Here is a 57,671-nt window from a genome sequence, read left to right as displayed (position 1 = left end):
ATCGAGATAACTCGGCCTTGTCTTCAAGTGTATCGAGTTCGCTAAGCGCGATTGAAACCATTTTCGGCCGCACTTTGGACACAACATCCATTTGTTGCACCGGAGAATAGATGCCAACGGCTTCTGTTGTAATCTGCACATCCATTCTAGGAACTTGAACGGACAACTCGTCAATCAATTCACGGTAAAGCCCCGCATCTAGTATATGCGCATCATTTTGATCACGCACATGTGCGTGAATACCGTTTGCTCCAACAGCGAAGCACTGCTTAGCAGTATCAACAATCTCTTGAATGGTGATCGGCAGCGCTGGATGGTCGGCTTTAGTTCGCCGCGCACCGTTTGGCGCCACCAAAATGTAAGGCCCAGTCATGATGCGATCTGTTGTTCAGCAAAAACATCATCAAGCGCTAATGCCAATCGTTCGATCAGCATATCAATGTGCTCGTCCTCATAGATAAAAGGCGGCGCCAACAGGATATGATCGCCGCTTTTACCGTCAATGGTGCCCCCCATCGGATAGATCATCAATCCACGGGCAAACGCGGCTTTCTTCGCCCGACCTGCGATGCCAAGCTTTGGATCGAACGGCGACTTGCTTTGTCTATCGGTAACAAGCTCCAGCCCCCAGAAAAGTCCTTTACCGCGAATATCGCCGACATGCGGATGCTGACCAAACGCCTTTTGCAGCCCAGCTTCAAGCTTGGCACCCAATTCTGTGACCCGCTCAAGTAGGTTCCTGCTTTCGATCTCCTCAAGTACTGCCAGTCCAGCAGCACATGCCGAAGGATGCGCTAGATAGGTGTGCCCATGCTGGAAAAACCCGCTGCCATCCTTGATCGCCCTGTAAATTTCAGCCGAGCAAAGCATCGCTGCTAGAGGCTGAATCCCGGCAGCAATGCCCTTTGCGATACAAATCATATCCGGTTTGATGTTGTAGTGTTCCGAGGCAAAATACTTACCCGTACGCCCACAGCCAACCATCACTTCGTCCATGATCAAGAGAACGCCGTGTTCCTTACATATCTCCTGTATACGGTCATAGTATCCTTCAACTGGTGGCACTGCGCCCATTGTTGCGCCAACAATCGGTTCTGCTATGAATGCTGCAACGTTTTGTGGCCCGAGCTGTTGGATCATTTCCTCCAGCTGATTTGCAACTCGCTGTCCATAATCAAACTCACCTTCGCCTGGTTCAGCGAAACGCCAATAATGGCACGCATCAATGTGCACCATTGATGGCACCATGAGCGGTTCAAACTGTGCTTTGCGCCACATATTGCCGCCAGCGGACAATGCGCCAAGTGTATTGCCATGGTAGCTTTGCTTGCGCGCAATGATGTGTTTTCGCTCAGGCTGCCCAATTTCCAAAAAATATTGTCGCGCCAATTTGATTGCGCTCTCCGTGGCTTCGGAGCCACCAGAGACAAAGTAAACACGCTCCATATTGTCAGGTGCCAGCTCAATGAGCTTGTCGGCAAGTTTTTCCGCCGGTTCCGACGTAAAGAAAGAGGTATGGGCATACGAAATTGTATCTTGCTGTTGCTTGACAGCATCCAACACAGGCTTGGCCGAATGGCCAAGGCACGACACAGCCGCTCCGCCACATCCATCCAGATACTTCTTACCGTTGGCATCAATAAGCCATGCCCCGTCGCCAGCCACGACGACGGGAAGGTCCACGCGGGTGTGGCGTGGAAACACATGATCTGCACACATTTTTTGTTCCGCTAATGCGTTGTACTAATTTGGTCTAACAACAAAGACCGATTGTTTGGCATGACGAACTACTCGCGCAGCATTTGGGCCGAGCAAATAGTCCTGCAATGCCGGTCTGTGCGACCCCATCACGATGACGTCACATCCAATTTTATCCGCATATTGCAAAATCTCATCGTAGATCGTGCCATGCGATAAATGCGTTTTGATCTGATCTGGGTTTGTGCATTTCTCCTGCACAAACTTCTTCAAAACCTCGCCTGCGGCAGTCTCTGCCTTTTTCTCAAACCCTTCTGGGAAGTATTGAGAAACAGCAGGCAAACCGAAAGTTGGCAACACGCTCATAATGGTGAGCTTTGCGCCATAATCTCTCGCAATTTGCTCAGCAGCGGGCAACGCTCGATCCCAAGAACTCTCTTGGTTAAGATCAATTGGTAACAACACTGATTTAAACATCAAAGCTCTCCTTTAAAAGGCCGGTTGCATTTGCCTACGGCGCTGCAACATGATGACCAAGCCCAACAACAACAAGGATGGAATGTAGAAAATCTGCTTGGGCATGCGCTCCGCAGCTGTCTGCACTGATTTGATCTCAACGGGTTCATCCATATAGAAATCAAATCCACCAAGTGTCTCAAAATACGGCGTTCCCGGGAACGGCTCGTCCAGTTTCACAACATCCCCTTCTGGGAACGTAGTCAAACCAACGTTGGACATGCGCGTTGCGCCGTCACCTTCAGCTGTGACCGGCAACACAACAGTAACGTCTTTAACAAGACCCGTATCAAAGTCTGGTCCGCTAATAACTATTCGAATGTCACTGCCAACTGGTGCCTTCCCGACAACTTCCTCAAGCTGCGTTGGCGCCGAGGTAACAAATGGCGGTTGCACATAGTCAAGGAAGAAGCCCGGGCGGAACAGCGTGAATGCGATTAATATCAACAGTGCAGATTCCCACTTGCGAGACCGTGCAAAGAAATATCCTTGCGTCCCCGCCGCGAATAACAACATCGCAATTGTCGCCACAATGAAGATGAATATGCCGTCAATCCAACCAACATTGATCAACAATAGGTCAGTGTTGAAGATGAATAGGAATGGGAGTGCAACAGTGCGCAAGCTATAAAAGAATGCGGTGAAACCTGTTCGGATCGGATCGCCGCCTGAAACCGCGGCGGCGGCAAAAGAGGCGAGCCCAACCGGGGGCGTTACGTCCGCCATAATCCCGAAATAGAAGACAAACATGTGTACCGCAATCAATGGAACAATCAGACCACTCTGCGCGCCTAACTCAACCACAACGGCAGCCATTAGTGATGACACAACAATGTAGTTGGCAGTTGTGGGCAGACCCATACCAAGGATCAAACTGATCACGCCAACGCACATCAGCATCAAGATCAGATTTCCACCGGAGATAAACTCAACCAACTCAGCCATAACTTGGCCAACGCCCGTAAGAGTAACGGTGCCAACGATAATGCCCGCCGCAGCAGTCGCAACGCCGATACCGATCATATTGCGCGAACCAGCAATCATCCCGGAGATCAAATCATCAAAGCCACTTTTAAACGCAGCAGCTATATCCCCCGACTTGCGGAAAAATACTTTCAACGGCTTCTGCGTGAGCAGAATTATGATCAACAAAGAAGACGCCCAAAACGCTGAAAGCCCTGGTGACTTGCGTTCAACCATCAAAAACCAGACCAATACGATGATTGGTAGAATATAGTGCAGCCCTGTACCTTTAATATCATCGTACACAGGCAGTTTCACAATTTCCGATTTAGGGTCGTCCATTGCCAAGTCTGGTGCACGAGCAGCCATTGCAACCATGCCAACGTAAATGGCTAGCGTTGAAACCGTGAGAATAATCGAAGCATTCTCGCCGAACAGATCACGCATCCAGCCGATGCCGTAATAAATCCCGAAACACAAAGCACCGAAGACAGCGAACCCGATAAATGTTGAGAGTAATTGGCCCAAGAACGTCTTGGTCTGTTGCACTGGTTTTGGCAGCGCCTTCATGCCTTTCTTCAAGGCTTCCAAATGGACGATATAAAGAAGCGCAATGTAGGACACAACCGCCGGCAAAAATGCGTGCTTAATTACATCGACATATGGAATGCCGATATATTCAACCATCAAAAATGCCGCGGCACCCATAACAGGCGGCATAATCTGACCATTTACCGACGATGCAACCTCAACCGAGCCAGCCTGTTCGGACGTGAAGCCGACACGTTTCATCAATGGAATGGTGAAGGTACCTGTGGTCACAACGTTCGCAATTGAAGAACCAGAAATAAGCCCTGTCATAGCAGAACCGACAACGGCCGCCTTGGCAGGTCCGCCGCGCAGGTGACCAAGCAAAGAAAACGCAATTTGAATGAAGTAGTTCCCCGCCCCTGCTTTATCGAGCAGCGAGCCGAACAGAACAAATAGGAAAACAAAACTGGCCGACACACCAAGTGCGATACCAAAAACGCCTTCGGTTGTTAGCCACATATGGCTCATTGCTTTTGAAAAGCTAGCGCCCTTCCATCGGATAACATCCGGTATGAAGCTTTCTGAACCAAAAAACACGTAAACAAGGAATATCATGGCGACAACAGCAAGTGCCGGCCCAAGCGCGCGCCGCGCAGCTTCGAGCAAGATTAGCATCCCTGCGCCCGCCATCACGAGTTGATATGTCTCTGGCAACCCCTGTGCGCCTGTATTTGCCAATGTTTCATAGGCGTAAAACGCAAAACCTGCGCACAGCGCGCCTGTAATCCCAAGAACCCAATCATAAATTGGGATGCGCGTACGCGAACTGTTTTTGAACGCTGGATAGGCCATAAATGCGAGGAAAATGGCGATGGCCAAGTGCAACGAACGTGTTTGTGTATCGTTTAGAACAGGAATAATACGGCCGATGGCTGTGTAAGGTAGTGGCGATGCTATCCACAACTGGAAGGCCGCCCAAAAAAGCGCCACACCGGCTATCAATTTGCCGACAGGCCCTGCTGGATTACGCGCGCCGCTATCGCTTGCCGCAACCAATTCTTCCAATTCTTCATCGCTCAATGGCGCATTCTTGTTGTTTGTGTCGCTCATCTGCCCCTCCAAAACACCCAAATTCTCCCCCAATTGGGAAGAGGCGGCACCAAATGGCGCCGCCCCAACAGATCAGGCTTACATGCCGTTTTCTGAGTAGTACTTCGCAGCACCATCATGAATTGGTGCTGACAGACCATCTTTGGCCATTTGTTTTGGATCTAGGTTTGCAAATGCAGGGTGCAATTTGCGGAAGCCGTCAATGTCATCAAACACTGCTTTAACAACTTCATAAACGATGTCGTCTGCAACAGCGGCTGAAGTCACAAAAGTTGCGCCCACACCGAATGTTGTTACGTCAGCATCGTTACCGCGATACATGCCACCAGGAATAGTCGCAGTACGATAGAAGCTATTTTCAGCAATCAATTTATCAACTGCTTCGCCGGTTACATTCACAAGTACTGAATCACAAGACGTTGTCGCTTCAGAAATTGAGCCGGAAGGGTGACCCACTGTGTAAATCATCGCATCGATCTTGTTGTCGCATAGTGCTTGAGACTGCTCAGCAGCTTTAAGTTCTGATGCAAGTGCAAAGTCAGCAGTTGTCCAACCAAGTGCATTCATCAACACTTCCATTGTGCCGCGCTGACCTGAACCTGGGTTACCAATGTTCACGCGCTTGCCTTTGAGGTCTTCAAAATTCTTAATGCCAGAATCGGCACGCGCCACAACTGTAAATGGCTCTGGGTGTACCGAGAATACGGCACGCAGGTCAGTGAATGCGCCTTGCTCTTCAAACTTTGAAGTGCCGTTGTAAGCATGATACTGCCAATCAGACTGCGCAACGCCAAACTCCAACTCGCCTTGGCGAATTGTGTTGATGTTGTAAACTGAGCCACCTGTCGACTCTACAGAACAACGAATTTTGTGCTCTGCGCGGTTTTTGTTGACCAAGCGACAAATAGCGCCACCTGTTGGATAGTACACGCCTGTTACACCACCAGTACCAATTGAAATGATGCGTTGCTCTTGTGCAAAAGATGCACCAGCCAAGCCCGCCACCATTGCTGCACCAACTGCAGCACTCATGATCATTTTTTTCACGTCGTTTCTCCCTTTAGACGTTTCTATATTTCATGCCAATTTGGCATGTTGTGTTACGCTGAAATTGCCTGCTCTTCACTGCTAGGGTCAGTATCAATCGCCGACAACGTTTCAGTCGTAATTCTGTGTATGTCATTGCTATTCATGCTAAATTTCGATGAAATCTGACTTGCTATGTCCGCCGCGGTTCCTGCAGCCATTGTCCAGCCCAAGGTACCATGACCGCAATTCACAAATGCGTTTTCAAATTTGGTGCCTGTGACAATTGGTTGCGAATCTGGCGTCACTGGACGATGCCCGATCCACGGGTTGCCATCGCCACTAACAATTGCAGCGCCCGGAAACCTTGATGTTAAAACCGACCGGAGTTGATCGACGCGGTTTTCGGCTGGCACTTCCGCAATCTCGCCAATGTCTGCGAATCCAGCAATTCTTAATTTGCCGCCAAGCGGACAAATCACGGCTTTTGCTTTAATGTCTGTAATGCTGTGTTTGGGCGCACTGGCCCCCAATGGAAATGTCAAACTGTATCCCGCAACTGGAACAACAGGAATTGCCACACCCAAGTCACGTGCAAACTTGGGCGCCCGGTGGCCTAAGGCAAAAACAAAGCCGTCAGCCTTGATCACGCCATTGTCTGTACCAAGACCGACTAGTTCGCCGTCACTCAACTCAAGCTTCTTTATCCGCTGGCCCGAAAGGAACTCATTTGCTGAATCTGCTGATAAGATCTGCGCTAACGCCGCTTTCGCAAAAAGGTATGGATCACCCACCTCTTCATCTGGTGAATAGAGCGCGCCAGCCATATCCCCACAAAAACGCGCCAGCGCCGGCTCAACCGCTATTGCTTGTTGCGGCGTCAGCACAGATTGGTTGATTCCCATCGATTGTTTTAACTCAACAAGTTCAGCAATATCGTCGACAGCTTGTTGGTTTGGAAGAATCTGAAGTTTCCCGTTGGTTTGATGTTCGAAAGCAAACCCATAGCGATTTTGCCAGCTATCCATTTGCTTTTTGCTGCGCAAAGCAATCTGCAAGCTGCGTTTTGTGTTCGCTAGAAAACGCTCTTTCGACCCTTCGCGTACAAACGACGCTAGCCAACTATAGTTATGAAGGCTCGGCTTCAGTCTAAATTTCAGCCCAGTTTCTTGCCCAGTTAGTATTCTTGTGGCCATTGCCACCAAACCCGGCGCCGCCATGGCATCGGCATATGCATAACTTAGTTGCGCACCATTCCGGCAACTTGTTGCCTGCGCCACATCATCTCTTTGATCGACGATCTTAACGGCGAATCCGCGCTCTGAAAGAGCAAGCGCTGTCGCTATACCAACAACACCTGCGCCAACCACTGCAATAACGGGCTTTTTGTGAGACTTGTCGGATGGTTCTGGCGAGCCTACTGACATCAGCAAGATGCTCCCAAAGCACATGAACGTCGGCCATTTGACTCGAACACTTGCTCGATAGAAACGGCAATACCAATACACTCAAAACTGCTGACTTGAACTTGTCGAAACATCGACCGTCACTCGCCCTGTCCACCCTCAATCCACGCAGCCTATGCAATTCCTAACCAAAAAGTAAATAATAATACATTGGCTTCTTATAATCTGAAGTTATAATAAATCGAAATTTGAGGGATCATCTTATGCGCTTAAGGCACATCGAAATTTTTCACACAATCATGGTTGAAGGCTCAATTAGCGCTGCGGCCCGTGTGCTCAATATTTCGCAACCGGCGGTCAGCACCGCTTTGCGACACGCAGAAGACCAGCTTGGCTTCCAGTTGTTTCATCGACAGGGCAAACGCATTGTACCCAGTCATGAAGCCAAACTGCTGTTCGCGCATACAGAAAGTCTTATGAAACAAGTCGACCGCGTCAGCCAGATTTGCGAGAACATCAATGAAGGTATCGGCCTTAATATGAAGATTGGCGTTGTGCCCGCCCTTTCATTCCAACTGCTCCCTTTCGCACTTGCCGCTCTGCGTCAGGTATTTCCCCATATCGCCATTTCCGCAAGCGTGATGCGATACGATACGATGCGCGAAGCCTTATTGCGTAAGGATATCGATATTGCGCTTTCATTCTATGGTGGCGACTTTCCCGCCATGCGTACACACAAAATTGGACGCGGTCGGTTTGTTGTCGTTAGCCCACGCAACCGAGCAGATGTCAAAGAAACACCCGATATTTCACTTGTGACAAAAGAAGACTTTATATCAATCGCGGATAGTGGGCCGCTAGGGCAATTGCTTGACATGGCAAAGGAAAATGCTGGGCTTACCGCGAGCCCACAGCTCGCTACTGAAACCTACCACACCGCCATTTCATTGGTAAAGGTGGGCATGGGCATCACAATCGTCGATATTTTTTCAGCCCGTGCAAATGCAGCTTCAGACATTGAAATTACAGAGACAAAGAATATGCCGGGATACGATGTTTCGGTTAGCTTTCTACCCAACAGCGATAAGTCGTCCTTGCTGCATACCTTCAAAGACATGCTTGCAAGAACCGCACTGCAGGTTATTTAGTGGGGGTATTCAAACTCTGCAAATGCTCAAGATTGGCGATTGTTGAAAGCATAATGCGATCGTGGCTCCACTCACTGGGTTGTTGTAAGACGAGCAAAATAAGCATTGCAGCGGCCGCAAACGGCAACAACATCCCAATATGACCAAAACGCAAACTACGATGCGCGCTCGGCAGTTCCAAAGCGTAAAGAATGCGATATTCAAGACTGGATTGCCCACGCCGCGCCAAATGACGTTTTGGCTCAACAAACGGCACTGCCAAAGCATTGTTACTTTGACGAGCTGCGGTCATCGACTTGGCAACGCTCAATAAGGTTTCACAATATCGGCGCTTATTAAAGGTGGGCCGCGCCAACAATGCGGCATCACACAATAGTTCGCGCAAGACGTTTAGACGTTTACGGAACAATCCAAATGCTGGATTCCAAAACATCAATGGATGCACGAGGCTCCACACATATTCCCAAGTCACATCACCATGGCGAATATGCTGCATCTCATGCGCAATCGCAATTCTCATTTTCCATGTGTCGCCAATCATCTCGACAGGAACAACCACATAAAATTGACGCAAACCACGCGTTGTGAATGGAACCTCAGTTCTGTCCGACGCGACAATGTGTACTGCACCATGTCGCCTCAGTGCAAAGCTGTGATCCAGGATGTTGCGAAGGCTCAACGCATTGCCGACCAACCGAATGATGAAATAGGTGAAGGCAGCGACAACCAACCCCAAACCAAGGCTGGTCACCCAACTGTCGCGTTGGACGAGTTCGTCAACAACCGCGCCTTTGACCCCGATAATGGTTTGGAACTGCTTGGCGCTCATATCCACGCCACCATTCAAGTACCAAGATACCAGCCAGTCCGTGATATTTGCATGTGCCGGGAGAAATCCAGCACCAAGCCGCGCCAAAAATGGCCCCAAAATAGCAAGACCCATAAAAGATATGATCAAGTTCTGCTCAGCTTGAAACGAAAAGCGATAGCCAAAACGCGCTAAGACAAATCGAACAACAACCCAAACGCCAAACACTGCGAGCAAGGCGATGTTGGCATCAATGTAGTAATTCACCAACGCACTAGTCATCGCTTTTCTCTAGCTTGTTATCGAGCATGTTGCGGATCTGTTCGATCATGTCATCGGTCAACATTTCATCATCCACGAGACGTGCAACCAAAGCGCTTGGCGCACCGTCAAACAATGATTTTGACATTTGGCGAATAGAACGCCCTTGGTATTCGTTTTTGCTCAATTGCGGAGAATAAACCAAAGCTCGGTCTTTCTTATCGCTTGAAACGAAGCCCTTCTGTTCAAGAATTCGCATAACTGTTGCGCCAGATGTGTAAGCCCGGTCAACCGCTGCGTCCATGTTGGCCATAATCTCACGAACCGTACCTGAACCAATGGTCCAAAGTCCGTTCATGAACTCGAGTTCTACGCTCGTTAGGAAATCAGGATCGTGTTTTCGGGCCATTACTTTTTCGCTCTGTCATATGCGTTATCTAAAAACTTAGTATACATTTGCCACAATTGGCAAGCTCTACCCTAAGTTGCAGCCTATCCTTTGAATAACAACCGCTTCACAGCGAGCTGCCAACCAGCGTATTTTTCATCCGCAAGAGCCGGTTCAACATTTGGTTCAAACTGATGCTCGAGCGCCCAGCTTTGCGCAAACTCTTCAGGCCGACCACACAAACCAACGGCTAACCCGGCAAGGTAAGCAGCCCCCAGCGCTGTTGTTTCGGTAACCTCTGGTCGATCAACAGGCGCTTGCAACTGGTTCGCTAGCGCCTGCATCGCATAAGCGCTATTGGCCATACCGCCATCAATACGCAGTACGGTTTGCTCCTTCGCGCCCCAATCATCATTCATCGCTTCAATAAGGTCGCGTGTCTGAAAACCAACACTTTCAAGTGCGGCCTTTGCAATTTCTTCTGGGCCGGTATTACGCGTAAGACCAAATATCGCACCGCGGCATTCAGCATCCCAGTAAGGTGCACCCAGTCCCGTAAAAGCAGGTACAAAGTACACATTTTCGGTTTCGTCAGCCGCTTCGGCAAGCGGTGTCGTTTCCGCAGCTGTGCGGATCATCTTCAACCCGTCGCGCAGCCACTGCACAACCGCCCCTGCGATGAATATTGACCCCTCAAGCGCATATGTCGGCTTGCCATCGAGTTGGTAGGCAATCGTGGTCAAAAGCCTGTTGTTTGACAAAACCGGTTTGTCGCCTGTGTTCAACAATACGAAGCAGCCTGTTCCATAGGTCGATTTAACCATTCCAGGTTGAAAACATGCCTGCCCAACCGTTGCTGCCTGCTGATCACCTGCAACACCCCGAATAGGAATGCCAACACCGCCAAACAAATCATCGCGCGTAACGCCAAAATCATCTGAACAGTTCTTCACCTCAGGCATCATACTATGTGGAATGCCAAACAACGACAGCAAATCCTGGTCCCAACATCCAACGTTGATGTTGTAGAGCATTGTACGTGCAGCGTTTGTCGCGTCAGTTGCGTGCACTTTACCGCCTGTCAGCCGCCAAATCAGATAGCAATCTACAGTGCCAAATAGCAAATCGCCATTTTCCGCCCGCTCACGAACGCCATCTACATTTTCTAAAATCCAGTGAACTTTTGTTGCTGAAAAATATGGATCAATCAGCAACCCAGTCTTCTGGCGAATTTCTTCGCTATGCCCTGCTATGCGCAATTGCTCACAGTAGTCCGAAGTCCGACGATCTTGCCAAACAATTGCATTGTAAACGGCACGACCAGTGTTCTTGTCCCAAACAATCGTGGTTTCACGTTGATTTGTAACGCCAATCGCCGCGATGTCTCGCGGCGAAAGATGTTGCTTCTCGATTGCTTCGTGACACATGGCCACTGTTGTTGACCAAATCTCTTCTGGATTGTGTTCCACCCAGCCCGAATGCGGAAAAATCTGCTCAAATTCTTCCTGACCCGTTGCAAGAGGTTTCAAACTATCATCAAAAACAATCGCCCGACTGGATGTTGTTCCCTGATCAATTGCCAGAATGTAATTTGCAGTCATCTAAGTGCTCACGCTTTCCAGAAACAAAATGTACCCCAGCATATCGCTATTCCCAGCGGTATCCATAGCGGCGTTCCAAAAATCCCCAACCAAGCGAGAAAAATATAGGCACTACCCAATAATGTGAGGAACAATCGGTCTCCGCGTGTTGTTACCAACCCCAAAGCGCCTTTTCGTTCGTCTCCACCGGGGTGGCGGATTTCCAAGACCGTCAGCACACCCATTGCGGAGAATATGCCAACAAACAAAAGCGCTGTTGGCCAAGTCCATGCCATCCAACTCAGCATTACACCCTCCCCATCGCGAAGCCCTTCGCGATATAGTTACGTACGAAATAGATAACGATCGCACCTGGAATAATTGTTAGTGTGCCAGCAGCGGCCAGCAGGCCCAATTCGTAGCCCGCGTTTGACGCAGTTTTAGTCATGGTTGCCGCGATGGGTTTTGCTGCAACTGCAGTTAGCGTTTTACCCAAAAGCAGCTCCACCCATGAAAACATGAAGCAGAAAAATGCAGCGACCCCGACGCCAGCTTTGATGGAGGGTATGAATATGGTGACGAAGAACCGTGGGAAGGAATATCCGTCAACATATGCCGTTTCATCCAATTCTTTTGGCACGCCGCCCATAAAGCCTTCCAAAATCCAAACGGCCAAAGGCACATTGAAAAGTGTATGCGCAAGCGCAACAGCAAGGTGGGTGTCAAAAAGCCCAACTGATGAGTAGAGCTGGAAGAATGGCAATGCAAACACTGCCGCCGGGGCCATCCGGTTGGTGAGCAACCAGAAGAATAACTGCTTGTCGCCCAGGAACCGATAGCGCGAGAACGCATACGCTGCAGGCAAGGCAACGGCAATCGAAATGATTGTGTTCAGAGTTACGTAGATAATCGAGTTGACGTAGCCCATATACCAAGTGGGATCGGTGAAAATCACCGCATAATTTTCCCAAGTGAAGGTTTCAGGGAACAGCGAAAATCCGGAAAGGATTTCATTCGTGGTCTTAAAACTCATCGCCACAAGCCAATAAATTGGCAGCAACAAGAATAGAATATAAGCGATGGTAACAATTGATCGTTTTTGCATCATTTCGCTCCTATCGCGCATCATCTTTGGTCATCAGCGTGAAGAACAGCCAGCTGACCAACAAGGTGATAGCGAAGTAAATAAGGGACATGGCGGCTGCCGGACCAAGGTCAAACTGACCAAGCGCGATCTTCACCAAATCAATGGACAAGAGTGTTGTTGAGTTACCCGGTCCGCCACCAGTCAAAACAAACGGCTCTGTGTAGATGTTGAAGCTATCGATAAAGCGCAACAGCACAGCAATCGTAAGCACGTTCTTCATCTTGGGCAGTTGGATAAAACGGAACACTGCAAAGTTGCTCGCCCCATCGATTTTGGCGGCTTGATAGTAAGCCTCTGGAATTGAAACCAATCCAGCATAGCTGAGCAGCACGACCAATGAAGTCCAGTGCCATACATCCATCACGATGATTGTGACCCACGCCGCAAAAATGTTCTGCGTCATGTCGTATGGAATACCAAGTACGTGGTTCAAAAAGTAGCCAAGCAAACCAATGTCAGGCAGAGTGAAAATATTCCACATTGCACCAACAACATTCCACGGGATCAACATTGGCAAAGCCATTGTTACCAAGCAGATCGACACCCAAAATCCTTTGCGGGGCATCGACATTGCAATCGCTACGCCTAGTGGGATTTCAATCAACAAGATCAAACCAGTGAACATGAACTGGCGGCCTAAAGCTGCGTGAAAACGCTCAGAACGCATTAGGTTCTGAAACCAATCCAACCCCTGCCAGAAGAACAAGTTATTGCCGAAAGTTTCTTGTACTGAGTAGTTCACCACCGTCATCATCGGTATCAACGCGTTAAACGCCACCAGCAGCAAAACTGGCAAAACGAAGAACCAGGCTCTTTGATTTTCGGTTTTCATTATGCTGCCCCCCGCGCATTGGTTGCCAACCAGCCATCGGCATAAAGCCGCGTCTGTTCAGTCTTGAAATCAAGGAAAATTTCGTCGCCCTGATTTGGCACCTCACCTTTCACAATGGCTGCCACCTTTTGATCGCCAACCATCGCTTCAACAACATTGTGCCGCCCCACGTCCGCCACTTTGCGTACGCGCGCCTGCAAACCACTTTTGCCAAGCGATACATATTCGGGCCGAACGCCAATTTCAGTTTTGCCGCCTGCGCCATTTACAATTTCACCTTCAAGCTGAACTTGCTGGCCATTGAAGAAAGCAGCACCATTTTTAACATCACAAGGCAAAACATTCATGCCGGGCGAACCGATAAAGTGCCCAACAAATGTATGGGTTGGTCGTTCAAACAACTCGACCGGTGTGCCAATTTGCACAACCTCGCCTTCTTGCATCACGACCACCTGATCGGCAAAAGTCAGCGCCTCAGTTTGGTCGTGCGTCACATAGATCATCGTTGCTTTGATCCGCTGGTGCAGTTCTTTCAACTTTGATCGCAGTTTCCATTTTAGATGTGGATCGATAACAGTGAGTGGTTCGTCAAACATCACGACATTCACATCGTCACGCACAAGCCCGCGACCCATCGAAATCTTCTGCTTATTGTCCGGTGACAGACCTGCCGCTTGTTGTTTGAGCATATCGCTAACTTCGAGCATTTCAGCAATTTGTCGTACACGAACATCAACATCGGCTTCCGCCATTCCACGATTGCGCAATGGAAATGCCAAATTGTCATAAACCGTCATCGTGTCGTAGATCACCGGGAACTGAAACACTTGCGCGATGTTGCGTTGGTCCGGTGGAAGATGGGTTACATCCTTGTCGTCAAACAAAATGCGGCCCTCTGATGGCACACGCAGTCCAGAAATAATATTGAGCAGCGTTGACTTGCCGCAACCCGATGGCCCTAGAAGCGCGTAAGCGCCACCATCGTTCCAATCCAAATCTATTTGCTTTAGCGCATAATCTTCCGGCCCCCTCGGGTTCGGGAAGTAGCTATGTCGCAATTGAGACAGAGTAATTTTAGCCATGATTGTCTCCTATCCGACCAGCGTGCCATCAGGCGCAAATACAAAGCACTCAGACGGGTTCATGAAAAACTGGTGGTCTTCGCCAACGTGATAAGGGTGCACGCCGCGCGCCAATGAGACCCAGTCCGCCATTTCGGCTTTGAAATGCGCACTAGATTCTGAGCCACTTAGCTCCGTTACAAGCACATGCCCGGTTATTGGCACGCTTGCTTCTTCAGTTTGAAACGGCAGCACATGATTTGCGCGAACGGCAATCTTGTAGTTTCCATCAGCCAGGTTCGCCGCATCTCCCTTCAATTGCCAGGAGATATTGAAGCCCATTTTGGCTTCATTGCCCCGCTTCTCGATCTCGGCCACATTGATTGGTGGATCGGAAAAAATTTCTGCTGCAAGCAAGGTCTGAGGATTGCGATATATATCTGCGGTAGTGCCGAATTGAGCAACACAGCCATCGTTCATCAACGCTGTTTTGCCTCCAAGCAACAAAGCCTCTTCTGGCTCAGACGTCGCATAAACTACGACCGCACCACGTCCTGCAAACAATTCCGGCAACTGATCGCGAAGTTCTTCGCGCAGCTTATAGTCAAGGTTGGCCAGAGGCTCGTCCAAGAAAACAGCCTTGCTTTCTTTCGCAATTGCCCGTGCCAATGCACAGCGTTGCTGCTGTCCACCAGACAATTCGTGCGGACGACGATCAAGCATTGGCTTGAGTTGCAAAATATCAGCAGCTTCAGCCACGCGATCCTCAAGTTCAGATTTGGCCATTCCAGCAACGCGCAAGGGAGACGCGATATTGTCAAAAACCGTCATATGTGGGTAATTGACAAAAAACTGATGCACCAAAGATATGTTCCGAGTTTGGGTATTCTGCGCCGTCACGTCTTCGCCATCCATGAACAGTTGGCCAGAAGCGATAGGATCGAGGCCCGCCATCAGCTTGATCAGCGACGTTTTCCCCGCCCCAGTTTCACCCAACAGCACATTGAAGTGTCCGGTTTCCAAGACGAGATTGGTGGGCTTGATGTGAAGATCCCCCCCGACACGCTTGGTGATGTTTCTAAGTTCGAGTGCCATTGCACACCTACTCTAATTCTTTTGCTGGAAAGCCTTTTTGTGCTTCAGCCTTCAACTTCATCGTGAACAAATTGAAGTTGGGAAATCTCTCTAAGAAGCTGGAGCCCGAAGGCCCCAGCTAACAGGGTCAGAGATGTTCTGACGGGAGTTCGACTAGTTCGAATTCCAGCGTGCAACGAGGTCCTCATAGCGAATGGTTTTACCCTGAGGCTTCTCATTCTCTAGTTTTGGCTTCGCGCCACCATTGGCGAACCACCACTCAGCATCACGCTCTTCATTCAGACGTGGGCCACAGCCACCATAGACGCCAGCGGCTTCGTCTGCTGCCTGCATACGGGCCATTGTGATGTCCATTTCTTCAGCCAAACGATCCATGGCTTCTTGCGGTGTAAAAGCACCAGAGTTCACGTCACCAATTTGCTGCCACCAAATTTGGGCAAGCTTTGGATAATCAGGCACGTTGATGCCTGTTGGTGACCACGCAGTGCGGTCAGGTGAGCGATAAAACTCAACCAAGCCACCTAGTTTTGGCGCACGTTCAGTGAAGCTCTCGTGATTTACCGAGCTGTCGCGAATGAAGGTCAAACCAACGTGAGACTTTTTCACGTCAACCGTTTTAGACACAACAAACTGAGCATAGAGCCAAGCAGCTTTTGCACGATCAAGTGGTGTAGATTTCAGGATTGTCCATGAACCCACATCTTGATAGCCAACTTTTTGACCCTCTTCCCAATATGGACCGTGTGGGCTTGGAGCCATACGCCATAGTGGATTGCCTTCGTCATCGACAGTGTTGTTGCCTTCAGATTTTGGCTTCACCATGTCGGCGGTAAACGCTGTGTACCAGAAGATTTGCTGGGCAACGTTACCAATGCTCAATGCTGGTAGCGACTGATAGAAATCAAACGCTGCAGCACCTGGAGGCGCATATGCACGCAACCATTCGTCCCATTTACGGATCGCATAAACAGCCGCTGGGCCGTTTGCAGCTCCGCCGCGTGTTACGGATGCACCAACAGGGTTACAAGAACCCTCTTCCATGCGAATGCCCCACTCATCAATCGGCACACCGTTTGGCTCACCTTTTGAACCAGCGCCAGCCATTGAAAGCCAAGCATCAGTCATCCGCCAACCAAGGTCAGGCGCACGCTTACCATAGTCCATGTGTCCATAGACTGTGGTGCCATCAATATCGACAACCTTCGTTGTAAAGAACTCAGCGATATCTTCATAAGCTGACCAGTTCACTGGAACGCCTAGATCATAACCATATTCTTTTTTGAAAGCTGCTTTGATGTCTTCACGATCGAACCAGTCCTTGCGGAACCAATAAAGGTTGGCAAATTGCTGATCTGGCAATTGATAAAGATCGCCATCTGGACCAGTAGTAAACTGCGTGCCCATAAAGTCGTCCAGATCAAGCATTGGGTTGGTGACATCAGCACCTTCGCCAGCCATGAAATCTGAAAGGTTATAAGCGAGCTGCAAACGTGAGTGCGTGCCGATTAGGTCACTGTCATTCACATAGGCATCATAAAGATTACGCTTGGTTTGCATTTGCGTTTGAACCGCCTGCACCACTTCGCCCTCACCCAAAATCTGGTGATTGACTTTAATGCCAGTGATTTCCTCAAATGCCTTGGTCAGAACTTCGGACTCATATGAGTGCGTGGGAATGCCTTCAGACAGCACATTGATTTCCAAACCCGCGTAAGGTTTGGCAGCATCAATGAACCACTGCATTTCATTCATTTGTTCTGATTTTGACAAAACGGACGGCTGAAATTCAGCGTCAATCCATTTTTTTGCCTCGTCGGGACCAGCAAACGCCGATCCAGTACCTGCGAGCACGGCCGCAACCGCTACTGCACAGAGAAGATGCTTCTTCATCTTGTCCTCCCATTAAATTCCAGCCAGATCACTCTAGCTGCAACAATATTCATTCGAACTATTAAATTTGTCAAACTATTTTTTTAGTAGAACTGTTTTTATTGTTTTTACTAGCTTTTTTCGTAATCAGGTTAACACCAATGTTCATTTTCACAATTTACAAGTTCGTTTGAACATACTAAGTTACCTTCGACTTTCGCAAGGAGAAATCGAATGCAGCAGCCTGAACGACTCGAAAAGATAATCGAGATGCTCAATGAATTGGGTCAAGTTGATGTTATCTCCCTTGCTAATTCTTTCGACGTCACTGAACAAACCGTGCGGCGAGATCTTGCGACCTTGTGCCAACGTGGACTTGCCACACGTATGCATGGCGGCGCCCGACGCCTCGCCTCCACTGCTTCCCTTAGCTACGAAGCGCGGCGCATGAACAATATTGCAGCCAAAAGCGCAATCGGCAAAAAAGCAGCCGAATTGATCCCCGACGCTAGCTCAGTCATACTCAACATTGGCACCACAACGGAACAAGTGGCAACAGCCCTTGCTGGCCATCAAAACCTCAAAGTAATCACCAACAACATCAACATAATTTCAATTATGCAGAGCGCCAATCTGAGTTCACTTATTCAAGTGGGCGGCATGGTTCGACAAAGCGATGGGGCAGTTGTTGGTGAAGAAGCCGTCGAATTCATTTCTCGTTACAAAGCTGACTATGCGGTAATTGGCGCGTCCTCCATTGATGATGATGGATCGATTCTTGATTTTGATTCGCGCGAAGTCGCCGTAGCACGGGCCATTCTAAAAAACGCGCGCACGCGTATCTTGGTCGCCGACCAATCCAAATTTGAAATCAACGCCCCGGTGCGCATCGCCTCAATCGATGAAGTTGATTTCGTTGTGATGGACGCAGAACCTTCCAACGCCTTTGCCCAAGCAGCGCGCGACGCCGGTACACAAATTCTAGTAGCAGGATCAAATCAATGAGCACGTCTGACAACGAACAGATTTACGACCTTTTCATCGTTGGAGGCGGCATAAATGGCTGCGGTATTGCACGCGATGCGGCAGGACGCGGTTTGTCCGTCGCGTTAGCAGAAATGAATGATCTCGCGTCAGCCACCTCGTCGGCTTCAACCAAACTCTTTCACGGTGGATTGCGCTATCTTGAGTATTTCGAGTTTCGTCTGGTGCGCGAAGCCCTAATTGAGCGTGAAAACCTGCTCGTCGCCATGCCGCATATCTCTTGGCCAATGCGCTTTGTGTTGCCCTACCACCAGGATATGCGCTTCGAAAGCAACACACCCACATCCAAGCTGCTCACAACCTTTATGCCTTGGATGAAAGGACAACGCCCCGCTTGGCTTATTCGCCTTGGATTGTTCATGTATGACAATCTTGGCGGACGCGAAATACTGCCAGGCACCATTACGCTAAATCTGCAGACTTCGCCCGAAGGCAAGCCAATAAAGGAAAAGTTTGAACGCGCCTATGAATATTCGGACTGCTGGGTCGAGGATTCACGTCTAGTTGTGCTGAACGCGCGCGATGCGGAAAATCGCGGCGCAAAAATCATGACGCGCACTAAGGTTGTTGATGCCACGTCAAAAAATGGTGTGTGGACCATTAAAACGGAAGACCAACTCACTGGCAAAACAAAAGTTTTCAGCGCGAAGCTGCTGGTGAATGCTGGAGGGCCTTGGGTTGAAGACATTATTCGCGGCATTGCGCACATCAAAACCAACGAAGGCATTCGTCTGGTCCGAGGATCACACATCGTCACCAAAAAACTATTTGATCATGACAAAGCGTATTTCTTCCAAGGTGAAGATGGACGGATTATCTTTGCCATCCCCTATGAGCAGGACTTCACGCTAATCGGCACCACAGATCAGGACCATGACGACATCCGCACCCAGCCCGAATGCACGCCTGAAGAACAAGAATATTTATGCAAATTTGCATCTCAATACTTCAAAAAGCCAATCAAGCGCGATGACATTGTCTGGACCTACTCGGGAGTCCGCCCACTTTACGATGACAATGCGTCTTCAAGTACGGCGGCCACGCGCGAATATGTGCTTAAACTCAATGAAACCGGCCAAGCCCCTGCCCTAAACATCTTTGGTGGCAAAATCACGACCTACCGACGCTTGGCAGAATCAGCAATTGCCAAGTTCGAACACTTCTTCCCTCAAATTGGAGAAAAATGGACCAAGCGGGTTGCACTGCCTGGCGGTGATTTCCAACACCACCAAATCCAGGAACTCGCTGACCGACTGCAGAAACAAATTCCGGACCTCTCGCATAAGACTGCGCAAAGGCTCATCCGCGCCTATGGCACCGATGCATTCACACTCACAAAAGACGCAACAAACGTCAAAGACTTGGGCAAAGACTTCGGACAAGGCATTTACGCCAGCGAACTCGATTGGGTCATCGCAAATGAATGGGTTAGAACCGCGGACGACTATTTGTGGCGCAGAACCAAGATGGGCCTGCGAGTCGATGAAGCGCAAAAGCGTGCGATAGAAGCCTATATTGTAAAGACGCAATCCGCATAGGTGATGACAGATAATTTGCGGTCAGAAAAAATGGTGGGCCCGGTAGGACTCGAACCTACGACCAGACCGTTATGAGCGGTCGGCTCTAACCAACTGAGCTACAGGCCCAACCCGAGCATGCTAATAGCAAGCCTATGCAGATTTTAAAAGCCAAATTTACCCCATTGATCACATTAATATAATTGAATAGGATGAGTATGATTTTCACTCTATAGAGTAAGAATCATATGACCGCACAGAACGCCAACTAATCAATCTACTGACACTGCGCCGTCATAATTGTAATAAATTTCAATTGACAATTGGGGCCATACTGCCCTGAAAGCGGATTTTTATGTCTTTAAATTCAAGCGAAATAAACACTGCACCATCCTTCTCGACTGATCTCTATTATTCCGCCGGCGAAGCATCGTCTTTGCTCAAAGCGATTGCTCATGAAGGCCGACTGATGATTCTATGTCGTCTTTCAGAAAGAGAAGCATCGGTTTCAGAACTTGAAGACCTTTTGGAGGCACGCCAAGCAGCCGTGTCTCAGCAGCTCGCAAGGCTCCGCCAAGAGGGCCTCGTTCAAACGCGCCGAGATGGAAAAGCAATCTACTATTCACTCGCCGACGAACGCGTTCGCGACATTATCAGTGCGGTGCATGGTACGTTCAGCTAACGCATAAACTCGTCTGCAAGATAATCTGACACGTCAAATTGCGACAAACCGAATGATTGCCCAAATCGGGCCGTAATGAAGTGGCATCACATTTGCACGACATTTTCTATGGAGATTAAGATGTTTAAGCGTGTTTTGCCAATTCCTGTTGCGCTGATCTGCGCACTTTCGAGCCTGCCTGCAATTGCTCAGGATCACGCTCAGCCAGCAACAATTAATATTTCAGCTTCGGGCGCTGCAACCGCGGCGCCGGATATGGCAACGGTAACTTCAGGTGTCGTCACACAGGGAGAAACCGCACGCCAAGCCCTATCGGCAAATAATGAAGCAATGTCTGCCCTTATTGCGGTTCTTGAGGATGCGGGCATTGAAAACCGCCACATTCAAACCTCAGGATTTTCGGTACAACCAAACTACGTTCACTCGGACAAACGCGATCAAAACGGTTACGTGTTGCCGCCCAAAATCAATGGCTATCGCGTCACCAACATGGTGACCGTTAGCGTTTACGACCTCGACAATTTGGGCATTGTTTTAGACAAATCAGTCTCTGTCGGCGCGAACTCGATCAATGGGGTTACCTTTGCGGTATCCGACCCCGGCAAACTGCTCGATCAAGCGCGCAAAGAAGCTATGAAAGAGGCGATCAAAAACGCCAGCATTTACGCAGACGCCGCAAATGTTGAGCTTAGCCGAATAATCAACATTTCTGAAAATACAGGCTATTCACCGCCGCAATTCAAAAACATGGCGCGTATGGAAATGATGAGCGCAGATGTTGTCCCCATGCAAGCCGGTGAAATTGACTACTCAATCACCGTCAATGTGACGTGGGAAATCTCACAATAACTCGAGCTAGATAAGGCGGCATTCGAAGCCGCCTTTTTCTTATCCAAACAGCGCTTGGATAATCATGCGCGTTCCAACAATTAACAAATACACCGCCAATACGCGTTTCAACAAAGTCGCAGAAAGCTTATGCGCAATAAACGCGCCCACCGGGGCAAACAAGATAGCGCCGATAGCTAGCGACGCCATTGCAGGCAATGACAGGTAGCCAAGCGAGAATTGCGGTAGATCAGCAACGTTCCAACCCGAAATAACGAACCCAATTGCTGCAGGTAGCGCAATGAACACGCCAAGCGCGGAACTCGTGCCAACTGCGGTATGCACAGGCGTGCCAAGCGCAGTCATTGTTGGAACGCTGAGCGAGCCACCGCCGATCCCCATAAGCGAAGAAACATAACCAATAAATGCAGCGCTCATGCGGTGGGTAATTGGCGATGCCGATAAACCGCTCATCAGCTTCTTTTGCAGTGGCACAACTGAGTTGACCGCAATGAAGAAGGCCATCACACCAAATATGATGCGCAGTACGAACGCTGAGTAGAACCCGGCACTTATGCCGCCAATAAATGAAGCGACCACCATCGCAGGTGCCCAAAGCAACAATAGATCCTTAGATACTGCGCCGCGTTTGGCATGAGATCGCGCACTGGACAATCCAGTGGGTACAATGACCGCAAGTGATGTTGCAACTGCGACATGCATGATCAGCTCGTTCGGCATCCCCATTAACTGAAAAATCGTCGCCATGACAGGCACCATGATAATGCCGCCACCAACACCAAGCAAGCCAGCCATAAGCCCGCCCGCAACGCCTGCACCCACTAGCCATAATGCCATGGGTGCAAGTTCCATCAACTGATTCATTATCTACTCATCGCCTCGCGCAAAACTCTCACGACCTCTTGTCGCCTGTCTTGCGGCGCACTGCAAGTAGCGTCCAGTGCTGTTCGTCCATCATTTGCAGCCACGTGAGGGTCAGCTCCGTAATTTAACAGAGTGATCACAGCATTTACGCTACACCAGCCAGCAGCGTTGTGAAGTGCGGTTCGTCCATTAGGAATAGCTACATTTGGATTGGCACCTGCTGCAAGCAGAACGTCCAAAACGGAAAATCCTCCCTTCGGACCGGTCGCCACAAATACCAAAGGATGTCCAACCCCATTGACCATGTTTGGGTCAGCACCATCAGCAATTAGAAAAGACAGCTGCGCCGCATCATTGCTGCGAACAATATCAAAAATCTCAGGTTCATCGCCCAAGCGCTGCACGCATCCAAGTAGTGTCAAAAACAGGGGTAATATCAAAATCAATCGCATTGCATTTCCTTTCCCCCGACGCCTTTTATCCTCGTTTGCGCTTCGCCACACCTGCCGGCAATCGCGAATAGCGCACAACATACTCGACAATTTCGTCCGCCACATCAATTTTAGCTACGGCGTTAAACGCTTCTAATCCCGGCGAAGGAACAACATCCAACACCAAAGTTCCATTTTTGGATCTTACCAGATCCACACCAGCAAATCGTAAACCAAGCACTTTTGCAGCTTTGAGGACCAAAATGCGCTCTTTCTTGGTGATTTTGACCTTCGAATAGTCGGGTGTTTCTTCGCTAATTAGTTCGCCATCATATCGAAATGCGCCGATAATTTTGTTACCTAGAACCAAGCAACGCACTCGATTCCGCCCACCACCTTCTGCCTCGCCACGGACCAAAACACTTGAGCGCAATTGGCGGAAGCTAGACAACGCACCTCTTGCGGCCTGTAGAGTTTCCCCAATAACTGTGCCCCGGCTCTGAGCACCATCCAGAAAGCGCAGCAAAAACGGCAATTCTTTCAGTCGGTCAAACGACTTCTTCATGTCAATAGACGTGTGAGCAAAGGCTGTTTGTGGCATTGCGGCCCCTGCTTTTGCCAGCAGTTGCACTGCTAGGACCTTGTCCCGCGACGCACCAATTGCCGCTGCATTGTTTAAACAAAATGCGCCATTCAATTCGAATTGCCGCACAATTGACAAACCGTAATTTGTCGTCGACCAACCAAAGCGTGGAACAATTGCATCAAAGGGTTCGAGGATATTTCCCTTGTAGAAGATCTCAGCCTTTCCTTCGTTGATGTCCACATGGCAACGCGTTGGGTCCAAAACCTCCACTTCAATGCCATGCGCTTTAATTGCCTTGATCAACAGCCTATTAGAGTAGTTTTTGGGTTCCTTGCTCAAAATAGCAAACCTTAGCCGATGCTCAGGGACCGCTGACGCAAGTTCATCATAAGCAGACACATCTAGGTCGCCATTGATGCGCACGGCAATTGGGTCAACAACAATACGTCCTTCCATTGCTGTCCGACCGAGCAATTTCCGGTAATTCATTGACTCGCGGTCGGTTAGTGACAACTCAATTTCCCATTGATGATCGCCAACTCTGAGCGTCGTGCGCACTATGGGGCGCATTTCTGCGATACCATTAGATGATATGATTTCACGGTATGCAACCAAAGGTGCCGTGCACCAAATTTGCAGATCTGGTCGTTCGACCACTGGCTGAACACCAAAACGGATCATCCGCTGCCCGTCTTCTTCAACTTCCTCATATGCGAATGCATGCAAAGACGAGGTTTTTGCCCCAGTATCTACTTTTGCCAAAACTGCAGGCAATCCCAATTCCGGAAATGATACCCACTCTTCATGACCGACACTTATTTTTGGCAAACTTGATTTCGATGGAGCCACCAGCAACGTTCCTTTGTACCAGCGCAAAGTTGGACTTTCGCATTCTATCGCGAAAATTAGAAAGTTGCATTACAGCAAAAAATCCCGCCAGGCGACGGGATTCTTTGTCGAGACGCAACTAGATATATATTGACTATTGCTCGCCAACAGCCAGTTTGGCAGCCAGCAGCCCAAAACTTACCGCCACAGTGCGTCTGAACCAACGCATAAAAGTCGGCGAGTTTGTCAAAAGCTGCCGAATTGAGAAAGCGAGCACGGCAAAAACAGCAAACACCAAAAAGGTCAACGCCATAAACACTGCACCTAACACCAGCATTTCAACTGTGCTGTTCGCGGTACTCACATTCACAAATTGTGGTAAAAAGGCCATAAAAAACAACGACAATTTGGGATTTAGCGAGTTTATTGCAATGCCAGAAGCGATGACTTGTAGCATCGATGGCACCTGACGTGGCTTGTCATCCAACTTAATCGGCCCAGCTGAACGCAATGTCTGCCATGCAAGGTATATCAGGTAAGCCACACCCGCATATTTAACGAACTGAAACGCCACGGCACTAGTATGCATCAAGACAGCAAGGCCAAAAATCGCCGCCATCAAATGCGGTACAATGCCCATGGTGCTGGCAAATGCCGCAACTAAACCGGTGCGCCAACCACCAGCGATTGCCATTGCAATGGCGTACACCATGCCAGTGCCAGGAATCAAAATCACCACCATGCAGGTCAAAAAATATTCAAATGTCACAAAATATTCCTCCAAAACTATCCACCAGCAAACCTAGTCACAGTTTGCGGCATAAATAGAGCTATGAAGTCTTTTCAACAATTCGATAGGTACAGCGGCGCGCACCCGACACAATATGGCTTTCGCGATTGATCTCGGCATTATCGCCCAACACCTCTTGGAAGAGCTGCAATTCTGACCTGCAAAAACCTTGGCAAGATGTCGCCGCAATACAAATTGGGCAATGGTTTTCATGCAACAAAAAGCCACCTTCAACCTGCTCAACTTCCGCCATATAGCCCTCGGCTTCACGGATTTTAGCGAGTGTTTTCACCTTGTTTGCTAATGAGTCTGACTTCTCAACTTGCGGTTTGTATATTTCCAAAGAACGCTTTTCGCGCTTGTTGATGAGTTTATTCAATCCCTCTTCGCCGAACGTTTCGACAACGGAGTTGATCATCTCAAGCGTCAAGTCTGCGTGCCGATCGGGAAATCGCGAATTGCCTTGTTCAGTGAGCTGCCAATACTTTTTCGGGCGGCCAACGCTCTCGCGGCGGTCCTCGCTAATCACCAGCCCCTGCTGCGCGAGTTTTTCCATATGTTGACGCACCGCAACCGAAGTAGTGCCAACCAGCTCACCCAATGCAACCGCAGTTTGGGGACCCCGCGTCTTGATTAGAAATAGTAGTCGCTCAATGGTCTTTTCGTCGGACATGACAATCCAATACTATTGTTGGTTGCGCCACATTAATAAAAAAAGATTTGACTTGTCAAATAATCTCACCTATCACCAATAAAGAAAGATAAATATTATTTAATTAGCGAGGACATTATGCGCGCATTTTCAAAGAACACTCTCCCTAGAGCTGTTTCCCCCTTTGGTTCGCAAGTCCGTCGCTACGCCCTGTTTTCTGGCACATTTGCCCCCGCCGGCAAACAGGGCAACTCTATTTGCGCACAATGCCAGCAAATTCAATCCAATCACGAAATCTATGCGAACATCGCTAGATGATGGTCGATTCATCTGCTGCAAATGGTGCAAATGCACACGTGAAACTGATCGACCTATTCACTGAGGGGCGCGCACTGCTCACCCTGACGCTAATACTATCTGTCGGCTCACACGCCACCAACCTATTCGTCACGCGAACCGTTCTACCCACTATTGTTGCAGATATCGGCGGCAAAGAACTCATGTATTGGGCGCTAGCTCTGTTCCAAATAGCTGCGATTGTAGGTGGCATGGGCTCTGCACAAATAAAGGCAAAGCTAGGCGGTCGACACACAGTTTACTTTGCGTCTGGCCTATTGGTAGTCGGCTCTTGTTTTGCTGGCTTTGCAAACCATTTCGTTTTTCTAGTTATTGGACGCGGCATCCAAGGTTTTGCAGAAGGCATGTTGATATCGCTCGCTTACATTATCTTGTCCGAAAGCTACAAGAACAACCTCATGACCCGCATGATTGGTTTATTGGGAATTGTTTGGGCCGTGGCATCACTCGTCGGACCTCTCGTTGCCGGAGCGTTGGAAGCAAACTTTGGTTGGCGCAGCGCCTTTCTTGTCAACTTAGCAATTGCAGCGACATTGGTCATCCAATCGAGATTTTCAGTCAAACAGCAGATCGATCGATCCAACACGAAATCTATTCCATTGTTGCGCTTGTCCATTTTTGTCTTTGCCATCACAGGCATTTGCTTAACTGGCCAACTTACGCAACCAACCCATATCGCAACGGTAATAGCAATTTCAGTCGCGATCCTGCTGTTTGCGGTAAAAAGCGATAGGCAAGCCAACAATCGATTGTTGCCCAAATCTATGTTTGGCTTTTCGGGCTCTGTTGGGCTTGGTGTTTGGATTAGTATATTTATCAGCGTTCCATTGGGCGGACACGCCGTTTACGCGGTTGCGCTCATCCAAGGCATTTGGGAGCTGAACCCGATGAACGCGGGTTATGTTGCGTCCATATTAGCGGCCAGCTGGTCGTTTGTCGCTTGGGGCCTTTCAGGCGTCACAACGCTCAAGAACCAGCTTTTCTGCATTCGGCTCGGCATATCAATGATTTGCCTCAGCTTCCCACTAATCGCGATCGGCATGGCCAATTCCGATCTAGCCATTGTTGCACTTGGCTTAGCTTTAACAGGTGCTGGTCTTGGCACTGCAACCATGTTTTTGGACAAAAAGATTATGCAAGCCGCACCAAACCCTGAAAAAGACCGAACCACTTCAATGCTGCCACCAATTGACAGTGCCGCAAGCGCAATTGGCGCAGCGTTCGGCAGCATTCTAGCATTGTCATTTGGCCTTTTTGGCGGCAGCCCAGAGTTTGGTATCATCGATGCACAGATCGCCATCCAAGTCGCGCCCACACTGTACCTTGTCTTCTTTCTCGTCAGTTTGCCTGCTATGATCTTGTCCTTATTGCTACCTCTCGACGATTCTGCGCTGCACACCAAACAGGATGTAGTTGCAGGTCCTCTTTAAGCTTTTCGAGTTTTTCGTATTTTTATGACTGAATTTGCCCCACACGATAGATCCGAAAACGGCCTATTCTCCAACGCTTTTCTGCCGCTTACATTGGTCAACATTTTGGTGGTCTTGTCTCACGCGGTGAATGGCTATGTCACCGCAGTTATAGCCCCATCCATTGTGCTAGGCTTAGGCGGCGCACAATATATGTTCTGGTTATTCGCCCTTTATCAAGTTGGGTCAATCTGTGCAGGAATTGTAGCTGGCAACTTCAAGTTAAGGTTCGGCACCCGGCCGATTTTCATTAGCGCAAGTCTATTGCTTGCAGCAGGCTCAACAATTGGCGGCATAGCCGACAATCTCACAATCGTCATCTTTGCACGTGGCATTCAGGGGCTGTCAGAAGGCATGCTTATTTCGTTGTTGTATGTGGCGCTTTCAGACCATCTGCCGCAGAGACTCTTACCACGCATGATGGCCCTATCATCAACACTTTGGTCGGTTGCCGCTGCTGCGACCCCTGCACTTGCCGGCACGCTCACACAATTCGTATCCTGGCGCGCTGCATTTCTTTTTAACCTGCCGCTCGTCGGGCTTTTGCTTGTGCTGGCGGTCAGTTTCTTGCCAAAGACTGAGCGCCCGAGCGAAAATCCGCCATTTCCTTTAAAGCGCTTGGTTCTCTTGCTTGCAGCATTGCTTATTGTCGGCTTTGCCGGGCAAGTCCAAGATCTAGTATTGCTTGGCGCTATCATCGCGCTCGCAAGTGTATTGCTTGTGGCCTTCGCCACATTTGACCAAAAAGCCGTTGAGCGGTTTATGCCGCCCAATCTGTTTTCACTCAAAACCAATATGGGTCGCGCCTTTTTAGCCCTTGGCCTATTTGCACTCGGCTCCAGCGCCACCAACATCTATATGGTGGCCATTCTGCAATCAGTTTGGGACTTAACGCCTCTTACAGCTGGATACACCGTCGCCCTTATCGCATTTTCCTGGACAGTTTTTGCCTGGATGTCCAACAACATCAAAGACGAACATCGCCGCCTCATCTCTATCAAACTTGGTTCTGCCGCCATATTTGCAGGTTATCTCATCGCCGCCATAGGGATATCACAAGGCCTATATCTTGTTGTGACCGCTGGATTGATTGCCATTGGCGCCGGCTTCGGATCATCTAGCCCCTTGCTAAGGCAAACAATAATGACACAAAGTCCATCAGAGCATAAATCAATTGCTTCAGGTGCGATGGCTCCAATTCAATTCACTGGTGCAGTCGTCGGCGCCGCAATGGCGGGCTTCATCGCATTAGCATTGGGGTTGTTTGAAGGCGCAGACAGCGGCAAGGTCTTTTCTCCCGAAGCAGCCAAGTCAGCGGGCGCGGGGTTACTTTTTGTCTTCACGCTGTTCCCAGCATTGGGGTTCTTGGCAAGTCTACAATTGAGCCAATCGGATTCCACTGCCCAACCTACAAAAGACGCGGCTTAAACCTGCGAGCTTTATGAAAAGAGCGCGTCGCCCTGCTCTTTTATAATCTGCTTGCCTTTGTCAATCGCGGCCGTGCTCGCCATATCCGCACTCGCCAATCGGTCGGCTCGAATGAATTGTGAGGACTTCAGTTCGCCATCGATTTCTTTTTCGATTAGGCCGGCAAGTTGGTATTCTGATCCAGCTTTCATCTCGATCGCCTTTATCGCATACCCTTCGTGGCTTTCTTCGCCCAAAACCTTTGGTCCCGCAGGTGCGCCAGCAGTATCACCCATTCCAAAGAGCTTTTTCAAAAACGACATGAAGTTCCTTTCAATCGCGATACAAATTGGTCGCGTAATCGCAAATTCTTTTGAACAGCTTAGTACAAGACATTGACGATGATTACGCCAATTAATGTCATTACCGTCCCCAATATCGCACCAAAAATCAAGTTGCGATGTTCCTTAACCCGTCTTTTTGCCACAAATGCATTCGCTTTATCCTGCCATCGCGCCAGCCAATTTTTGTAGTCTCGCGGCAAATCAAAGTCTTCGGTAAAATCATCAATATGCACAAAGCTCACATTCGGCTTGCCCGGCAAAGCAGCCGTTGCCAAAAACTTGCGATAAAGCTGCCACCCCGATGGTCGAGATTGCCCCGTACCAAATGTCCGCAACACTTGATCAAGTTCATTGTGGTTTTCTGAAGTAAAACTTACTGCAAATATTTCACCGTGGTCACAACCTGTGAAGCTACTTTCACGATTTCGACCTAAAAATCTGATTGTATTTGGTACACAAACCAACATTTCATTTAGCGCACAATCTGAATAATAAACATCAGCAAAAGCCAACACCGTCTGGCCATCTGCGTTCCACAAGTCGCGCGATGATAGGAACTTGTCAGCGTCTGAGTTTGTGGGATTGGGGTCAATTGCTACGGCGTTCTGCATCACCGCGGTAAGGTCGTCGCGTCGAACCAATAACTCGATGGACTGAACCCCCAGCTTGCGCAATCGAGCAATTGTGTTTTCGACCAGAGGCACACCATCGATCGGCACCATGAACTTTGGAACTTTCATGAAGTTCCGCCATCGCGCGCCGTCACCGGCTGCCAACAACAACACGCTAATTTTGCTACTTAGACTGTACAAGACGCAACCCAACTTTCTCACCATTGGTGCATCTTCTTACAAACAATTATTTCAATTGGCCAGCGCTAGACGAGTATCAAAAACCTGCTGAATTGTTAAATACAATGTATCCAGCATTAATCATTTGCGAAGACTTCTTAGCTAAAAACCAAAGCAAGAGCATTCTGCTATCCTCATGAATTGATTCAATAAATCAAAATAACCTTCTGATCTAGAATCGTTATTTTCCTTTTCGTAGCAAGCATTCGCACGCCCTACTCATTTCGTTGCATTTCAAAAGCCCTGTTTATTTGATGGCACCTTTTTGCTCTGAAATTGATTCAACAAACGGCAATAAGCCACTGATTAAGATTCATATTTCGATTTCGCGGCAAATCGCAGTGATTTTTTAGGCTTCAATTCCGACATGAATGACACACAGCCAATTATTTGAGTCATTTGAATCACTTAGACCCAAATCGATCAAACATCCTAGAATGAGAGATCAAATGGAGATTGAACTGCCGTCCTTTTGGGCAATCTCGACAAGCTCAATGCGCTGTTTGGCATCTAAACCTAAAGCGTCTTTAATCGTTTGATATGTCGCTCAATTGCATGAGCGCCCAACTTGAAACCGTGTCCAAGGTGAAATTGTGTTACCCCAGCGCCAAGCAATCGCTCAAGCTCTGTCGCCACTTGTTGAGGTTGCTCTTCAAAAGGGGGCCGTTTAGCAACTCCTGTTGGAATTATCCCACCCAAGCCCAGCCCAGATGCAACCATATCACTGACAAAGGCATTGCCATCCTCCAACACAACCGAGATCGACCCCGGCGTATGGCCGGGCGTCGGTGTGACGTAACCGGGTATGCCATACGGCAATAGATCAAACCGATCATCACCTTGCACAGTGATTTCAGGCTGAAAATAGCTGAAAGGAGATTGCGGCGCACCTGTTTGATAGAGCAATCTGCCAACCCAGCCAGTTGGACACAATTTCATCTTCTCTTCGCCCGCGCAAAACTTCGCTTCGCGCTCATGGATCAACACAGGCGCATTACATAGTTTTCGCAATTTGTCGGCGTTGCCAGCATGGTCAAAATGGCCGTGGGTTACAACGATCAAACTAACATCTGAAAGGGTCAAACCCATTTTTGCGAGCGCGGCGGCAAAACGTGCTTCACAATTTGGCACCCCTGTATCCACTAAAATGGTCCCCATTTCAGATTGAAGAATAAAGGCATTGACCATGCCAAATTTCATCACCGGCACGCGACCAATTTTGTATTTCATTTCCAAGCTCCATTGCGGTAATCGCGGAGACACTAGTCAGAAACAGATCTCACGCAATCCGTTACAATTTTGTGCCCTATGGCAAAACCACTTTGCGTGAAATATATTCATCCGTGAGGCGACTAAAGGAAACGAGATGATTGATCCAGTAGAACTCTATGCAGATGACCCAACAAGCTGCCCCGTGGCCGCCGCCGTCGGGGCATTCTCTGGAAAGTGGAAGCCAATCATATTACATTTGCTGGCTCAGGACGAACTGCATTTTGCCAACATTTGCCGCGCCTTGCCTAAGGCGAGCAAAAAGGTGCTGACAGAACAATTGAGAGAATTGGAAAACGACGGGATCGTTGTGCGACGTCCAACAAACGAAAACCGACCACGTGTCTTCTATTCGCTATCGCGCACCGGCAAAGAATTGGCGCCGATTATGCTGTCCTTATACAAATGGCAAAAAGACCGATCTCAAAAAGAAATGTCGGACGCTGCTTGAGAAACAAAAAAGGGCCCCAGCGGGGCCCTTGATCAATTCAGAACTCAATGCTCGACTAGTTGTCGAGGAATGAGCGCAGCTTGCGACTGCGACTTGGGTGCTTCAACTTACGCAACGCCTTCGCCTCAATCTGACGAATACGTTCGCGCGTAACGCTGAACTGTTGGCCAACTTCTTCCAAAGTATGGTCAGTGTTCATGCCAATACCAAAGCGCATCCGCAACACACGCTCTTCACGAGGCGTAAGCGATGCAAGGACTCGTGTGGTTGTCTCACGCAAGTTCGACTGGATCGCTGCATCAATCGGCTGGATCGCATTGCTATCCGGAATAAAGTCACCAAGGTTGCTATCTTCCTCATCACCAATTGGCGTTTCAAGAGAAATGGGCTCTTTAGCAATTTTGAGAACCTTGCGCACTTTGTCCAAAGGCATTTGAAGCTTTTCGCTCAATTCCTCTGGTGTCGGCTCACGACCAATCTCGTGCAGCATCTGGCGCGACGTGCGGACAATCTTGTTGATTGTCTCAATCATGTGCACCGGAATACGGATCGTACGTGCTTGGTCAGCAATCGAACGCGTAATCGCTTGGCGGATCCACCAAGTCGCATAAGTCGAGAACTTATAACCACGGCGATACTCAAACTTATCAACCGCCTTCATCAAGCCGATATTGCCCTCTTGGATCAAATCCAAGAACTGCAAGCCACGGTTTGTGTATTTCTTCGCGATTGAAATCACCAAACGAAGGTTGGCTTCCACCATTTCCTTCTTAGCAATCGCAGCTTCTCGCTCACCCTTTTGCACTTTGTGCACAAGCTGGCGATATTCAGCAATATCAACGCCTGTTTCTTGCGCTAGAGTTTTGATTTCGTCTCGCAACTCTTCAATCGTGTCACGTTCGGCGATTGCAAAATTCGTCCAGCCCGGTGTTGGAAGCGTCGAGACGCGATCAATCCACTCTGGATCAAGTTCTGAACCCTGATATTGCTCCAAGAAGTCTAGGCGCTTAATGCCATAGCTTTCAGCCAAACGCAGCAGCCGGCCTTCGATGCGTACCAAACTCTTGTTGATGTCATAAAGCTGCTCAACCAACGCTTCGATACGTCCATTGTGTAGTGACAAGGATTTAACTTCCTTGATCACCTCAACGTGCAACGCCGCAAGCTTCTTCTGCTGGGCTGGTGACAACTCTTTGGATGCAAGACGCAATTCAACCTGTTCGTCGTGCAACTTGCGCAATTTCGAATAGGTACTCGCAATCAGATCAAAAATCTCAACGACTTGTGGCTTCAGCTCCGCTTCCATCGCAGACAAAGACAAGTTATTTTCAAACTCGTCATCATCTTCGTCGTCATCGTCGCCGCCTTCGCCCTCTTCGCCTTCAGCTTTTTCATCCGAAGACTCGTTATTTGCGTTTGCGGCCTGATTGTCACTGTGAACGTTTGGTTCAGCTTGCTTGGCGTCTGGGCCAGCATATGTTGCTTCCAAATCGATAATATCGCGCAGCAAAATCTCGCCTTCCGCGAGCTGATCACGCCAAATAATAATCGCCTGGAACGTCAGCGGGCTTTCACACAAGCCTTCGATCATGGTCTCACGACCAGCTTCGATCCGCTTGGCAATCGCAATCTCACCTTCACGGCTCAAAAGCTCAACGGTGCCCATCTCACGCAAATACATGCGAACAGGATCGTCCGTTCGATCGGAACCTTCGCGTGCGTTTGATTTGGACGCAATTGCGGTGCCTGTCGCAACGGCAACTTCTGTGCTGGTTGATTTCGCACGCTGCTCTGCTTCGTGCTCTTCAACTTCATCTTCTTCGATCACAGAAATGCCCATTTCAGAGAGCATTGCCATCACATCTTCGATTTGCTCTGAGGATACTTCGTTAGAAGGCATCACCTCGTTGAGCTCATCATAGGTCACATAGCCGCGTTTTTTCGCGAGCTTGATCATCTTCTTGACCGCGGAAGCGGAAAGATCGAGAAGTGGTCCGTCTTGGCTTTCGCCTGATTCTGGCTTCTCAGTTTCTTTCTGAGCCTTAGTCGCCATTCATGTTCTCCTGAACAGGTAGCCGGCAAAATCGCCGAATATATGTGGTGAGACAATCAAGCCAAGACAAGGTCGATTGCACGATGTTCCAGCAAAGGAATAGACAATCATGCTTATCGTTTCGTTACCAAATGCAACAACTTAACGGTCGATGCACAAAAAACGCCGACCGCAACCCTACTTCTAAAGGTTCCGCGTCGAGCGCCCAGATAACGAACCAAACCCCTCAATCAGAGCCTCAGTGCCATCCACACTGGTAATCTGGTTCTGGATGTCTCGCAGCCTTTCATACGACTCTTCGCTTGGGTCACTGCCCAGCGCCAATTCGGCTGCTTTCAGCTCTCTATTTAATCGATGTGATTTATAATGCAAGGCCAAAGCGTGATTCAATCCAACCTCAGCGTCTTGGCTGTTCGCTTCTGGGGTCACCTGCCAGATACCCTGCTGGCGAACAATGTTGTCAATTTGCCCCAATTCAATCGCGCATCCGCGTCGCTCAAGCACTTCACGAATTGCCTTGCTTTTCATTTCTGGATTGGCCGCAACTTGCGCCATCACCACATCCAACACCTTGCGCGCAGCCGGTGACTGTAGATCAATTTGCGCCAAATCCTCTAGATGCTGTTCTACAAGTTCGGGATGATTGATCAAGCCAACCAAAATAACGGCCTCACGCGATGCAACCCCGCCCATGGAGGCGCTAGAGGACAATGTCTTCTTCAAAGCATTTGAAACCTGATAGCCGCCGCGCCCAGGTCGCGACACACCAGTGCGCCCGCCGCCAGCTCCGCCATCCTTGCGGTAGCCGCTATTGTTGTTTCGCTGCGGACCTGAATATTGGCGCTGTGGGCGGAAGAATTTGTAGAGTTTATCGTTGAAAGCCTGCCCATAATGCTTACGCACAGACTGGTCGGCAATTTCGTTGGCGATGTTTTTGAGTTTGAATTCAAGCGCGGCCTTTGCCTCTGGGGTGTCCACACGCACCCCTCGCGTTTCGCGTTCCCACACAGCTTCTGATAGTGGCACGGCAGAGTTGAGCAATTCCTCAAACCCTTTGCGACCTTCTTTTTGAATCAGATCATCAGGATCAACACCGTCCGGCAACGTCACAATTTTTGATGTCACGCCAGGTTTGAGCATGGGCAGCATAATATCCATCGACTTAGCCGCGGCGCGCTGTCCAGCAGTGTCACCATCAAAACAAAGAACGGGGTCACTGGTCATCTTCCACAACAGACCCAAATGCTCGTCAGTAAGCGCAGTGCCAAGCGGCGCAACCGCGCCTTCAAAGCCCACTTGCACCAATGCGATCACATCCATATAGCCTTCAACCACAATCAGCGGCTTGCCATCATGCGATGCTTGGCGCGCCATTTGCCCGTTATAGAGCGTACGACGTTTGTGAAATAGCTCGGTTTCTGGAGAGTTTAAATATTTGGCACGCGCTTCCGGCGACATAGCACGACCACCGAACGCCACCACTCGGCCACGAAAATCGGAGATTGGGAACATCAGTCGATTTCGAAATCGGTCAAATGGCACCGCAATGTCATCCCCTGCCACCAAAAGACCGCAAGCAATCATCTCGTTTGCGGTTACACCATTCGAAGCAAGATATTCTTTCAAACCGTTGCGGCTGTCTGGTGCAAATCCAAGGCGAAACATTTGCTGGTATTTCGGCAACACGCCCCGTTCATGCAAATAGCCACGCGCCCGCGCGCCCACATTAGCTGCCAATGCCTGCTCAAAATAGCTTGTGGCCAATTCCATGACATCGTAAAGCGACTTACGTTTGCGGTCTCGTGCTTCGGCCTGCGCATCTCGCGCGGGCATCGGAAGTCCAGCTTGCCCTGCAAGTTTTTCAACTGCTTCGGGGAAAGGCATTCCAGCCTTTTCAACCAAGAAGCGGAAATGATCGCCTGACACACCACAACCAAAGCAATGGTAGCGCCCACGCCGGTCATCAGCATGAAAGCTTGGTGTTTTCTCGCCATGGAAAGGACAGCACGCCCAAAAGTCCCCACGTTGCGGTTGAGACTTTTTCTTGTCCCACACCACATGCTCTCCCACCACTTGGGAGATCGAAATTCTGTCACGAATGTCGTCTAGAAACTGATCAGTAAACCGCATGAGCTCAATCTAAAGGTGAAAGCTGTGCAATGGCAATTGCAAAGAAATGCTTGGTAACAGTTTCAATCAATCAAGCCAACGCTCAAACGACACCAGATCACCGCCAAAGCCACGGCGTTCACCACCGCCCTCTTCAGTGTTAAAGCGTTCAAAACCTGCCCGCTCGACAACTTTCGTAGAAGCAAGATTGCTAGTGATAACGCGCGCGATCAAGCGCTTGATATGGTATTCTTTGCAAAGCGCTGCAATCGCGGTTTCAAGCAATTGCCCCGCCAAGCCCTTGCCTGTCCAGCGCTCGGCCAGTCGATAGCCAATTTCGGCTTGATCGCCACCAATGGTGAAATTGATCCGCCCAACAATCTCATCACCGATTACAGCCACGAAATAAAGTCCCTCGCGCTCGAGCATGTCTGTTTTCAAGGCTTCAATGGCACGCGCCATCCCTTGATCAGTGAGCATTTCAAGCGCACGCGGCGGCACAAATTGGCTGAAGTAATCTGCGTTTTCACGTTCAAAAAGCAAAAGCGCCGCACAATGATGCGACGCTACTTTTTCCAAAGCGAACTCAATCTGGTTCATATGTGGTTTAGCCGTTCAAAGCTGCTTTCACGGATTTGGACGCCTGCCCCATATCGATACGACCAGGATATTTGCCTTTGAGCACACCAACAACTTTGCCCATATCGCGCAAACCTTCAGCGCCAGTCTGGGCAATCGCGTCGCTGATTGCAGCTTCAATTTCTTCTTGGCTCAGCGGTTGAGGCAAAAACTCTTGAATAACCGCAATCTCTTCACGCTCTTGCGCGGCCAACTCTTCGCGACCATTTTCAGCATAAACTGTTGCTGACTCTTCGCGCTGTTTCACCATTTTTTGCATGATTTGCAAAATTTGCTCGTCGCTCACCGGCTCTTTGCCTTGGCCGCGTGCTTCAATGTCCCGATCTTTAATCGCAGCATTGATCAAACGGTAGGTGCCAGTTCGGCGCGTATCGCGCGCTTTGATGGCCTCTTTAAGCGCTAGGCTGATTTTATCTCGCATATTCTCGCAAAATTCCCTGATGATTTACGGTGTGGTTATAACCAAGCTGGACGCCAATGCCAATTTTTTCTTTGCTCGACAAGTTAACCATCTGATTTCCCACACTTTAATCTTTATCTCGAATCTGTTGACCTATGCCCCTTTCTCAAATAGTGTCCGCCCGATCCGGACCAGTTTAAGCGCAACGGGCCTTCAGGCATGCGCTAACGCACATCCAAGCGTAAAAAACAGGTCCTCGGATCGGTCAAATTTACGCCCATAAATGAAGCGTCAAAAGGATTTGAGATGACCGGCTGGCAGGAAGAAAAAACCACTGCACTTCTGATTTTGGAAAACGGGATGCGCATTGAAGGGCGCGGCCTTGGCGCGACTGGACATGCTGTAGCTGAAGTTTGCTTCAACACCGCAATGACCGGCTACCAAGAAATCCTCACTGACCTTTCTTATGCAGGGCAAATCGTCACCTTCACATTCCCACATATTGGCAATGTGGGCGCAAACGATGAAGACATCGAAACGCTTGAGAATGCGAGCGGTTCAGGCGCGGTAGGATGTGTGCTTAAGGCAGACATCACCAACCCGTCCAACTATCGCTCAGCCAAGCACCTAGATGCGTGGCTTAAAGAAAAAGGCATCATTGGTATCGCAGGCGTTGATACCCGCGCTCTTACCGCGCTTATTCGCGAAGAAGGCCTGACAAACGGCGTCATTGCACACGCACCGGACGGTGTGTTTGACGAAGAAGCAATCCGCAACGCACTTGCAGGCTTTAAAGGCTTGGAGCATGCCGATTTGGCGGCCGATGTTTCAACGGCAAAAACCTACGAATGGAAGCAAGGTCGTTGGGTTTGGAATGAAGGCTTTTCGGCAATCGACAATCCAAAGAACCACATCGTGGCAATCGACTATGGCGCCAAGGCAAACATCTTGCGCTGCCTAGCGCACGAAGACGTCACCGTGACCGTTGTGAGCGCCTCAACACCTGCCAAAGATATTCTAGCGTTCAATCCAGATGGTATCTTTTTGTCCAACGGCCCTGGTGATCCAGCGGCAACAGGCGAGTATGCAGTTGGTATCGTCAAAGAACTGGTGGATAGCGGCAAGCCAATGTTTGGCATTTGCCTTGGCCACCAGATATTGGCGCTCGCTCTGGGCGGCAAAACGGTGAAGATGCACCAAGGTCACCACGGCGCGAACCACCCTGTGAAAGACCTTACAACGGGCAAAGTTGAAATCACTTCAATGAACCATGGTTTTGCCGTGGATGCAGACAGCCTACCGGCGGGCATCAACCAGACCCACATCTCATTGTTCGATCAGTCCAACTGTGGTCTGGCGGTAGAGGGGAAACCAATCTTCTCAGTGCAATATCACCCAGAAGCATCGCCGGGCCCGCATGACAGCCACTATCTGTTCAAACGCTTTTTGGACAATGTGCGGAGCGTAAAAGCTGACGCTTAAAGCCTAGCTCGACTGCTGAAACGAATTGATGGGTGAAAGTCTATATGAGACTTTCGCCCATTTTCTTTGGCAGGCGTGCAGTAAACAACCGAAGCGCCGCCATGAACCACGCTTCTGCGGTTTTACGGAAACGCCACTCAAACAATTTTGAAAACATCGCCGCTGCAGCATAAGTCATCCCCATTGCAATTATGACGCTGAGCCAATACGGCAATGCGGGGTTAAGTGCTTCGAGCAACAAGAAGCCAAGATTTTCGTGTAACAAATACCAAGAAAAGCTAAGAAGACCGATATGAGCCAACCCGTTGCTCAGAAATGGCATGTGCGGCAATCGCCAACCCACACAGTAGGCGCAGAAGATACCAATTAGCCCGACAACGATTAGTCCGGTCGACACAGAACTGGCCGACAACAATGTCGCATCACCTTCTGCAGATGTCACCACAACGATGACAAAACACAGCGCTGCTAGCTGCCAAAACAGGCCAGCAAACGCCTCTGGCGAGCGCTTAAGCTGAACCCCGACAACGCCAACAGCAAAGAATGGCATAAATGGCGCAATCAGTGTCTTTTGCAGCATAGTGGCCAATTTGCCCATGGTCGCAATGTCTGAGCTTGCCAGCTCGACCAACAGCCATGCTGTTCCTAGAGCCAAAGCCGCATACGAAAACAACCGCGCAAGTTTTTCGCCCTGCTTAAAAACGAGCGCCATTATCGCGATCATCACATAAAACTGCACTTCAACGGTGATCGACCAGAATGACCCATTCACCCATTCAAATATCCCACCAAGCAAAACCAAATTCCCGACCAAATCGACAATACTGGGCGCCGTTTCTCGGTAAGAAAATTCTGGCAGCAAGGGCAATCCAAAGACTTGGTCTAAAGCAAACAGCAAAACCGCAGCCGCTAAAAATGCGGGGTAAATTCTGGAAAACCGTTTGGCCAGAAACGATCCGATTGACTTCGCCTTTTCAAGGGTAAAGAAGATACAAAAGCCAGAAATAATGAAAAAGAAATAGACGCCAATCCAACCAAATTCAAATGGCACAACGGCGTATGGCACCGCGCCAAAAACTTCGCTCGGCAGCCGGGTGGTATAGTGGAATAGAACCACCATCAAAACCGCAGCGGCCCGAAAAATATCAAGCGTTTGATCGCGATTTTGAGGCTTCTCAGCATTGTTTAGCGTTTTGTGCGCAATTGGTTTTGCAAAGTTTGCCAACGACAGTTCCTTCCATACTCAACTGCCATTGAGTACGAAAAGAGCGAGCGTACAATCTTTAGCTTCTATTAACCTTAACCCTAAAGCCGCTCAGCACTGAAGGTGTCGCATTGTCCAACATTGCCTGAACTAAACCCTCTTTCGAACCACCGCTGCCGTTGCTCGGACGTGCCATGATTGAAATTCTTGGGCACAACAAAGCCTTGGCTCCGCATTTGGATAGCATCATCACCAATCTGTTCGGCAGCGTTCAAGGCTTCCGCAATATCGCCACGCTCGAGTAAATTCATCTCCCCAACATAGTTAGCCCAAACGCCGGCATAACAATCAGCTTGTAGCTCAACCCGCACCGAATAGGCGTTGGCTTCAACTTGGCTCATCGCCCGTCGTTGTTGATTAAACTCAGGCAGCACTCCGGTGAGTTGCTGAATATGGTGCCCTACTTCATGCGCCAAAACATACGCTTGGGCGAAATCGCCTCCAGCGCCGAACTGGCGTCGCAGCTGATCGTAGAAGCCTAAATCCAAATAGATTTTTTCGTCCGCCGGACAATAAAATGGCCCCGTCTGCGCGCTTGCTGTTCCGCAAGGAGATGAAGTTGAACCTGAAAATATCACCAAGACGGGCGCTCGATAGGACAAATCATTTTGTTCGAAAACCAAGGACCACAACTTTTCAGTTTCGTTTAGATTGACCGCAACAAAGTCAAACAATTCATCCTGCCCAGCATTCGGCAATGGCCGATTATCTGTCGGGCGCGAACTATAAGTTTCTCCAGTGCCAATGGATCCCTCCAACAGGCTCAAGGGGTTGATGCCAAGCGCCATCGAAATCACGACAAAAACAACCAAAATAAGCAAGCCGCCTGCACCGCCCTTGCCCGCCCGGCCGCGCGGCATCGGAATGCGCGCGCGTCTTCCCGTGGAACGGTTATTTGGTCGGCTGCGACGACCGCGCCTGTCTTCGATGTTGGAGCTGCGATCCCGACCTCGCCACTTCATAAACCTATGCCCACGTAATTTGTTGGTCCGAATCTCGTTTTAACACAAACGACGCATTATCCCAGATCGCGTGTATTGAGCGGTGTTAAAATCTCAAGGATAAGTTCTCTGAACCACTTGTGAGCGGGAGAAAGCGTCTCACGACGGTGCCAAACCATATATAAAGTCGCAGGTTCAATTGCCACCGGAGGTCGATAGATATTGAACCCCATTTGTGGCGCCAACTGTTCTGCCAACCTTTGCGGCACGAGTGCAATATTCTCACTGCCAGCAACAGCCTGACACACCCCAGCAAAAAACGGCATGGTCATCACAACGTCGCGTGACCGACCAACAGCTTCAAGGGCCTTATCGCCCTGTGCACTTAGTCGTCCTTCGGGAGAAAACAAAATGTGCTTTAGCCTGCAAAACAAATCCAACGGCATCACCGTTCCGCTTTCAACTTTGCTTTCGGTCACCAATTGATTGCCGTTTCGCGCAATAACCACATAGTCAGAAACAAATGCAGGTGTGAAATCGCACCATTCAGGACATTTGGCATCGGGAATGAGCGCCAAATCAATTTCATATCGCTCCAGCGTGGCGATGTAATTGTCAGGCACCAAATCAACCAATTGCGCACGCATTCTGGGCGCATCTCGTCCAAGCCGCGCAGCAAGCTGCGGCATCAACATGGTGGCAAAAAAATCAGCACCGGAGATTTTGAATAAATTATCGGCTTGTTGCGGGTCAAAAACGGAAGGCCCAGAAAGGATGCGTTGCAGGTCGTCTAACGCCGCGCGCAGCGGCATTTCGAGTGATTTCGCATAGCGCGTCGGCCGCAGCCTCTGCCCATGTCGAACAAATAACGGGTCATCCAAAGTAACGCGCAAACGCCCTAACGCCGCGGACACGGCGGGTTGAGACAAGCCTATTCGCTTGCCGGCAGCCACAGTGCTTCCCTCTCGCAACAGAGCATCAAGCACCCGCAATAGGTTCAAATCCAAGCTAGATAAATTCATCCCTTGGATATTAAATATACAAAATATGCGTTTTTCAAATAAATAGTTCTCGGCCTAGCCTTTGTTTCTCAAAGGAGGATGAGAAAATGGACAACGGACTGCAAGGGCCAGGCGTACTCGACTGGAACGGGACGAAATACAAAACGCTACTGTCAAAAGAACAAACCGACGGAAAAATCTCCGTCGTCGATAGCCTCTCGCCAGTTGGATCTGGTCCACCTAAACACATTCACCACAACGAAGATGAAACCTTCTTCATGATCTCAGGGAAGTGTGAGGTTTGGATTGAGGGCACCACAACCGAACACGGTCCCGGCGAAGCGGTCTTTATCCCGCGCGGCAAAGAGCACACGTTTCGTGTGATCGGGGATGAACCTTCAAGGCATTTGGTCATACTAAACCCCGGTGGATTTGAGGGTTTCTTTGCCGCCATGGCGGACGGACAATATCAAGTGCCCGACGATATGCCCACAATCAATGCGTTCGCAGAAAAGTACAATATGACCTTCACAGGTCCGCCGCTCGGCGCGTAAACAGCGGCAACACTCCAAGCAAGAACAACCCCTCGTTCTTGCTTGGATCATTTTCACAAAACTGTCGCGAAAATGCCCACAAAGCGCAACATTTCCAAAATAGAAACGCCCCGCAACAAGGGGATATACACATGCGCTGTAAAAATATTTTACCATTCGGTCTAAATATGACACACTCCGCTGGTCGCGCAAATCTTCTGCGACCAATAGGTGGCGAGACGCAAATAATAGCGTCCGAGCAATCCCATTTTTCTGCCCCACCCATAAGTGCGCCGAACCAACCGCACAGATTTTCAAAAGGCATAAGCGGAGGACTATAATGTCACTACTCAACTCTATATCTCGGCGATCTTTTTTAGCGGGTTCCGCAAGCGCGGGCGCATTGATCGCTATGCATCCATTTGCGGCCATGGCCAGCAATAACCAGGCTCATTTGCGTCTGATGGAAACAACAGACATTCACGTGAGCATTCACCCCTACGACTACTACGCGGATCGGCCGAACGACACGATGGGCTTGGCCCGAACTGCGTCACTCATCAATGACGTGCGCGCCGAAGCGACGAACTCCATGTTGGTCGACAATGGAGATCTCATCCAAGGAAACCCAATGGGCGACTATGTCGCTTATGAACGTGGTTTCAAAGAAGGTGACTTACACCCGATGATCGAAGCCATGAACACGCTTGGTTACGACATTGCAACGGTGGGCAACCACGAATTCAACTACGGCCTGAGCTTTTTGGATAAAGCACTTGCCGGCGCCTCTTTCCCGTTTGTCAGTGCAAACATTGTGATGGGCACGGTCTTGGGTGAAGACCCAACCAAGGACAAAACCTTACTGCCACCATTCAAGATTCTCGAACGGGAAATCACCGATGGTTCAGGCAACAAACGCCCAATCAAAATCGGCTTTATTGGCTTTGTACCGCCGCAAATCATGGTGTGGGATTTCCAACACCTAAACGGCAAAGTCACCACTCGTGACATCGTGCAAACGGCAGAAGCCTATGTGCCATTGATGAAGGAACAAGGCGCTGATCTCATCGTTGCCCTATCTCACTCTGGCATTGATGGTTCAGGCCAAACAGACATGATGGGCAACGCTTCGCTCTATCTTGCAGGTGTTGAAGGCATTGATGTTGTGTTCACCGGGCATCACCACAATGTGTTCCCAAGCTCTCAATATGACGGCATTGAAGGTGTCGACACTGCAAAAGGCACATTGATGGGCAAGCCTGCCGTGATGGCCGGCTTCTGGGGCTCGCATATGGGCTTGATCGATTTGCTGATTGAACATGACGGCAATGAGTGGAAAATCATCTCACATAGCTCAGAAGCAAGGCCAATTTCGGAGCGCATTGAGCGCAAGGTCAATCCGCTTGTGGAAAGCGATGCTGCGGTTCTCGCCTCGGTGCAAAAAACCCACGACGAAACCCTTGAATATGTGCGCACAGCCGTTGGTCAAACTGATGCAAAATTGCATTCCTATTTTGCCCTTGTGGCAGATGACCCATCGGTTCAAATCGTATCTCAAGCCCAAATCTGGTACACCGAGCAAATGATGCGTGGCACAGAATGGGAAGGCCTGCCGATCCTATCTGCGGCGGCACCATTTAAGGCCGGCGGTCGTGGTGGCCCAGACTATTACACTGACGTCCCGGTTGGTCCCGTGGCCATCAAAAACGTAGCCGACCTATATCTCTATCCAAACACAGTGCGGGCGGTGCTGGTAACGGGTGCAGGCATCAAAGAATGGCTTGAGCGTTCAGCAGGCATTTTCAATCAAGTAGAACCTGGCAAAACCGACCAACCATTGGCCAACCCCGAGTTCCCATCATACAATTTTGATGTGATCGACGGCGTCACCTACAAAATTGATATTTCGCAACCATCAAAATATCCACCGCGTGGTGGCGAAGCGATTAACCCAGATGCGAACCGCATTGTGGATTTGCGCTACAATGGTGAACCAATTGATATGGACCAAAAGTTTGTGGTTGCAACCAATAACTATCGCGCAGGCGGCGGTGGTTCATTCCCAGGCTTGGGTGAAGATGCCATCATCTTTGTTGGGCCAGATACAAACCGCGATGTAATCGTGCGTTACATCGTCGAAAAAGGCACAATCAACCCAAGTGCGGACAGCAACTGGTCACTCGCACCATTACCTGGCACCTCGGTGCTGTTTGAAACTGGTCCAAAGGCGAAAGAGCACTTGAGCGATGTCACCGCTGTAGACATTGAATATGCGGGTGAAGCAGAAAGCGGCTTCGGTCGGTATCGGATTAAGCTCGACTAAATGTGATTTGAGGGGAGTTGTCCCCTCTTCAATCAATCAGGCAACGCACAAATCTCAGAGCGGGTGAGGAAACGTTTTTCTCGCCCGTTATCGAGCGAAAACATGCCGCCGCGCCCGGGCACCACATCAATGATTAGACTGGTGTGCTTCCACACCTCATATTGCTCCCCACCAATATAGAACGGTGCGCCGCCGATTTCGCCAAGCAGCACATCATTGTCGCCGATCAGAAAGTCGCCTTGTGCATAACACATTGGTGACGAGCCATCACAGCAACCACCCGACTGATGGAACATGATCTCACCATGATCCGCCTTGATCTCTGCGATCAATGCCAGGGCGGCGTCTGTTGCGCTAACCTTATCGTTCATTTCATCCCCCCCCCCAAAAAAGAGAGGCCGGGCGAACCCGACCTCTTTTGCCATCAAAAGAATCCTAGCTTCTGAGGCGCATAGCTGACCAACATATTTTTGGTTTGTTGATAGTGGTCAAGCATCTTGAGATGGTTTTCACGACCAATGCCCGACTGCTTATATCCGCCAAATGCCGCGTGCGCAGGGTAAGCGTGATAGCAGTTTGTCCAAACCCGGCCCGCCTGAATAGCACGACCAAAGCGGTAACAAGTGTTGGCATCACGGCTCCACACCCCGGCGCCAAGGCCATAAAGGGTGTCATTCGCAATCGAAAGGGCTTCGTCATTGTCCTTAAAGGTCGTTACAGAAACAACCGGACCAAAGATTTCTTCTTGGAAAATCCGCATCTTGTTGTTGCCCTTAAAGACAGTTGGCTGAACGTAGTAACCATTCTCAAGGTCGCCACCCAATTTGGCTTCGTTGCCGCCTGCAAGCACCTCAGCACCTTCTTGCTTACCAATATCAAGATATGAAAGGATCTTCTCGAGCTGTTCCGATGAAGCTTGCGCACCAATCATTGTCGCTGAATCAAGTGGGCTACCCTGCACGATGGCGTTCACGCGTTTTAGTGCGCGTTCCATAAACTCATCGTAGATGTTTTCGTGAATCAGCGCACGGCTTGGGCAGGTGCAAACCTCACCTTGGTTCAGCGCAAACATCACAAAACCTTCAATTGCTTTATCGAAGAAATCATCATCTTCACGGGTCACATCTTCAAAAAAGATGTTCGGCGATTTGCCACCAAGCTCAAGCGTAACCGGGATAAGGTTTTGGCTGGCATATTGCATAATCAACCGACCGGTTGTTGTCTCGCCAGTAAACGCAATCTTTGCAATGCGTTTGCTCGAGGCCAGCGGCTTACCCGCTTCCAAACCAAAACCATTGACCACATTTACAACGCCTTTTGGCAGCACATCGGCAATCAACTCCATCAAAATCATGATGGAGGCAGGTGTTTGCTCTGCTGGTTTCAACACCACACAGTTGCCTGCTGCAAGCGCTGGGGCGAGCTTCCAAGTCGCCATCAGAATCGGGAAGTTCCAAGGGATAATTTGCCCAACAACACCAAGCGGCTCATGGAAATGGTATGCCATTGTGTCATTGTCGATCTCTGCGATAGAACCTTCCTGCGCGCGAATGACACCAGCAAAATAGCGGAAATGGTCAATTGCCAATGGCATATCCGCAGCAGTCGTTTCGCGGATCGGCTTGCCATTGTCCCAAGTCTCAGCTTCCGCCAACAAATCAAGGTTGTCTTCCATGATGTCGGCAATTTTGTTGAGCATCACAGCCCGTTCGGCTTGGCTTGTGCGCCCCCAAGCATCTTTGGCTGCGTGCGCAGCGTCCAGCGCCGCTTCAATGTCGGCTTCATTTGAACGTGCAATTTCACAAATCACCTGCCCATTTACTGGTGACGTGTTTGCAAAATACTTGCCCGACTTTGGCTCAACAAATTCACCATTGATGAAGTTGCCGTATTTCTCTTTGTAAATTCGCGATGCTGAGCGCGTAATGTCGATCTTGTTCATTGTATCCTCCTCATTCCGCCATTTGCGGCGTATCAAAAAGATGAATGCACGAGACGCCTGCTGTCACTGGGCGGCGGACAGCTTCCGGGTCCGACCTGTCTCACAATCGCGACATAAACGACCGATATTCGACTTCGACCACCAAATCGCAAGCGCCCTACGCAGCTTCCCCCTCTATGTCGAAAAAAAATGCTGTGCTATTCTCAAAATTGGGAGGACTATTATGGCGACAAATATCAGTCATGCGGATTACGTACGTTCGATTGTGGAGAAAAAGCAATCAGCAGCACGATCAGGTTTAGCCGCCTCTTGGCGCCGGTCCATGCTGCACTATGGCCTGACGCCAGAACAGCAACGCCGCGCTGATCAAGTCTCCGAACAAGCCCTGCGACAGGCGCGTGAACAGCTAGACTTTTTGCTGCACGTTGCAGAACCAACCTTACAAAAACTATTCAAAACAGTCGACAAATCGGGTTGCTGTGTTGTCCTCTCGGATATGGATGGCCTCATCATCGCCAGCCAATCCCAAGACGGGGACAAAATGGTCTTTGATGGCTGGGGATTAACAAGCGGCGCTCTATGGAGCGAAGCCCGCCAAGGCACCAATGGCATCGGCACATGCGCTGCCGAGCAACGCCCAGTGGTTATTCATAGAGATCAACATTTTAAGAGCCAAAACACCGTGATGAGCTGCATGGGCGCTCCGGTATTTGACGATGAGGGAAAGATGATCGCTGTGCTGGATGTTTCATCTTGCCGAAGCGATTTGACCAGCGGTTTTGCCAACGTGTTTGGCAAAGTGGTTGCTGACACCGCGCATAGAATTGAGCAGGATTATTTCCGCGCTTCGTTCAAAGATGCGCGGGTTGTCATGGCCCCAACCGAAGACTTGAATGCGGCAGCGCTGCTCGCCGTTGATCAGGACGAATTGGTAATTGGCGCAAACCGGCATGCCCGCAAAGCGTTTGATCTGACCGATGACATTATCGCTGATCCGCGCCCACTTGCCGATCTTCTGGGTGGAACCTCGCAACAACAAGCCAGCTTGAAGAACGCTGAAAAGTCAGAATTGCGACGTGCCCTTGCGCGCTCGAAGGGTAACGTATCGCTTGCCGCCAAACAGCTCGGCATTTCTCGTGCCACCATGTATCGGCGCATGCAACGTCTCGAAATTTCAGCAAACTAACGCCTTGTCCACACCCTGAGTCTCATATTTGAGACAGTTTGGTGCCCCTAATTCCAAAAAGGTTCTCACCGCCATGTGAGTTGCCCCAGTTTGCGGTGTGCAATATGTTGCGCGCAAATGTCCGCATGTTCTGGAGTTCCCATGTCGCGCCTCAAATTCCGTCACGCCACACGCAATGATATCGCCACCATTCTCGCCCTTTCCATTGGCGGCAATGCACCGGGCCGAAAGATCGTCGATGATGCCAATCAAGCGGATGCGCCCGAATATCAGCGCGCATGGGATGTGATCGAAAAAGACCCGAGCAATTCTTACATCATTGCCGAACTCAACGACGAGCCAGTTGGCTGCATGCAAATCAATATTCTGCATAGCCTCGCTGGACGCGGTAAATCGCGGGCACAACTTGAAGGCGTACATATTCGAGCCGACCATCGGGGCAAGGGACTAGGATCTGAAATGATCATATGGGCGATTGAAAACGCCAAACAAAATGGCGCACGCATGGTCCAGCTGACCTCATCAAAGACCAGACCAGAAGCGCATAAATTCTATGAAAAGCTGGGATTTGAAGCCACACATGAGGGATTCAAGCTACAATTTTAAGTGCTGGCACCACGCCAATTAAGGAATTGACGCACGTCATTGCGGTATTAGCTATTCCAAGTAACCCTGCTGCAATACCAACAGTTCAGGCAAATGGAGAATGCATATGAACAACCTTGCAACAATCGGGATATTTCTGGGAAGTCTGGGCGTTTTCTTCATGGGCGTAGCATCGCTCTGGTGGGTATCACTACAGCAAAAGCATTCAAACAAAAGCAGTTGAAAAGCTAACCAAACAGACTAAGCTGCATTTCCTGCACCTACCTGTTCTGGGAAACATCCAATGAAGCTACTGGTCTCGCACGCCTCTCCTTATGCCCGCAAATGCCGTATCACAGCGATTGAAAAGGGCATCGAAGGAATAGAGGAAGTCCACGTCAACCCCGTTGATGAGCCAGAAAAACTCAATCACATCAATCCGCTGGGCAAAATCCCATGCCTTATCTATGGCGAAGGTAAAACCCTTTTCGACAGCCCCGTCATTTGCGCATATTTCGATTCTATTGGCGATGGGCCGCAATTGATGGCGGAGAGTGGGCCCAAGCATTGGGCTATGCGTCGGCACGAAGCAATGATTGATGGCATTTTGGACAGCGCCCTCGGCCTCGTACACGAGTTTCGCAAACCGCCGGAAAAGCATTACGATATGTGGATCAACCGCTGGGGCTGCGCGATTGACAGATCACTTTCTCAATTAAACAACGAACTTGACCAAATCCAAGGCGAGATTTCCACTGCGCAAATTGGACTCGGTGCCGCCATCGGCTATCTTAATTTCCGCTTGAGCAAAAAGCATTGGCTAGAGCCGTATCCCGAACTTTCCGCATGGTACGAAGAGTTTTCAAACCGTCCATCCATGCGCCAAACTGAGCCGCAATAATGTCTCGCAATCTGTCGACTTTGATCGGCGCTGGCGCCATTCTGCTTTGGTCATTTCTAGCGCTCTGCACGGCAGCTAGTGGCAACATCCCACCATTCCAACTGAACGCAATGGCATTCACAGTTGGCACGCTTGTGGGCATGGCCAAATGGATCAAGCACCCAGCATCAATCAAAAAGCTGCGCCAGCCCGCCAAGGCGTGGTTGCTAGGTGTCGCTGGATTATTTGGATATCACCTTTTCTATTTCACCGCCCTTCGCAACGCCCCAACAATCGACGCCAGCCTGATCGGCTATCTTTGGCCGCTGCTTATCGTGCTGTTTTCATCCCTTTTGCCAGGCGAGCATCTAAAGTGGCAGCATATTGTTGGATGCGTTCTTGGCCTTGGCGGCGCTGCACTCATCGTCACGGGCGGTCAAGGGTTTTCATTTAAAACCGAATTTGCCTTCGGCTATTTCATGGCCGTACTGGCAGCCCTTGCTTGGTCTTCCTATTCGGTTCTCTCTCGTCGATTTGCCCACGTGCCCACAGATGCCGTAACCGGCTTTTGTGCTGCCACCGCAATATTGTCACTTGGCGGTCACCTTTTGTGGGAAACAACCATTTGGCCCGAAAACATATGGCAGTGGGTCGCCGTAATCGGTCTGGGCCTCGGTCCGCTTGGACTTGCATTCTACGTGTGGGATCACGGCGTCAAACATGGTGACATCCAAATCTTGGGTGCAGCCTCCTATTCGGCACCGCTACTTTCAACACTCATTCTGATCCTCTTTGGCTTTGCCCAGTTCACATGGGCCGTTGGCGCCGCTTGCCTATTGATAACGCTCGGCGCCATCGTTGCCTCCAAGGACATGATTTTCAGGTCAAAAAAGCCGCCAATTAACGCAAACTGAGATCATATTCTTGAAAAGCGCATTTTTATTGGTTTGAGGGGTTTCCCTTTTGCACTTTTCGCCCTAAAACGCGCTCTCAGCCACATATGAGATGAATCGCCACGCGAACCGCGCCTCCCCGCCGTTCGTTTGTGCCCTGCTGAGAAGTGACGACATGCCTAAACGCGAAGATATTTCCTCCATCCTGATCATCGGCGCTGGCCCAATTATTATTGGCCAAGCATGTGAATTTGACTACTCAGGCACACAAGCCTGTAAGGCGCTAAAAGCAGAAGGCTATCGCGTCATCTTGGTGAACTCCAACCCCGCAACGATCATGACGGACCCTGATCTTGCAGACGCGACATATATGGAGCCAATTACGCCAGAAGTTGTGGCCAAGATCATCGAGAAAGAACGTCCAGATGCCTTGCTCCCAACAATGGGTGGTCAAACGGCGCTGAACTGTGCCCTCTCGCTTCGCAAAATGGGCGTCCTCGACAAATACAATGTCGAGATGATCGGCGCGACAGCGGAAGCAATCGATAAAGCTGAGGACCGCGAATTGTTCCGCGCTGCAATGGATAAGATTGGTCTTGAAACACCGAAATCCATGCTCGCCCACAACTTGACCGAGGCACTTGAGGCGCTCGAATTTGTTGGTCTGCCCGCCATTATTCGCCCATCATTCACCATGGGCGGCACCGGCGGTGGCGTTGCTTACAACCGCGAAGAATACATCTCCATCATCGAAAGCGGCATCGATGCCTCACCAACCAATGAAGTGTTGGTAGAAGAAAGCATCATCGGCTGGAAAGAATATGAGATGGAAGTTGTCCGCGATAAGAAGGACAACTGCATCATCATCTGTTCGATTGAAAATATCGATCCAATGGGCGTGCACACCGGCGACAGCATCACTGTGGCCCCGGCCCTTACCCTGACCGATAAAGAGTACCAAATTATGCGCGACGCCTCTCTGGCGGTACTGCGCGAAATTGGTGTGGAAACAGGCGGTTCAAACGTTCAGTTCTCCGTGAACCCTGAAAATGGCCGCCTCATCGTTATTGAAATGAACCCGCGTGTATCGCGCTCATCTGCCCTTGCGTCCAAAGCAACTGGCTTTCCAATTGCAAAAGTGGCTGCGCGTTTGGCGGTCGGCTACACTTTGGATGAGCTGGAAAACGACATTACGGGCGGCGCAACGCCAGCTTCGTTTGAACCATCAATCGACTATGTGGTCACCAAAATCCCACGTTTCGCTTTTGAGAAATTCCCAGGCGCTGACGACCGTCTAACCACGGCTATGAAGTCTGTTGGCGAAGCCATGGCAATCGGCCGCACATTCCAAGAAAGCATGCAAAAAGCACTGCGCTCGCTTGAAACAGGTCTAACCGGTTTCAACGAGATCGGAATTGACGGCACCGGCCAAGGTGACGACAAAAACGCCGTGCGCGCAGCCCTTGGCAAACCAACACCAAACCGTATCCTTCAAATTGCCGAAGCCATGCGTCTTGGTTTTGATGACGAGTTCATCCACAATGTTTGCAAGTTCGACCCTTGGGTACTCGAACAAATTCGCGGAATTGTCGAGATGGAAGAAAAGGTTAAAAAATACGGCCTTCCAGATAACGCCCAACAATTGCGCAAGCTCAAGTCTATGGGCTTCTCCGATGCACGCCTTGCTGATCTAAGCGAGAAAAAGCCACGCGACATCAAAGCGCTGCGTGACGAGTTGGACGTTCATCCGGTGTATAAACGCATTGACACTTGTGCGGCCGAGTTTGCCTCACCAACGGCCTATATGTACTCAACATACGAAGCGCCATTTGCGGGCGAACTGGTCAGCGAAGCGCAACCTTCGGACAAAAAGAAAGTTGTCATTCTTGGCGGCGGTCCAAACCGCATCGGCCAAGGCATCGAGTTTGACTATTGCTGCTGTCACGCTGCGTTCGCGCTCAACGACGCAGGCTATGAAACAATCATGGTCAACTGTAACCCTGAAACGGTTTCAACCGACTATGACACCTCAGATCGCTTGTACTTTGAGCCTTTAACCAAAGAAGATGTGCTCGAAATCCTGCATCTTGAGCAATCAAAAGGCACTTTGGCCGGTGTTATTGTTCAATTCGGTGGCCAAACACCACTTGGACTTGCTAACTCAATCAAGCGTGCCGGCATTCCAATTTTGGGCACACAGCCAGAAGCCATTGATTTGGCTGAAGACCGCAACCACTTCCAAAAGCTACTGCACGAACTTGAATTGACCCAGCCCCGTAATGGCATTGCTTATTCACTTGAGCAGGCCCGCATGGTGGCAGAGGACATTTCTTATCCGCTTGTCATTCGTCCATCATTTGTGTTGGGTGGCCGCGCTATGGCCATTGCCAACAACTCAAACGAGTTTGAAGACTATGTGCAAAGCACACTCACTGAGTTGGTGCCACCGCATATCCGTCAGAAATACCCGAACGACAAAACCGGACAGATCAACTCAGTTCTAGCAACCAATCCATTGCTTTTTGATAGCTATTTGGGCGGAGCTATTGAGATCGACGTTGATACGCTTTGCGACGGTGAAGATGTATTTGTCGCTGGCATCATGGAGCACATTGAAGAAGCAGGTGTTCACTCTGGCGACAGCGCATGTTCGCTCCCATCTCGCAATTTGGACGCCGCAACAATTACCGAAATCAAACGCCAAGCACGCGAATTGGCACTTGCCTTGAACGTGGGCGGTTTGATGAATATCCAGTTCGCCTTGAAAGACGGTACTCTTTACGTGCTTGAGGTGAACCCACGTGCCTCCCGGACGGTGCCATTTGTCGCCAAAGTGATCGGCAGCCCAATCGCTAAAATTGCGGCACGCATAATGGCAGGTGAAAAGCTAGCAAGCTTTAATTTGCAAGAGCCGACCCTCAAGCATATCGCGGTGAAAGAAGCAGTATTCCCGTTTGCGCGTTTCCCAGGTGTTGATACGATCCTTGGCCCAGAAATGCGTTCTACTGGCGAAGTCATTGGACTAGATTCAAACTTCGGCGTTGCGTTTGCCAAAAGCCAATTGGGTGGCGGCACCAAGGTGCCAAAATCGGGCACAGTGTTTGTTTCAGTTCGCGACGATGACAAAGCTGCAATTCTTGCGAGCATTAAAATGCTTGAAGAAGTTGGTTTCAAAGTTATTGCCACAAGCGGCACACGACGTTTCTTGTACGAAAACGGCGTAAAGGCTGAGAAGATCAACAAAGTGTTGGAAGGCCGCCCTCACATCGTCGATGCGATGAAAAATGGCGAAGTTCAATTGGTTATCAACACAACGGCTGGCCAACAAGCGCTTAATGATAGCCGCGATTTGCGTCGTACTGCATTGCTGAACAAGATCCCGTACTACACAACAATCGCTGGCGCGATTGCCGCTGTTGACGGCATTGTATCGTACTCCACTGACACGCTTACCGTGAAATCAGTTCAAGAGTATTTCGCAGTTTAAAAATTGCGGGGTCTGCGCCAAATGGGCTATTTTTGGCGCAGACCCCATTTATAGGCCGAAACAAAGCCTATTTGATAAGTGCGACAATCGCCCAAATATAAAAAGGCATTGGGGCAAAACCCCAGAGCAAGACCCAAGGCAAAATGGGCAATGCCCGTTCAAACGCTGATTTACGAGTTTTCACGTTAGAGCCTCCCAAATCGCGTAGGCTGAAACGCCCAAAACCGCCAATTTCCAAAACCAAAAACCTGTTTTTGCCGCCAATACAAACTGGCGGCCAATTGGATCACGATTGAGCGCAGTCGGTGGCTCATCGAAACGATCGCGTTCCGAAAAAACAACCGCTGCAAACAAACCCAATACTGCCACTGTTAGAAACTCAAATACGAACACAAGAACCGCAATCATGGTTTTAAGTCCTTCAGGTCGTCTGCAGGGTTGTAGAACATGCCCGTCATCAGGCTACGCGCAATATTGTTCGCTCTAGAGTTGAAGAAGTTCTTTGCCTCAGGAGTTGGTGAAACTTCATCTAGGTTTTGAGCAAACAATTCCAGCCAACGATCAAAGTGCCAAGGCTCAACTTGTTTCAACTTCAAATGCGCAGGCATCGGGCGACCGTGATAGTCACCTGTTTTAAGCGCAATAGCTCCCCAAAATGTCTTCATTCGTGCCAAGTGAGCGGGCCACCGATCACCAATGACGCCTTCAAATATTGGCCCAAGATCCTTGTCTGCACGCACCTTGGCATAAAAACTTTCCACAAGCAGCGAGACGAAGGCCTCGTCTATGCCATAACCATTGGCCTGACGTCGGTAGTTCTCTCGATGGATTTCTGCAAAACTCTGTTCCATTGGACAGCGCTCCATAAAGATGTATATCTAATGCATCTTTATTACATCTGCTAAAATATGCAATATGTTTGCGCAACAAAATCGATAAGTGAGACAATAAGTGCACCTAACGAGCCAAACTGACTATGCACTAAGGCTTTTAATGTATCTTGGCGCAATTTCCCCGCAAAAACGCACGATTGCCCAAATCGCCGATCAGCTCCGGATTTCAAAAAACCATTTGATGAAGATTGTGAACCGGCTCAGCACTGCTCAAATACTGATTTCGGTACGCGGTAAAAATGGCGGAGTTACAATTAATCCAGACGCCTATTCGGTTACAATTGCAGAAATTGTTGAACATACTGAACCGAATTTCGCGATCGTGGAATGCCTTGGCAAAGATGAATGCCGTTGCGTTTTTGCTGGATACTGCTCACTAACTTCCTTTTTTACTGATGCAAAATCACTATTTATTGAGCATTTACGCACTAAAACGCTCGGCGACATAATAAAAGAAAACTCTATTCTTCCACCTTCATTGAATTGATACATTCCAATTCTGCAATAGAAATAACTGCTTTAGACATAAATTTCCCCTGTTGAAATTTTAGCGATTTAATTCTATATTTCACTCATCGAATATTGGCCGAACGATCTGGCCGGAGCTACCTCCGTGAATGCTACGTTTCTACCAACATCGATTTACTCCCCGATATGCTCGCGGCGAGCAAAGGGGCTAACGGCAGTATTTCACGAAAGGAAATCCGCATGCCTTCAGGTACAGTAAAATGGTTTAACACCCAAAAGGGTTATGGCTTCATTCAACCAACAGATGGCGGCAACGACGTGTTTGTCCACATCTCAGCGGTTGAACGTTCTGGCCTTTCAGCCTTGGCTGAAAACCAAAAAGTTGGCTATGAATTGGTGCAAGACAAGCGTTCTGGCAAATTCTCAGCTGGCGAACTCACACTTGAAGACTAAGCCATAAAAGGCTATTTCTTCTCTTTCGCTGCTCGCAGTTGATTTGCAACGCAAGCGCGAACACAACAAATTTCGTAGCCGCGGTTTTTCCACTGTTTGGACAAATTTGCGGCTATGTTGATTTCATACATGCTGTCGGCCTCTAATTCAAAAAATTCGGGGCCGGTTTTTTATTGCACACAGCAAGAGTTTTGAACGAAAGGGTGGGACAATGGACAAGATCCCAATGACAATTGCGGGCCACAAGGCACTGAGCGAAGAACTCAATCACCGCTCGTCCGTAGAGCGCCCAAACATTATTGCCGCGATCTCGGAAGCGCGCGCGCACGGCGACCTTTCGGAAAACGCGGAATACCATGCCGCCAAAGAGCAACAAAGCCTCAACGAAGGCCGCATCCAAGAACTAGAATCAATTCTTGCACTGGCTGACGTCATTGATGTGACAAAGCTTGGCGGCAACACCATCAAATTCGGCGCAACCGTTGAATTGGTAGATGAAGACACAGAAGAAGAAAAAACATATCAAATCGTTGGCAACCCTGAAGCGAACGCCAGCGCAGGTAAGATTTCACTTTCTTCACCCATTGCCCGCGCTCTAATTGGCAAGGAAGAAGGCGACAGCATCGAAGTAGCAGCCCCTGGCGGCTCAAAGGCTTACGAAGTTTTGAAAGTCAGCTACATATAGCAGATGTGAATTGGTTCACGTTTATGTGGGCCAATTCGGTTCTGCCTTGTAACAAGCGTGTCGCATACCTAAACTAAGTGCAACTCAACTATTCACTTTTCAAAGGTTTGCGAAAATGCACGCACCCGTCATGATCATCGGCTCTGGTCCCGCAGGTTATTCAGCAGCAATTTATGCTGCACGCGCCATGCTGGAGCCGGTCATTATCCAAGGCATTCAGCCTGGTGGCCAACTTACGATCACTACAGAAGTCGAAAACTACCCTGGATTTGCTGAACAGATCCAGGGCCCGTGGCTAATGGAGCAAATGAAAGCTCAAGCTGAGCATGTTGGCACAAAAATCGTTTCCGATATGATCGTCAATGTCGACGTGGACAAACGTCCATTTGAGCTCACAGGCGATAGCGGCACCATTTACACCTGTGATGCACTGATCATCGCCACCGGTGCGCAAGCTAAATGGCTTGGCTTGCCTTCTGAGCAAGAGTTCCAAGGCTTTGGCGTTTCCGCTTGCGCAACTTGCGATGGCTTCTTCTACAAAGACAAAGAAGTGCTTGTAATCGGCGGCGGCAATACCGCGGTTGAAGAAGCATTGTTCTTAACTAACTTCGCCTCAAAAGTGACTTTGGTGCATCGCCGCGACGAGCTGCGTTCAGAGAAAATCCTGCAAAAACGTCTCTTTGCCAATGAAAAGATCGACGTGATGTGGGACACCGAACTTGTTGAGGTTTTGGGCACATCGGGCATTCCAAAATCCGTAACCGGTGCGAAATTGAAAAATCGCAACACGGGCGAAATCACTGAAAAGGCTTGCGACGGTATCTTTGTCGCCATTGGCCATGCCCCTTCAACTTCCTTGTTTGAAGGCAAGCTTGAAATGAAACAAGGCAACTATCTGGTCACCGCACCAGATAGCACCGCCACCAACATCCCTGGCGTTTATGCTGCTGGTGATGTGACGGACGATAAGTACCGCCAGGCGGTAACCGCCGCTGGCATGGGATGTATGGCAGCGCTTGAAGCTGAAAAGTTCTTAGCCGAACTTGATGTAGCGGAAGCGGCTGAATAATGAGCATTGATTGGGACCGACTGCGGATTTTTCATGTGGTGGCGGAAGCGGGAAGCTTCACCCATGCCGGCGAACGGTTAGGCATGAGCCAATCCGCGGTTTCCCGACAAGTGTCTTCGCTTGAAGAAGGTCTTGGTCTGAAGCTCTTTATTCGCCACGCGCGCGGGCTGGTGATGACCGAAGTTGGTGAACAATTGTTCAAAACCGCTCACAGAATGGCGTGGGAGCTGCAATCCGTTGAAGCTCAAATGAGCGAAACTCGCGATCAGCCCACGGGTCCGTTGCTTGTAACAACCACGGTTGGATTTGGCTCGACCTGGCTAACGTCGCGGATTGATGAGTTTCTTGAGCGATATCCAACAATTCAGTTGGAAATTAAACTCAACGATTCTGAACTTGATCTTGCGATGCGCGAGGCTGATGTAGCGATCCGCTTGCATCGGCCAAACCAATCCGAACTCATTCAACGCAAACTATTCACGGTGCACTTCCACTTTTATGCTTCGTCCGCCTATTTGGAGCAGCACGGCATTCCCAAAAGCGTAGATGATATCG

The 57,671-nt window shown here is 49.6% G+C and carries 55 protein-coding genes and 1 tRNA gene (2 of these 56 only partly in view); 21 read left to right on the top strand and 35 right to left on the bottom strand.

Features of this window, described 5'->3' with window-relative positions; genetic code table 11:
* From QQL65_RS01955 to QQL65_RS01930, 6 genes are all read right to left on the bottom strand, one after another.
* A protein-coding gene (locus QQL65_RS01955) for a beta-keto acid cleavage family enzyme (RefSeq protein WP_284361548.1) crosses the window boundary here: on the bottom strand, window positions 1-373 show its 5' end (the start). 416 nt of this gene lie to the left of the window's left edge; the window shows 373 of its 789 coding nt (coding positions 1-373); it begins with the start codon at window positions 371-373; the stop codon falls past the left edge of the window.
* The gene (locus QQL65_RS01950) at window positions 370-1,719 is read right to left on the bottom strand and encodes an aspartate aminotransferase family protein (RefSeq protein ID WP_284361545.1); all 1,350 of its coding nucleotides are present in this window, start codon (window positions 1,717-1,719) and stop codon (window positions 370-372) included. The genes QQL65_RS01955 and QQL65_RS01950 overlap by 4 nt, the downstream gene beginning before the upstream one ends.
* Window positions 1,720-1,743: 24 nt before the next feature.
* The gene (locus QQL65_RS01945) at window positions 1,744-2,175 is read right to left on the bottom strand and encodes a universal stress protein (RefSeq protein ID WP_284361543.1); all 432 of its coding nucleotides are present in this window, start codon (window positions 2,173-2,175) and stop codon (window positions 1,744-1,746) included.
* Between the two features lie 12 nt (window positions 2,176-2,187).
* Window positions 2,188-4,818: a TRAP transporter permease gene (locus QQL65_RS01940; RefSeq protein WP_284361542.1), complete on the bottom strand. Its 2,631-nt coding sequence runs from the start codon at window positions 4,816-4,818 to the stop codon at window positions 2,188-2,190.
* Between the two features lie 78 nt (window positions 4,819-4,896).
* Window positions 4,897-5,856, bottom strand: coding sequence for a TAXI family TRAP transporter solute-binding subunit (locus tag QQL65_RS01935; RefSeq protein WP_284362059.1), 960 nt, complete (start codon window positions 5,854-5,856; stop codon window positions 4,897-4,899).
* Between the two features lie 62 nt (window positions 5,857-5,918).
* The gene (locus tag QQL65_RS01930; protein ID WP_284361540.1) at window positions 5,919-7,271 is read right to left on the bottom strand and encodes an FAD-dependent oxidoreductase; all 1,353 of its coding nucleotides are present in this window, start codon (window positions 7,269-7,271) and stop codon (window positions 5,919-5,921) included.
* Between the two features lie 242 nt (window positions 7,272-7,513).
* On the opposite strand from QQL65_RS01930, the gene QQL65_RS01925 reads away from it, so the two are divergent.
* Entirely contained in the window at window positions 7,514-8,398 is an 885-nt protein-coding gene (locus QQL65_RS01925; protein ID WP_284361537.1) for a LysR family transcriptional regulator, read from the top strand.
* Here the strand turns inward: QQL65_RS01925 and QQL65_RS01920 are convergent.
* The 9 genes from QQL65_RS01920 to QQL65_RS01880 all read right to left on the bottom strand — a co-directional run bounded on the left by QQL65_RS01920 (window position 8,391) and on the right by QQL65_RS01880 (window position 17,460).
* Window positions 8,391-9,488 carry a M56 family metallopeptidase gene (locus QQL65_RS01920; RefSeq protein WP_284361535.1) on the bottom strand — a complete coding sequence of 366 codons (1,098 nt, stop codon included), beginning with the start codon at window positions 9,486-9,488 and terminating at the stop codon, window positions 8,391-8,393. The two genes, QQL65_RS01925 and QQL65_RS01920, sit on opposite strands and share 8 nt — an antisense overlap.
* The gene (locus QQL65_RS01915) at window positions 9,481-9,876 is read right to left on the bottom strand and encodes a BlaI/MecI/CopY family transcriptional regulator (protein ID WP_284361532.1); all 396 of its coding nucleotides are present in this window, start codon (window positions 9,874-9,876) and stop codon (window positions 9,481-9,483) included. The genes QQL65_RS01920 and QQL65_RS01915 overlap by 8 nt, the downstream gene beginning before the upstream one ends.
* 83 nt (window positions 9,877-9,959) lie before the next feature.
* Complete coding sequence (gene glpK, locus QQL65_RS01910) at window positions 9,960-11,456, bottom strand: glycerol kinase GlpK (RefSeq protein ID WP_284361530.1); 1,497 nt, start codon at window positions 11,454-11,456, stop codon at window positions 9,960-9,962.
* Window positions 11,457-11,464: 8 nt separating this feature from the next.
* Window positions 11,465-11,743 carry a DUF2160 domain-containing protein gene (locus QQL65_RS01905; protein WP_284361528.1) on the bottom strand — a complete coding sequence of 93 codons (279 nt, stop codon included), beginning with the start codon at window positions 11,741-11,743 and terminating at the stop codon, window positions 11,465-11,467.
* Complete coding sequence (locus tag QQL65_RS01900; RefSeq protein WP_379863073.1) at window positions 11,743-12,540, bottom strand: carbohydrate ABC transporter permease; 798 nt, start codon at window positions 12,538-12,540, stop codon at window positions 11,743-11,745. The genes QQL65_RS01905 and QQL65_RS01900 overlap by 1 nt, the downstream gene beginning before the upstream one ends.
* Before the next feature lie 10 nt (window positions 12,541-12,550).
* Window positions 12,551-13,414, bottom strand: a complete 864-nt coding sequence (locus tag QQL65_RS01895) for a carbohydrate ABC transporter permease (protein WP_379863071.1) — start codon at window positions 13,412-13,414, stop codon at window positions 12,551-12,553.
* Window positions 13,414-14,496 carry an ABC transporter ATP-binding protein gene (locus QQL65_RS01890; protein ID WP_284361525.1) on the bottom strand — a complete coding sequence of 361 codons (1,083 nt, stop codon included), beginning with the start codon at window positions 14,494-14,496 and terminating at the stop codon, window positions 13,414-13,416. The genes QQL65_RS01895 and QQL65_RS01890 overlap by 1 nt, the downstream gene beginning before the upstream one ends.
* A 9-nt stretch (window positions 14,497-14,505) precedes the next feature.
* A complete protein-coding gene (locus QQL65_RS01885) occupies window positions 14,506-15,570 on the bottom strand; it encodes an ABC transporter ATP-binding protein (protein WP_284361522.1) in 1,065 nt (354 codons plus the stop codon).
* A gap of 153 nt (window positions 15,571-15,723) precedes the next feature.
* A complete protein-coding gene (locus QQL65_RS01880; RefSeq protein WP_284361519.1) occupies window positions 15,724-17,460 on the bottom strand; it encodes an ABC transporter substrate-binding protein in 1,737 nt (578 codons plus the stop codon).
* A gap of 213 nt (window positions 17,461-17,673) precedes the next feature.
* Between QQL65_RS01880 and QQL65_RS01875 the strand changes: the two genes are divergently transcribed.
* Window positions 17,674-18,444, top strand: coding sequence for a DeoR/GlpR family DNA-binding transcription regulator (locus QQL65_RS01875; protein WP_284361517.1), 771 nt, complete (start codon window positions 17,674-17,676; stop codon window positions 18,442-18,444).
* The gene (gene glpD / locus QQL65_RS01870; protein ID WP_284361515.1) at window positions 18,441-20,021 is read left to right on the top strand and encodes a glycerol-3-phosphate dehydrogenase; all 1,581 of its coding nucleotides are present in this window, start codon (window positions 18,441-18,443) and stop codon (window positions 20,019-20,021) included. Before QQL65_RS01875 ends, glpD begins: the two co-directional genes overlap by 4 nt.
* 31 nt (window positions 20,022-20,052) lie before the next feature.
* Here glpD and QQL65_RS01865 read toward each other — a convergent pair.
* Window positions 20,053-20,129, bottom strand: a tRNA-Ile gene (locus QQL65_RS01865).
* Window positions 20,130-20,355: 226 nt separating this feature from the next.
* On the opposite strand from QQL65_RS01865, the gene QQL65_RS01860 reads away from it, so the two are divergent.
* Together QQL65_RS01860 and QQL65_RS01855 are read left to right on the top strand one after the other, a co-directional pair.
* Window positions 20,356-20,682 carry an ArsR/SmtB family transcription factor gene (locus QQL65_RS01860; RefSeq protein ID WP_284361510.1) on the top strand — a complete coding sequence of 109 codons (327 nt, stop codon included), beginning with the start codon at window positions 20,356-20,358 and terminating at the stop codon, window positions 20,680-20,682.
* A 120-nt stretch (window positions 20,683-20,802) separates the two neighbouring features.
* A complete protein-coding gene (locus QQL65_RS01855) occupies window positions 20,803-21,531 on the top strand; it encodes an SIMPL domain-containing protein (RefSeq protein WP_284361507.1) in 729 nt (242 codons plus the stop codon).
* Between the two features lie 39 nt (window positions 21,532-21,570).
* Here the strand turns inward: QQL65_RS01855 and QQL65_RS01850 are convergent, their stop codons facing one another.
* From QQL65_RS01850 to QQL65_RS01830, 5 genes are all read right to left on the bottom strand, one after another.
* Window positions 21,571-22,395 carry a sulfite exporter TauE/SafE family protein gene (locus tag QQL65_RS01850; protein WP_284361504.1) on the bottom strand — a complete coding sequence of 275 codons (825 nt, stop codon included), beginning with the start codon at window positions 22,393-22,395 and terminating at the stop codon, window positions 21,571-21,573.
* Window positions 22,395-22,847, bottom strand: coding sequence for an ankyrin repeat domain-containing protein (locus QQL65_RS01845; protein WP_284361501.1), 453 nt, complete (start codon window positions 22,845-22,847; stop codon window positions 22,395-22,397). The genes QQL65_RS01850 and QQL65_RS01845 overlap by 1 nt, the downstream gene beginning before the upstream one ends.
* A 25-nt stretch (window positions 22,848-22,872) precedes the next feature.
* Window positions 22,873-24,261, bottom strand: a complete 1,389-nt coding sequence (locus QQL65_RS01840; protein ID WP_284361498.1) for a RimK family alpha-L-glutamate ligase — start codon at window positions 24,259-24,261, stop codon at window positions 22,873-22,875.
* A 133-nt stretch (window positions 24,262-24,394) separates the two neighbouring features.
* A complete protein-coding gene (locus QQL65_RS01835; RefSeq protein WP_284361495.1) occupies window positions 24,395-25,009 on the bottom strand; it encodes a LysE family translocator in 615 nt (204 codons plus the stop codon).
* A 61-nt stretch (window positions 25,010-25,070) separates the two neighbouring features.
* Complete coding sequence (locus QQL65_RS01830; RefSeq protein ID WP_284361492.1) at window positions 25,071-25,703, bottom strand: helix-turn-helix transcriptional regulator; 633 nt, start codon at window positions 25,701-25,703, stop codon at window positions 25,071-25,073.
* 293 nt (window positions 25,704-25,996) lie between these two features.
* Here QQL65_RS01830 and QQL65_RS01825 point away from each other — a divergent pair, with 293 nt between their 5' ends.
* The gene (locus tag QQL65_RS01825; RefSeq protein WP_284361489.1) at window positions 25,997-27,469 is read left to right on the top strand and encodes an MFS transporter; all 1,473 of its coding nucleotides are present in this window, start codon (window positions 25,997-25,999) and stop codon (window positions 27,467-27,469) included.
* A 24-nt stretch (window positions 27,470-27,493) separates the two neighbouring features.
* Entirely contained in the window at window positions 27,494-28,936 is a 1,443-nt protein-coding gene (locus tag QQL65_RS01820) for an MFS transporter (RefSeq protein ID WP_284361486.1), read from the top strand.
* An 11-nt stretch (window positions 28,937-28,947) separates the two neighbouring features.
* Here QQL65_RS01820 and QQL65_RS01815 read toward each other — a convergent pair whose 3' ends face one another.
* From QQL65_RS01815 to QQL65_RS01805, 3 genes are all read right to left on the bottom strand, one after another.
* Entirely contained in the window at window positions 28,948-29,238 is a 291-nt protein-coding gene (locus tag QQL65_RS01815; protein WP_284361485.1) for an HlyU family transcriptional regulator, read from the bottom strand.
* Between the two features lie 59 nt (window positions 29,239-29,297).
* On the bottom strand, window positions 29,298-30,095 hold the full coding sequence (locus QQL65_RS01810) for an NTP transferase domain-containing protein (RefSeq protein WP_284361483.1): 798 nt from the start codon (window positions 30,093-30,095) through the stop codon (window positions 29,298-29,300).
* A 531-nt stretch (window positions 30,096-30,626) separates the two neighbouring features.
* Window positions 30,627-31,340: an MBL fold metallo-hydrolase gene (locus QQL65_RS01805; RefSeq protein ID WP_284361481.1), complete on the bottom strand. Its 714-nt coding sequence runs from the start codon at window positions 31,338-31,340 to the stop codon at window positions 30,627-30,629.
* A 136-nt stretch (window positions 31,341-31,476) separates the two neighbouring features.
* Between QQL65_RS01805 and QQL65_RS01800 the strand changes: the two genes are divergently transcribed.
* The gene (locus tag QQL65_RS01800; protein ID WP_284361479.1) at window positions 31,477-31,830 is read left to right on the top strand and encodes a winged helix-turn-helix transcriptional regulator; all 354 of its coding nucleotides are present in this window, start codon (window positions 31,477-31,479) and stop codon (window positions 31,828-31,830) included.
* Window positions 31,831-31,885: 55 nt separating this feature from the next.
* Here QQL65_RS01800 and rpoD read toward each other — a convergent pair whose 3' ends face one another.
* The 4 genes from rpoD to QQL65_RS01780 form a co-directional block, all read right to left on the bottom strand.
* On the bottom strand, window positions 31,886-33,883 hold the full coding sequence (rpoD, locus tag QQL65_RS01795; protein WP_284361477.1) for an RNA polymerase sigma factor RpoD: 1,998 nt from the start codon (window positions 33,881-33,883) through the stop codon (window positions 31,886-31,888).
* Between the two features lie 183 nt (window positions 33,884-34,066).
* Window positions 34,067-36,013 (bottom strand): DNA primase, encoded by a 1,947-nt coding sequence (dnaG, locus tag QQL65_RS01790; protein ID WP_284361475.1) that lies wholly within the window; start codon window positions 36,011-36,013, stop codon window positions 34,067-34,069.
* Between the two features lie 66 nt (window positions 36,014-36,079).
* A complete protein-coding gene (locus tag QQL65_RS01785; protein WP_284361471.1) occupies window positions 36,080-36,592 on the bottom strand; it encodes a GNAT family N-acetyltransferase in 513 nt (170 codons plus the stop codon).
* A gap of 7 nt (window positions 36,593-36,599) precedes the next feature.
* Entirely contained in the window at window positions 36,600-37,052 is a 453-nt protein-coding gene (locus tag QQL65_RS01780) for a GatB/YqeY domain-containing protein (RefSeq protein WP_284361469.1), read from the bottom strand.
* A 285-nt stretch (window positions 37,053-37,337) separates the two neighbouring features.
* Between QQL65_RS01780 and carA the strand changes: the two genes are divergently transcribed.
* Window positions 37,338-38,513 carry a glutamine-hydrolyzing carbamoyl-phosphate synthase small subunit gene (carA, locus tag QQL65_RS01775; RefSeq protein ID WP_284361467.1) on the top strand — a complete coding sequence of 392 codons (1,176 nt, stop codon included), beginning with the start codon at window positions 37,338-37,340 and terminating at the stop codon, window positions 38,511-38,513.
* 40 nt (window positions 38,514-38,553) lie between these two features.
* Here the strand turns inward: carA and QQL65_RS01770 are convergent, their stop codons facing one another.
* The 3 genes from QQL65_RS01770 to QQL65_RS01760 all read right to left on the bottom strand — a co-directional run bounded on the left by QQL65_RS01770 (window position 38,554) and on the right by QQL65_RS01760 (window position 41,740).
* Entirely contained in the window at window positions 38,554-39,738 is a 1,185-nt protein-coding gene (locus QQL65_RS01770) for an acyltransferase family protein (protein WP_284361465.1), read from the bottom strand.
* Between the two features lie 80 nt (window positions 39,739-39,818).
* Window positions 39,819-40,739 (bottom strand): KPN_02809 family neutral zinc metallopeptidase, encoded by a 921-nt coding sequence (ypfJ, locus tag QQL65_RS01765; RefSeq protein ID WP_284361462.1) that lies wholly within the window; start codon window positions 40,737-40,739, stop codon window positions 39,819-39,821.
* Window positions 40,740-40,795: 56 nt separating this feature from the next.
* Window positions 40,796-41,740: a LysR family transcriptional regulator gene (locus tag QQL65_RS01760; RefSeq protein ID WP_284361459.1), complete on the bottom strand. Its 945-nt coding sequence runs from the start codon at window positions 41,738-41,740 to the stop codon at window positions 40,796-40,798.
* A gap of 86 nt (window positions 41,741-41,826) precedes the next feature.
* On the opposite strand from QQL65_RS01760, the gene QQL65_RS01755 reads away from it, so the two are divergent.
* Window positions 41,827-42,273: a cupin domain-containing protein gene (locus QQL65_RS01755; RefSeq protein WP_284361456.1), complete on the top strand. Its 447-nt coding sequence runs from the start codon at window positions 41,827-41,829 to the stop codon at window positions 42,271-42,273.
* A 319-nt stretch (window positions 42,274-42,592) separates the two neighbouring features.
* A complete protein-coding gene (locus QQL65_RS01750) occupies window positions 42,593-44,575 on the top strand; it encodes a bifunctional 2',3'-cyclic-nucleotide 2'-phosphodiesterase/3'-nucleotidase (protein WP_284361454.1) in 1,983 nt (660 codons plus the stop codon).
* 32 nt (window positions 44,576-44,607) lie between these two features.
* On the opposite strand, the gene QQL65_RS01745 is transcribed toward QQL65_RS01750, so the two are convergent.
* Window positions 44,608-44,946 (bottom strand): DUF779 domain-containing protein, encoded by a 339-nt coding sequence (locus QQL65_RS01745; RefSeq protein WP_284361451.1) that lies wholly within the window; start codon window positions 44,944-44,946, stop codon window positions 44,608-44,610.
* 53 nt (window positions 44,947-44,999) lie between these two features.
* Entirely contained in the window at window positions 45,000-46,517 is a 1,518-nt protein-coding gene (gene adh, locus QQL65_RS01740) for an aldehyde dehydrogenase (RefSeq protein ID WP_284361447.1), read from the bottom strand.
* Between the two features lie 223 nt (window positions 46,518-46,740).
* Between adh and QQL65_RS01735 the strand changes: the two genes are divergently transcribed.
* The 5 genes from QQL65_RS01735 to carB all read left to right on the top strand — a co-directional run bounded on the left by QQL65_RS01735 (window position 46,741) and on the right by carB (window position 53,548).
* A complete protein-coding gene (locus tag QQL65_RS01735) occupies window positions 46,741-47,703 on the top strand; it encodes a GAF domain-containing protein (RefSeq protein ID WP_284361444.1) in 963 nt (320 codons plus the stop codon).
* A 141-nt stretch (window positions 47,704-47,844) separates the two neighbouring features.
* The gene (locus tag QQL65_RS01730; protein ID WP_284361442.1) at window positions 47,845-48,309 is read left to right on the top strand and encodes a GNAT family N-acetyltransferase; all 465 of its coding nucleotides are present in this window, start codon (window positions 47,845-47,847) and stop codon (window positions 48,307-48,309) included.
* Window positions 48,310-48,592: 283 nt separating this feature from the next.
* Window positions 48,593-49,189, top strand: coding sequence for a glutathione S-transferase N-terminal domain-containing protein (locus QQL65_RS01725; protein WP_284361440.1), 597 nt, complete (start codon window positions 48,593-48,595; stop codon window positions 49,187-49,189).
* A complete protein-coding gene (yddG, locus tag QQL65_RS01720) occupies window positions 49,189-50,082 on the top strand; it encodes an aromatic amino acid exporter YddG (protein WP_284361437.1) in 894 nt (297 codons plus the stop codon). Before QQL65_RS01725 ends, yddG begins: the two co-directional genes overlap by 1 nt.
* A 154-nt stretch (window positions 50,083-50,236) precedes the next feature.
* Window positions 50,237-53,548 (top strand): carbamoyl-phosphate synthase large subunit, encoded by a 3,312-nt coding sequence (gene carB / locus QQL65_RS01715; RefSeq protein WP_284361433.1) that lies wholly within the window; start codon window positions 50,237-50,239, stop codon window positions 53,546-53,548.
* Between the two features lie 180 nt (window positions 53,549-53,728).
* On the opposite strand, the gene QQL65_RS01710 is transcribed toward carB, so the two are convergent.
* Entirely contained in the window at window positions 53,729-53,956 is a 228-nt protein-coding gene (locus tag QQL65_RS01710; RefSeq protein WP_284361430.1) for a hypothetical protein, read from the bottom strand.
* Complete coding sequence (locus QQL65_RS01705) at window positions 53,953-54,399, bottom strand: group III truncated hemoglobin (protein ID WP_284361427.1); 447 nt, start codon at window positions 54,397-54,399, stop codon at window positions 53,953-53,955. The genes QQL65_RS01710 and QQL65_RS01705 overlap by 4 nt, the downstream gene beginning before the upstream one ends.
* 100 nt (window positions 54,400-54,499) lie before the next feature.
* Here QQL65_RS01705 and QQL65_RS01700 point away from each other — a divergent pair, with 100 nt between their 5' ends.
* From QQL65_RS01700 to QQL65_RS01680, 5 genes are all read left to right on the top strand, one after another.
* Window positions 54,500-54,928, top strand: a complete 429-nt coding sequence (locus tag QQL65_RS01700) for an RrF2 family transcriptional regulator (RefSeq protein WP_284361426.1) — start codon at window positions 54,500-54,502, stop codon at window positions 54,926-54,928.
* Window positions 54,929-55,149: 221 nt separating this feature from the next.
* Window positions 55,150-55,362: a cold-shock protein gene (locus tag QQL65_RS01695; RefSeq protein ID WP_284361423.1), complete on the top strand. Its 213-nt coding sequence runs from the start codon at window positions 55,150-55,152 to the stop codon at window positions 55,360-55,362.
* A gap of 211 nt (window positions 55,363-55,573) precedes the next feature.
* The gene (greA, locus tag QQL65_RS01690) at window positions 55,574-56,047 is read left to right on the top strand and encodes a transcription elongation factor GreA (RefSeq protein ID WP_284361421.1); all 474 of its coding nucleotides are present in this window, start codon (window positions 55,574-55,576) and stop codon (window positions 56,045-56,047) included.
* A 115-nt stretch (window positions 56,048-56,162) separates the two neighbouring features.
* Window positions 56,163-57,116 (top strand): thioredoxin-disulfide reductase, encoded by a 954-nt coding sequence (gene trxB / locus QQL65_RS01685; RefSeq protein WP_284361420.1) that lies wholly within the window; start codon window positions 56,163-56,165, stop codon window positions 57,114-57,116.
* A protein-coding gene (locus QQL65_RS01680; RefSeq protein WP_284361418.1) for a LysR family transcriptional regulator crosses the window boundary here: on the top strand, window positions 57,116-57,671 show its 5' portion. The gene runs 341 nt beyond the window's last position; 556 of the gene's 897 nt are visible here — the first part of the coding sequence; it begins with the start codon at window positions 57,116-57,118; its stop codon lies beyond the right edge, outside the window. Before trxB ends, QQL65_RS01680 begins: the two co-directional genes overlap by 1 nt.

The organism is Maritalea porphyrae, from assembly GCF_030159895.1.
In the GTDB taxonomy this organism is placed as follows: Bacteria; Pseudomonadota; Alphaproteobacteria; order Rhizobiales; family Devosiaceae; genus Maritalea; species Maritalea porphyrae.
The sequence above is the reverse complement of the archived record's forward strand: the minus strand, read 5'-3'. Positions and strand labels throughout refer to the sequence as shown.

Coding starts and splice junctions, on each gene's coding strand:
- QQL65_RS01950 (WP_284361545.1), bottom strand. CDS start 1,719: ATGTGTGCAGATCATGTGTTTCCACGCCACACCCGCGTGGACCTTCCC.
- QQL65_RS01945 (WP_284361543.1), bottom strand. CDS start 2,175: ATGTTTAAATCAGTGTTGTTACCAATTGATCTTAACCAAGAGAGTTCT.
- QQL65_RS01940 (WP_284361542.1), bottom strand. CDS start 4,818: ATGAGCGACACAAACAACAAGAATGCGCCATTGAGCGATGAAGAATTG.
- QQL65_RS01935 (WP_284362059.1), bottom strand. CDS start 5,856: ATGATCATGAGTGCTGCAGTTGGTGCAGCAATGGTGGCGGGCTTGGCT.
- QQL65_RS01930 (WP_284361540.1), bottom strand. CDS start 7,271: ATGTCAGTAGGCTCGCCAGAACCATCCGACAAGTCTCACAAAAAGCCC.
- QQL65_RS01925 (WP_284361537.1), top strand. CDS start 7,514: ATGCGCTTAAGGCACATCGAAATTTTTCACACAATCATGGTTGAAGGC.
- QQL65_RS01920 (WP_284361535.1), bottom strand. CDS start 9,488: ATGACTAGTGCGTTGGTGAATTACTACATTGATGCCAACATCGCCTTG.
- QQL65_RS01915 (WP_284361532.1), bottom strand. CDS start 9,876: ATGGCCCGAAAACACGATCCTGATTTCCTAACGAGCGTAGAACTCGAG.
- glpK (WP_284361530.1), bottom strand. CDS start 11,456: ATGACTGCAAATTACATTCTGGCAATTGATCAGGGAACAACATCCAGT.
- QQL65_RS01905 (WP_284361528.1), bottom strand. CDS start 11,743: ATGCTGAGTTGGATGGCATGGACTTGGCCAACAGCGCTTTTGTTTGTT.
- QQL65_RS01900 (WP_379863073.1), bottom strand. CDS start 12,540: ATGCAAAAACGATCAATTGTTACCATCGCTTATATTCTATTCTTGTTG.
- QQL65_RS01895 (WP_379863071.1), bottom strand. CDS start 13,414: ATGAAAACCGAAAATCAAAGAGCCTGGTTCTTCGTTTTGCCAGTTTTG.
- QQL65_RS01890 (WP_284361525.1), bottom strand. CDS start 14,496: ATGGCTAAAATTACTCTGTCTCAATTGCGACATAGCTACTTCCCGAAC.
- QQL65_RS01885 (WP_284361522.1), bottom strand. CDS start 15,570: ATGGCACTCGAACTTAGAAACATCACCAAGCGTGTCGGGGGGGATCTT.
- QQL65_RS01880 (WP_284361519.1), bottom strand. CDS start 17,460: ATGAAGAAGCATCTTCTCTGTGCAGTAGCGGTTGCGGCCGTGCTCGCA.
- QQL65_RS01875 (WP_284361517.1), top strand. CDS start 17,674: ATGCAGCAGCCTGAACGACTCGAAAAGATAATCGAGATGCTCAATGAA.
- glpD (WP_284361515.1), top strand. CDS start 18,441: ATGAGCACGTCTGACAACGAACAGATTTACGACCTTTTCATCGTTGGA.
- QQL65_RS01860 (WP_284361510.1), top strand. CDS start 20,356: ATGTCTTTAAATTCAAGCGAAATAAACACTGCACCATCCTTCTCGACT.
- QQL65_RS01855 (WP_284361507.1), top strand. CDS start 20,803: ATGTTTAAGCGTGTTTTGCCAATTCCTGTTGCGCTGATCTGCGCACTT.
- QQL65_RS01850 (WP_284361504.1), bottom strand. CDS start 22,395: ATGAATCAGTTGATGGAACTTGCACCCATGGCATTATGGCTAGTGGGT.
- QQL65_RS01845 (WP_284361501.1), bottom strand. CDS start 22,847: ATGCGATTGATTTTGATATTACCCCTGTTTTTGACACTACTTGGATGC.
- QQL65_RS01830 (WP_284361492.1), bottom strand. CDS start 25,703: ATGTCCGACGAAAAGACCATTGAGCGACTACTATTTCTAATCAAGACG.
- QQL65_RS01825 (WP_284361489.1), top strand. CDS start 25,997: ATGATGGTCGATTCATCTGCTGCAAATGGTGCAAATGCACACGTGAAA.
- QQL65_RS01820 (WP_284361486.1), top strand. CDS start 27,494: ATGACTGAATTTGCCCCACACGATAGATCCGAAAACGGCCTATTCTCC.
- QQL65_RS01815 (WP_284361485.1), bottom strand. CDS start 29,238: ATGTCGTTTTTGAAAAAGCTCTTTGGAATGGGTGATACTGCTGGCGCA.
- QQL65_RS01810 (WP_284361483.1), bottom strand. CDS start 30,095: ATGGTGAGAAAGTTGGGTTGCGTCTTGTACAGTCTAAGTAGCAAAATT.
- QQL65_RS01805 (WP_284361481.1), bottom strand. CDS start 31,340: ATGAAATACAAAATTGGTCGCGTGCCGGTGATGAAATTTGGCATGGTC.
- QQL65_RS01800 (WP_284361479.1), top strand. CDS start 31,477: ATGATTGATCCAGTAGAACTCTATGCAGATGACCCAACAAGCTGCCCC.
- rpoD (WP_284361477.1), bottom strand. CDS start 33,883: ATGGCGACTAAGGCTCAGAAAGAAACTGAGAAGCCAGAATCAGGCGAA.
- dnaG (WP_284361475.1), bottom strand. CDS start 36,013: ATGCGGTTTACTGATCAGTTTCTAGACGACATTCGTGACAGAATTTCG.
- QQL65_RS01785 (WP_284361471.1), bottom strand. CDS start 36,592: ATGAACCAGATTGAGTTCGCTTTGGAAAAAGTAGCGTCGCATCATTGT.
- QQL65_RS01780 (WP_284361469.1), bottom strand. CDS start 37,052: ATGCGAGATAAAATCAGCCTAGCGCTTAAAGAGGCCATCAAAGCGCGC.
- carA (WP_284361467.1), top strand. CDS start 37,338: ATGACCGGCTGGCAGGAAGAAAAAACCACTGCACTTCTGATTTTGGAA.
- ypfJ (WP_284361462.1), bottom strand. CDS start 40,739: ATGAAGTGGCGAGGTCGGGATCGCAGCTCCAACATCGAAGACAGGCGC.
- QQL65_RS01760 (WP_284361459.1), bottom strand. CDS start 41,740: ATGAATTTATCTAGCTTGGATTTGAACCTATTGCGGGTGCTTGATGCT.
- QQL65_RS01755 (WP_284361456.1), top strand. CDS start 41,827: ATGGACAACGGACTGCAAGGGCCAGGCGTACTCGACTGGAACGGGACG.
- QQL65_RS01750 (WP_284361454.1), top strand. CDS start 42,593: ATGTCACTACTCAACTCTATATCTCGGCGATCTTTTTTAGCGGGTTCC.
- QQL65_RS01745 (WP_284361451.1), bottom strand. CDS start 44,946: ATGAACGATAAGGTTAGCGCAACAGACGCCGCCCTGGCATTGATCGCA.
- adh (WP_284361447.1), bottom strand. CDS start 46,517: ATGAACAAGATCGACATTACGCGCTCAGCATCGCGAATTTACAAAGAG.
- QQL65_RS01735 (WP_284361444.1), top strand. CDS start 46,741: ATGGCGACAAATATCAGTCATGCGGATTACGTACGTTCGATTGTGGAG.
- QQL65_RS01730 (WP_284361442.1), top strand. CDS start 47,845: ATGTCGCGCCTCAAATTCCGTCACGCCACACGCAATGATATCGCCACC.
- QQL65_RS01725 (WP_284361440.1), top strand. CDS start 48,593: ATGAAGCTACTGGTCTCGCACGCCTCTCCTTATGCCCGCAAATGCCGT.
- yddG (WP_284361437.1), top strand. CDS start 49,189: ATGTCTCGCAATCTGTCGACTTTGATCGGCGCTGGCGCCATTCTGCTT.
- carB (WP_284361433.1), top strand. CDS start 50,237: ATGCCTAAACGCGAAGATATTTCCTCCATCCTGATCATCGGCGCTGGC.
- QQL65_RS01710 (WP_284361430.1), bottom strand. CDS start 53,956: ATGATTGCGGTTCTTGTGTTCGTATTTGAGTTTCTAACAGTGGCAGTA.
- QQL65_RS01705 (WP_284361427.1), bottom strand. CDS start 54,399: ATGGAACAGAGTTTTGCAGAAATCCATCGAGAGAACTACCGACGTCAG.
- QQL65_RS01695 (WP_284361423.1), top strand. CDS start 55,150: ATGCCTTCAGGTACAGTAAAATGGTTTAACACCCAAAAGGGTTATGGC.
- greA (WP_284361421.1), top strand. CDS start 55,574: ATGGACAAGATCCCAATGACAATTGCGGGCCACAAGGCACTGAGCGAA.
- trxB (WP_284361420.1), top strand. CDS start 56,163: ATGCACGCACCCGTCATGATCATCGGCTCTGGTCCCGCAGGTTATTCA.